At 68.5% G+C, this 56,233-nt stretch carries 51 protein-coding genes (1 of these 51 cut by a window edge); 30 read left to right on the forward strand and 21 right to left on the reverse strand.

The window, feature by feature from the left end; translation table 11 throughout:
- Positions 1–849, forward strand: an 849-nt coding sequence (gene mmsB / locus D6860_RS09710) for a 3-hydroxyisobutyrate dehydrogenase (RefSeq protein WP_128549237.1), incomplete at its 5' end; no start/stop codon positions are given.
- Between the two features lie 10 nt (positions 850–859).
- Here the strand turns inward: mmsB and ftsH are convergent.
- Complete coding sequence (gene ftsH / locus D6860_RS09715) at positions 860–2,728, reverse strand: ATP-dependent zinc metalloprotease FtsH (RefSeq protein ID WP_076624384.1); 1,869 nt, start codon at positions 2,726–2,728, stop codon at positions 860–862.
- 190 nt (positions 2,729–2,918) lie between these two features.
- Positions 2,919–3,752, reverse strand: a complete 834-nt coding sequence (locus tag D6860_RS09720) for a formate/nitrite transporter family protein (RefSeq protein ID WP_076624383.1) — start codon at positions 3,750–3,752, stop codon at positions 2,919–2,921.
- A gap of 341 nt (positions 3,753–4,093) precedes the next feature.
- Here D6860_RS09720 and nadA point away from each other — a divergent pair, with 341 nt between their 5' ends.
- The 3 genes from nadA to nadC are packed head-to-tail and all read left to right on the forward strand — an operon-like array spanning position 4,094 to position 7,557.
- Entirely contained in the window at positions 4,094–5,143 is a 1,050-nt protein-coding gene (nadA, locus tag D6860_RS09725) for a quinolinate synthase NadA (RefSeq protein WP_076624382.1), read from the forward strand.
- A gap of 3 nt (positions 5,144–5,146) precedes the next feature.
- Positions 5,147–6,709 carry an L-aspartate oxidase gene (locus D6860_RS09730; protein ID WP_076624381.1) on the forward strand — a complete coding sequence of 521 codons (1,563 nt, stop codon included), beginning with the start codon at positions 5,147–5,149 and terminating at the stop codon, positions 6,707–6,709.
- Positions 6,709–7,557, forward strand: coding sequence for a carboxylating nicotinate-nucleotide diphosphorylase (gene nadC / locus D6860_RS09735; protein WP_076624380.1), 849 nt, complete (start codon positions 6,709–6,711; stop codon positions 7,555–7,557). Before D6860_RS09730 ends, nadC begins: the two co-directional genes overlap by 1 nt.
- 19 nt (positions 7,558–7,576) lie before the next feature.
- On the opposite strand, the gene D6860_RS09740 is transcribed toward nadC, so the two are convergent.
- From D6860_RS09740 to D6860_RS09750, 3 genes are read right to left on the reverse strand one after another with little or no spacing between them, the layout of a single operon-like run.
- On the reverse strand, positions 7,577–8,299 hold the full coding sequence (locus D6860_RS09740; RefSeq protein WP_076624379.1) for a FadR/GntR family transcriptional regulator: 723 nt from the start codon (positions 8,297–8,299) through the stop codon (positions 7,577–7,579).
- Positions 8,300–8,328: 29 nt separating this feature from the next.
- Positions 8,329–9,351, reverse strand: a complete 1,023-nt coding sequence (locus tag D6860_RS09745) for a four-carbon acid sugar kinase family protein (RefSeq protein WP_076624378.1) — start codon at positions 9,349–9,351, stop codon at positions 8,329–8,331.
- A 57-nt stretch (positions 9,352–9,408) separates the two neighbouring features.
- Complete coding sequence (locus tag D6860_RS09750) at positions 9,409–10,527, reverse strand: iron-containing alcohol dehydrogenase (RefSeq protein WP_076624377.1); 1,119 nt, start codon at positions 10,525–10,527, stop codon at positions 9,409–9,411.
- A 381-nt stretch (positions 10,528–10,908) separates the two neighbouring features.
- Between D6860_RS09750 and D6860_RS09755 the strand changes: the two genes are divergently transcribed.
- The 19 genes from D6860_RS09755 (at position 10,909) to otnC (ending at position 30,589) form a co-directional block, all read left to right on the forward strand.
- Positions 10,909–11,364, forward strand: coding sequence for a tripartite tricarboxylate transporter TctB family protein (locus D6860_RS09755; protein WP_017467339.1), 456 nt, complete (start codon positions 10,909–10,911; stop codon positions 11,362–11,364).
- Between the two features lie 37 nt (positions 11,365–11,401).
- On the forward strand, positions 11,402–12,358 hold the full coding sequence (locus D6860_RS09760; RefSeq protein WP_017467338.1) for a Bug family tripartite tricarboxylate transporter substrate binding protein: 957 nt from the start codon (positions 11,402–11,404) through the stop codon (positions 12,356–12,358).
- A 112-nt stretch (positions 12,359–12,470) separates the two neighbouring features.
- Positions 12,471–13,955 carry a tripartite tricarboxylate transporter permease gene (locus D6860_RS09765; protein ID WP_076624376.1) on the forward strand — a complete coding sequence of 495 codons (1,485 nt, stop codon included), beginning with the start codon at positions 12,471–12,473 and terminating at the stop codon, positions 13,953–13,955.
- A 13-nt stretch (positions 13,956–13,968) separates the two neighbouring features.
- On the forward strand, positions 13,969–14,856 hold the full coding sequence (locus D6860_RS09770) for a dihydrodipicolinate synthase family protein (protein ID WP_076624375.1): 888 nt from the start codon (positions 13,969–13,971) through the stop codon (positions 14,854–14,856).
- A complete protein-coding gene (locus D6860_RS09775; RefSeq protein ID WP_076624374.1) occupies positions 14,856–15,836 on the forward strand; it encodes a phosphoglycerate dehydrogenase in 981 nt (326 codons plus the stop codon). The genes D6860_RS09770 and D6860_RS09775 overlap by 1 nt, the downstream gene beginning before the upstream one ends.
- 32 nt (positions 15,837–15,868) lie before the next feature.
- On the forward strand, positions 15,869–16,861 hold the full coding sequence (gene pdxA / locus D6860_RS09780; RefSeq protein ID WP_076624373.1) for a 4-hydroxythreonine-4-phosphate dehydrogenase PdxA: 993 nt from the start codon (positions 15,869–15,871) through the stop codon (positions 16,859–16,861).
- Between the two features lie 346 nt (positions 16,862–17,207).
- Entirely contained in the window at positions 17,208–18,779 is a 1,572-nt protein-coding gene (locus D6860_RS09785; RefSeq protein ID WP_093412095.1) for a sugar ABC transporter ATP-binding protein, read from the forward strand.
- Positions 18,776–19,768, forward strand: a complete 993-nt coding sequence (locus D6860_RS09790; RefSeq protein ID WP_076624371.1) for an ABC transporter permease — start codon at positions 18,776–18,778, stop codon at positions 19,766–19,768. Before D6860_RS09785 ends, D6860_RS09790 begins: the two co-directional genes overlap by 4 nt.
- Positions 19,765–20,790: an ABC transporter permease gene (locus tag D6860_RS09795; RefSeq protein WP_020480189.1), complete on the forward strand. Its 1,026-nt coding sequence runs from the start codon at positions 19,765–19,767 to the stop codon at positions 20,788–20,790. The genes D6860_RS09790 and D6860_RS09795 overlap by 4 nt, the downstream gene beginning before the upstream one ends.
- A 45-nt stretch (positions 20,791–20,835) precedes the next feature.
- Positions 20,836–22,047 (forward strand): sugar ABC transporter substrate-binding protein, encoded by a 1,212-nt coding sequence (locus tag D6860_RS09800; RefSeq protein ID WP_076624370.1) that lies wholly within the window; start codon positions 20,836–20,838, stop codon positions 22,045–22,047.
- A gap of 134 nt (positions 22,048–22,181) precedes the next feature.
- A complete protein-coding gene (locus tag D6860_RS09805) occupies positions 22,182–23,216 on the forward strand; it encodes a LacI family DNA-binding transcriptional regulator (protein ID WP_162277748.1) in 1,035 nt (344 codons plus the stop codon).
- Positions 23,209–23,772 carry a hypothetical protein gene (locus tag D6860_RS09810; protein WP_017469069.1) on the forward strand — a complete coding sequence of 188 codons (564 nt, stop codon included), beginning with the start codon at positions 23,209–23,211 and terminating at the stop codon, positions 23,770–23,772. Before D6860_RS09805 ends, D6860_RS09810 begins: the two co-directional genes overlap by 8 nt.
- Positions 23,773–23,800: 28 nt before the next feature.
- A complete protein-coding gene (locus tag D6860_RS09815; RefSeq protein ID WP_076624368.1) occupies positions 23,801–24,688 on the forward strand; it encodes an N-acyl homoserine lactonase family protein in 888 nt (295 codons plus the stop codon).
- Positions 24,688–25,629 (forward strand): 3-hydroxyacyl-CoA dehydrogenase, encoded by a 942-nt coding sequence (locus D6860_RS09820; protein ID WP_076624367.1) that lies wholly within the window; start codon positions 24,688–24,690, stop codon positions 25,627–25,629. Before D6860_RS09815 ends, D6860_RS09820 begins: the two co-directional genes overlap by 1 nt.
- 46 nt (positions 25,630–25,675) lie before the next feature.
- Positions 25,676–27,004 (forward strand): histidinol dehydrogenase, encoded by a 1,329-nt coding sequence (hisD, locus tag D6860_RS09825; protein ID WP_076624366.1) that lies wholly within the window; start codon positions 25,676–25,678, stop codon positions 27,002–27,004.
- Entirely contained in the window at positions 27,001–27,762 is a 762-nt protein-coding gene (locus tag D6860_RS09830; protein WP_076624365.1) for an SDR family NAD(P)-dependent oxidoreductase, read from the forward strand. Before hisD ends, D6860_RS09830 begins: the two co-directional genes overlap by 4 nt.
- A gap of 61 nt (positions 27,763–27,823) precedes the next feature.
- Positions 27,824–28,609 carry a hydroxypyruvate isomerase family protein gene (locus D6860_RS09835; protein WP_076624364.1) on the forward strand — a complete coding sequence of 262 codons (786 nt, stop codon included), beginning with the start codon at positions 27,824–27,826 and terminating at the stop codon, positions 28,607–28,609.
- 76 nt (positions 28,610–28,685) lie between these two features.
- The gene (otnK, locus tag D6860_RS09840; protein ID WP_076624363.1) at positions 28,686–29,945 is read left to right on the forward strand and encodes a 3-oxo-tetronate kinase; all 1,260 of its coding nucleotides are present in this window, start codon (positions 28,686–28,688) and stop codon (positions 29,943–29,945) included.
- Complete coding sequence (gene otnC, locus D6860_RS09845; RefSeq protein ID WP_076624362.1) at positions 29,942–30,589, forward strand: 3-oxo-tetronate 4-phosphate decarboxylase; 648 nt, start codon at positions 29,942–29,944, stop codon at positions 30,587–30,589. Before otnK ends, otnC begins: the two co-directional genes overlap by 4 nt.
- A gap of 284 nt (positions 30,590–30,873) precedes the next feature.
- On the opposite strand, the gene D6860_RS09850 is transcribed toward otnC, so the two are convergent.
- The 6 genes from D6860_RS09850 to D6860_RS09875 form a co-directional block, all read right to left on the reverse strand.
- Positions 30,874–31,515, reverse strand: coding sequence for a nucleoside triphosphate hydrolase (locus D6860_RS09850; RefSeq protein ID WP_076624361.1), 642 nt, complete (start codon positions 31,513–31,515; stop codon positions 30,874–30,876).
- On the reverse strand, positions 31,515–32,363 hold the full coding sequence (locus D6860_RS09855; RefSeq protein ID WP_076624360.1) for a sugar phosphate isomerase/epimerase family protein: 849 nt from the start codon (positions 32,361–32,363) through the stop codon (positions 31,515–31,517). The genes D6860_RS09850 and D6860_RS09855 overlap by 1 nt, the downstream gene beginning before the upstream one ends.
- Entirely contained in the window at positions 32,363–33,406 is a 1,044-nt protein-coding gene (locus tag D6860_RS09860) for an ABC transporter permease (RefSeq protein ID WP_083697853.1), read from the reverse strand. The genes D6860_RS09855 and D6860_RS09860 overlap by 1 nt, the downstream gene beginning before the upstream one ends.
- Complete coding sequence (locus tag D6860_RS09865; protein ID WP_076624359.1) at positions 33,403–34,398, reverse strand: ABC transporter permease; 996 nt, start codon at positions 34,396–34,398, stop codon at positions 33,403–33,405. Before D6860_RS09865 ends, D6860_RS09860 begins: the two co-directional genes overlap by 4 nt.
- Positions 34,391–35,896: a sugar ABC transporter ATP-binding protein gene (locus D6860_RS09870; RefSeq protein WP_076624358.1), complete on the reverse strand. Its 1,506-nt coding sequence runs from the start codon at positions 35,894–35,896 to the stop codon at positions 34,391–34,393. Before D6860_RS09870 ends, D6860_RS09865 begins: the two co-directional genes overlap by 8 nt.
- 75 nt (positions 35,897–35,971) lie before the next feature.
- On the reverse strand, positions 35,972–36,955 hold the full coding sequence (locus tag D6860_RS09875) for a substrate-binding domain-containing protein (protein WP_076624357.1): 984 nt from the start codon (positions 36,953–36,955) through the stop codon (positions 35,972–35,974).
- Positions 36,956–37,184: 229 nt separating this feature from the next.
- Between D6860_RS09875 and D6860_RS09880 the strand changes: the two genes are divergently transcribed.
- The 3 genes from D6860_RS09880 to D6860_RS09890 all read left to right on the forward strand — a co-directional run bounded on the left by D6860_RS09880 (position 37,185) and on the right by D6860_RS09890 (position 39,568).
- Entirely contained in the window at positions 37,185–38,198 is a 1,014-nt protein-coding gene (locus D6860_RS09880; RefSeq protein ID WP_017467976.1) for a LacI family DNA-binding transcriptional regulator, read from the forward strand.
- 398 nt (positions 38,199–38,596) lie between these two features.
- Complete coding sequence (locus tag D6860_RS09885) at positions 38,597–38,914, forward strand: hypothetical protein (protein ID WP_076624356.1); 318 nt, start codon at positions 38,597–38,599, stop codon at positions 38,912–38,914.
- 66 nt (positions 38,915–38,980) lie between these two features.
- Positions 38,981–39,568 (forward strand): hypothetical protein, encoded by a 588-nt coding sequence (locus D6860_RS09890; RefSeq protein WP_083697852.1) that lies wholly within the window; start codon positions 38,981–38,983, stop codon positions 39,566–39,568.
- A 24-nt stretch (positions 39,569–39,592) separates the two neighbouring features.
- On the opposite strand, the gene D6860_RS09895 is transcribed toward D6860_RS09890, so the two are convergent.
- Positions 39,593–40,777, reverse strand: coding sequence for a M24 family metallopeptidase (locus D6860_RS09895; protein WP_076624354.1), 1,185 nt, complete (start codon positions 40,775–40,777; stop codon positions 39,593–39,595).
- A gap of 450 nt (positions 40,778–41,227) precedes the next feature.
- Here D6860_RS09895 and D6860_RS09900 point away from each other — a divergent pair, with 450 nt between their 5' ends.
- Positions 41,228–41,509: a DUF4186 family protein gene (locus tag D6860_RS09900; RefSeq protein ID WP_229743317.1), complete on the forward strand. Its 282-nt coding sequence runs from the start codon at positions 41,228–41,230 to the stop codon at positions 41,507–41,509.
- 77 nt (positions 41,510–41,586) lie between these two features.
- Here the strand turns inward: D6860_RS09900 and D6860_RS09905 are convergent, their stop codons facing one another.
- Positions 41,587–42,399, reverse strand: a complete 813-nt coding sequence (locus tag D6860_RS09905) for a restriction endonuclease (protein WP_083697851.1) — start codon at positions 42,397–42,399, stop codon at positions 41,587–41,589.
- Positions 42,400–42,599: 200 nt separating this feature from the next.
- Here D6860_RS09905 and D6860_RS09915 point away from each other — a divergent pair, with 200 nt between their 5' ends.
- Complete coding sequence (locus D6860_RS09915; RefSeq protein WP_157895883.1) at positions 42,600–43,283, forward strand: glycosyltransferase family 2 protein; 684 nt, start codon at positions 42,600–42,602, stop codon at positions 43,281–43,283.
- A gap of 66 nt (positions 43,284–43,349) precedes the next feature.
- Here D6860_RS09915 and yghX read toward each other — a convergent pair whose 3' ends face one another.
- From yghX to D6860_RS09930, 3 genes are read right to left on the reverse strand one after another with little or no spacing between them, the layout of a single operon-like run.
- On the reverse strand, positions 43,350–44,243 hold the full coding sequence (yghX, locus tag D6860_RS09920) for a YghX family hydrolase (RefSeq protein ID WP_076624351.1): 894 nt from the start codon (positions 44,241–44,243) through the stop codon (positions 43,350–43,352).
- A gap of 33 nt (positions 44,244–44,276) precedes the next feature.
- Complete coding sequence (locus tag D6860_RS09925) at positions 44,277–47,360, reverse strand: efflux RND transporter permease subunit (protein WP_076624350.1); 3,084 nt, start codon at positions 47,358–47,360, stop codon at positions 44,277–44,279.
- Positions 47,357–48,448 (reverse strand): efflux RND transporter periplasmic adaptor subunit, encoded by a 1,092-nt coding sequence (locus D6860_RS09930; RefSeq protein ID WP_076624349.1) that lies wholly within the window; start codon positions 48,446–48,448, stop codon positions 47,357–47,359. Before D6860_RS09930 ends, D6860_RS09925 begins: the two co-directional genes overlap by 4 nt.
- Before the next feature lie 710 nt (positions 48,449–49,158).
- Between D6860_RS09930 and D6860_RS09935 the strand changes: the two genes are divergently transcribed.
- A complete protein-coding gene (locus D6860_RS09935) occupies positions 49,159–50,061 on the forward strand; it encodes an alpha/beta hydrolase (RefSeq protein ID WP_076624348.1) in 903 nt (300 codons plus the stop codon).
- A gap of 247 nt (positions 50,062–50,308) precedes the next feature.
- Here D6860_RS09935 and D6860_RS09940 read toward each other — a convergent pair whose 3' ends face one another.
- Positions 50,309–51,283, reverse strand: a complete 975-nt coding sequence (locus D6860_RS09940) for a D-cysteine desulfhydrase family protein (protein WP_076624347.1) — start codon at positions 51,281–51,283, stop codon at positions 50,309–50,311.
- Positions 51,280–52,959 carry an FAD-dependent oxidoreductase gene (locus D6860_RS09945; protein WP_076624346.1) on the reverse strand — a complete coding sequence of 560 codons (1,680 nt, stop codon included), beginning with the start codon at positions 52,957–52,959 and terminating at the stop codon, positions 51,280–51,282. Before D6860_RS09945 ends, D6860_RS09940 begins: the two co-directional genes overlap by 4 nt.
- A 129-nt stretch (positions 52,960–53,088) precedes the next feature.
- On the opposite strand from D6860_RS09945, the gene D6860_RS09950 reads away from it, so the two are divergent.
- On the forward strand, positions 53,089–54,057 hold the full coding sequence (locus D6860_RS09950; RefSeq protein ID WP_076624345.1) for a LysR family transcriptional regulator: 969 nt from the start codon (positions 53,089–53,091) through the stop codon (positions 54,055–54,057).
- A gap of 18 nt (positions 54,058–54,075) precedes the next feature.
- Here the strand turns inward: D6860_RS09950 and D6860_RS09955 are convergent, their stop codons facing one another.
- The 3 genes in view from D6860_RS09955 to D6860_RS09965 are tightly spaced (at most 11 nt apart) and all read right to left on the reverse strand, a layout consistent with a single transcriptional unit that may run on beyond the window.
- The gene (locus D6860_RS09955; protein ID WP_076624344.1) at positions 54,076–54,813 is read right to left on the reverse strand and encodes an aspartate/glutamate racemase family protein; all 738 of its coding nucleotides are present in this window, start codon (positions 54,811–54,813) and stop codon (positions 54,076–54,078) included.
- A gap of 3 nt (positions 54,814–54,816) precedes the next feature.
- Entirely contained in the window at positions 54,817–55,629 is an 813-nt protein-coding gene (locus D6860_RS09960) for an SDR family NAD(P)-dependent oxidoreductase (protein WP_076624343.1), read from the reverse strand.
- 11 nt (positions 55,630–55,640) lie between these two features.
- On the reverse strand, positions 55,641–56,233 hold the end of the coding sequence (locus D6860_RS09965; RefSeq protein ID WP_076624342.1) for an NAD(P)/FAD-dependent oxidoreductase. Its footprint extends 730 nt past the window's final position; 593 of the gene's 1,323 nt are visible here — the last part of the coding sequence; its start codon lies beyond the right edge, outside the window; its stop codon occupies positions 55,641–55,643.

Raw genomic sequence — 56,233 nt, forward strand, 5'->3', positions numbered from 1 at the left:
GGCAACATGGGCGCGCCCATGGCGGCCAATCTCGCCAAGGCCGGCCACGCGGTGACCGGCTTCGACGTCGCCGGCGCCACCGCCGAGGGCGTCGCGCAGGCGGGTTCGGGCCCCGGGGCCGTGGCAGGCGCAGAGGTCGTCATCACCATGCTGCCCAACGGGGCCATCCTGCGCAGCGTCGCCGACGAGATCATCCCCGCCATGGCGCCCGGCGCGGTGCTGCTCGACTGCTCCACGGTCGATGTCGACAGCGCCCGCGCCGTCGCCGACCAGGCCGCGATGGCAGGTCTCGGCGCACTCGACGCGCCGGTCTCGGGCGGCATCGGCGGAGCGGCCGGCGGCACGCTCACCTTCATGGTCGGTGGCTCGGAAGAGGCCTTTGCCAAGGCGAAACCGCTCTTCGACATCATGGGCCAGAAGGCCGTGCACTGCGGCCCCTCCGGCAACGGCCAGGCGGCGAAGATCTGCAACAACATGATCCTCGGCGTCACGATGATCGCCACCTGCGAGGCCTTCGCGCTGGCCGACAAGCTGGGCCTGTCGCGTGAGGCGATGTTCGACGTGGTCTCGACCTCGTCGGGTTCGTCGTGGTCGATGAACACCTACTGCCCGGCGCCCGGCGTGGGGCCGACCTCGCCCGCCGACAACGGCTACAAACCCGGGTTCGCGGCCGAACTGATGCTCAAGGATCTCGGCCTCTCGCAGCAGGCCGCCGAAACCGCCGACGCGGACACGCCCATGGGCCAGCGCGCGCTCGAGCTCTACCGCAGCTTCGTCGAGGACGAGGGCGGCAAGGGGCGCGATTTCTCGGCCATGCTGCCACGGTTCTCCGACAGGTCGCGCGGCTGACGCGCAGGGATCAGCGGACGAGGCGTGTCCGGGCCTTCGGGCGCAGGCAGGCCTCGATCTCGTCGATTCCGAGGATCTCCTTGTCCTCGAGCGCCGCAACCAGGGCGCGCATCCCGTCTTCGTGCTGACCGATGAGATCCGAGGCGGTGGCCTCGGATTGGAGCAGCAGGTCCGAGACCGCCTGATCGACCTTGGCGGCGGTGGCATCCGCGTGTTCGCGGGGCTGGGCCATGGACTGTCCGAGGAAGGGGTGATCCTCGCTCTGGCGCAGGTTCACCGGGCCGATCGTGTCGCTCATGCCCCAGCGGGCGACCATGGCGCGCGCGAGCCCGGTGGCCCGCTTGATGTCGTCGTCGGCCCCCGAGCTTACCGAGCCGAGCAACCGCCGCTCGGCCGCGCGTCCGGCCAGCATGATGACAAGCTGCGTGCGCAGGTAGCGCTCGGGCAGCGTGTGATGCTCCTCGCGCTCGAGCATATGCGTGCCGCCAAGGCTGCGCCCGCGCGGGATGATCGTCACCTTGTAGAGCGGATCGGCCCCGGGCGAGAAGAAGGCGGCCACGGTGTGCCCGGCCTCGTGCACTGCAAGGCGGTGTTTCTCGTCGGGCTGGATCGCCAAGGTGCGCACGGTGCCCATCATCACCTTGTCGCGCGCCTCCTGCAGGTCGGCGCCGGTGATCGAGGTGGCACGGCGGCGGGCGGCATTGATGGCGGCCTCGTTCAAGAGGTTCCTGAGGTCGGCGCCCGAGAAGCCCGGTGTGCCGTCGGCGATCTCGTCCAGCGCCTCCGGTGCGTCGATCGGCAGGCCGCCGGCATGGATGTCGAGAATGGCGCGCCGCGCCGTCCGGTCCGGCAGGTTGAGCGTCACGTGCCGGTCGAACCGCCCCGGCCTGAGCAGCGCCGGGTCGAGCACGTCGGGCCGGTTGGTCGCCGCCAGCACGACGACGGCTTCCTTGCCGCCGAAGCCGTCGAGCTCGGCAAGGATCTGGTTCAGCGTCTGCTCGCGCTCGTCGTGACCGCCGCCGAGGCCGGTGCCGCGTGTCCGCCCGATGCTGTCGAGCTCGTCGATGAAGATCACCGCCGGCGCGGCCTTGCGCGCGGCCTCGAACATCTTGCGGACCCGGCCGGCGCCGACGCCGACGAAGACCTCGATGAACTCGGAACCGGAGGTCGAGAAGAAGGGCACGTCGGCCTCGCCGGCCAGTGCCTTGGCGAGCAGCGTCTTGCCGGTGCCCGGAGGCCCCATCAGCAGCACCCCGTGCGGCACCTCGGCGCCGACGCGCTGGAAGCGCTCCGGCTCGCGCAGGAACTCCACCAGCTCGGCGACCTCCCTCTTGGCCTGGTCCTGCCCGGCGACATCGTCGAAGGTGGTGCGCGTGGCGGACTTCGCCGGGGTCGAGAAACGGCCGCTGAAGAGCCCGCCCGTCCGCGCCCCGCCGAGCCCGCCGTAGGGCCCGGAGTGCCGTCTTTGCAGCCAGAAGTAGAGGGCGATGATGAGCATCCACGGGAAGACGATACTCAGCAGCATGAGCTGCGGCGGCGCCTCGGCCGAAACCTCGACACCCTGCTGTTCAAGCAGCGGCAGCAGCTCGGGATCGCCCTGCGCCGGCGCGACCGCCCGGAAGCGCTGCGGTGCGCCGGTGTCCGGGGCGGTGCTGTCGACGATGATCTCGTATTCCTTGAGAAGCGCCTGACGGACCTCGCCGTCGCGGATCATCTCCTTGATTTCGCTATAGGGAACGGTCGTCGACCGCGGCGCGGGCGCATCCTGGAAGATCGCGAGCAGCGTCATGCCGAGGAGCAGCCACGCGAAGATCGGCACCCACGGCCCCCAGTCCGGCGCCTTTTGCTTGTCGTTCCGACGCGGCTCGCGATCGTCCATGATACCCCCTCCCGGATCCGTTGCGAGTATCGCGGAACGAGGTCCAAGCCGCGTTGATACACGTCAAGGGCCGGAATGGGGGACGCAGCGCCCGCCGGTGGCAGGTCATCGGGTGACCGACGCGGTGCCGCGCCGGTAAGGCACGAAGTCCGGGGCGCTACCGGTTTCGACAGCGCTCAGGGCATTCAGGTCAGTCCGGTATCTCGCGCGCCACCTGTCCGTAGGCGAGCAGGGCGAACAGCCCGGTCCCCCCGAGGATGTTGCCGACCAGGGTGGCGCCGAGCAGAGAAGCGACCTGCATCGGCGCGATCCCGCCCGATAGCATCAGCAGGAACAACTCGGCAGAGCCGGCGATCACGTGGGTGAACTCGCCCATGGCGATCAGGTAGGTGAACATCACGATCACCAGAACCGCCGCGCCGCCACGGGCCGAGGGCATCATCCAGACGATTGCCGCCACGTAGAACCCGGCTGGCACCCCGTGGGCGAAGGCGGCCCAGGGTTCGCGCTCGGCGAAGTGGCGCGAGATGGCGAGCATCCCCTCGATATGCTGGTCGGGGATCACCCCGCCCCAGATCGCGAAGGCGATGGCGAGGAACGCGCCCACGAAGTTCGCCACGAGGATGATCGCCCAGAGCCGCGCGGTGCACCACAGCATCTGCGGGGTGCGCTGGATCAGCAGCGGCAGGATCGCCGTCAGCGTGTTCTCGGTGAACAGTTGCAGCCGTCCGAGGATCACCAGCACGAAGCCCACCGAGTAGCCGAGGTTCTCTATCGCCTCGCGGTAGGGGTGCCCCTCGAACACGCCGTGCAGGATGCCCTCGGCGGTGACCGAGGCGGTGATGCCAAGGCCCGCCGCCACCCCCGACCACCAGAGCGACGAAAGCGGGCGGTTCAGCTCGTCCACGCCCTCCTGGTGGACGATCCCGTAGACCGAAACGGCGCTGAGACCCTGGTTCCGGGCAATGTTGTCCTGTTGCTCCTTCGAGTCGGTGATGTCGTCCTTCGAGTTGTTCTTTGCCATCTGAGTCGGCTCTTTCCGATATGTCCTGTGACGAACCATCCGGCGCCGAAGTCGCGGCACCGCGCGGACGATCCTGTGGTCCACGCGCCGCGCGCGCATGGGGTATAGCCGTGGCCTGTCGCGCCTGACGGCGCCGCCTGCGCGACCTTTCCCGATACCAGATAGCGCACTGCCACTGCTTGGAAACGCCGCGTGCCGGGATTTCAAACCGTGGCGGAGCAGGGGCGGCGGAGCGGGTTGCCCCCGGGGAAATCCCGGTCTATGACCTCCGTTCCGGTTGCACGGAGAATAATCGTTTATGTGCAAACGATTAGGCAGAAGACCGGGAGGAGGAGCCCGCCATGCTCGACCAGACCACCATCGCCGCGACCCTTGCGCAGCACTACGATCTTGCCCCCTCGACCGAGGCTGCGGAGCGGCTCGCGGACCGGTATGCGCAGATGCGCCGGGTGGTCTCGCCCGCGGACTGGGCAGTGCACGCGCCCTACGTCGAGGCGATCGAGCGGCTCAAGGCCGAGCGCAACGCGGTGATCCTCGCGCACAACTACATGACGCCGCAGATCTACCACGGCATCGCCGACGTGGTGGGCGACAGCCTGCAACTCGCCATCGAGGCGACGCGGGTCGAGGCCGAGGTGATCGTGCAGTGCGGCGTGCACTTCATGGCCGAGACCTCGAAGATCCTGAACCCCGCCAAGACGGTGCTGATCCCCGACATGGAGGCCGGCTGCTCGCTGGCCGAGAGCATCACCCCCGAGGACATCGCCGAAATGCGCCGCCGCCATCCGGGCGCGCCGGTGGTGACCTACGTGAACACCTCGGCCGAGGTGAAGGCAGCGTCGGACATCTGCTGCACCTCGTCCAATGCCGCCAAGATCGTCGCCGCGCTCGAGGCCGAGACGGTCATCATGACGCCCGACAAGTATCTTGCGCAGAACGTGGCAAAGCAGGTGCCCGATAAAGAGATCGTCTGGTACGACGGCCGCTGCATCGTGCACGAACGTTTCACCGCCGAAGAGCTGCGCGACTTCCGCGAGTGGCAGCCCGACACCCGCATCATCGCCCACCCCGAGTGCCCGCCCGACGTGGTGGCCGAGGCCGATTTCTCGGGCTCGACCAGCGGCATCATCGACTACGTGACCCGCGAGCAGCCGCAGAAGGCAATGCTCGTGACCGAGTGCTCGATGGCCTCGAACATCTCGGATGCGCTGCCCGGGATCGAGTTCGTGGGCCCGTGCAACATGTGCCCCTACATGAAGATGATCACGCTGGAAAAGGTGCTCTGGTCGCTGCACACGATGGACGGCGCGGTCGAGGTCGACCCCTCTGTCGCCGAGGGCGCGCGACAGGCGGTGCAACGCATGATCGACCTGTCGCAACGCGCGGGCTGACCCTTGCAGAGCGTCACCACCGGCCGGGTGGTCATCGTCGGAGCGGGGCTTGCCGCGCTCTACGCGGCGCTGGCGCTGGCACCGCGACCGGTTCTGCTGGTGTCTCCCGAACCGCTGGGCGAGGGCGCAAGCTCGGCATGGGCACAAGGCGGCGTCGCCGCGGCGATGCAGGCCCCCGACAGCCCCGAGGCCCACGCCGCCGATACCCTGCGCGCAGGCGCCGGGCTCGTCGATGAAGCCGTCGCCCGTGCCGTCACCCGCGAGGCCCGCGACCACATCCTTGCCCTGGCCGGACTGGGGGCGCCCTTCGACCGGGACGCCTCGGGCGGATGGCTGCTCTCGCGCGAGGCGGCGCACCGTTTTGCCCGCGTCGTCCGGGTGCGTGGCGACCGGGCCGGGGCCGAGATCATGCGGGCGCTCGTGGCGCGGGTGCAGGCCACACCGTCGGTGCAGGTGCTCGAGGGGATGGTCGCCTCGGGCCTGCGCACGGAGGTGGGGCGCGTGACCGGGGTCGAGGTCGCGCCTTCGGCGGGCGGCGACCCGGTGGCGCTTCTGGGGCCCGCCTGCCTGCTGGCGGGTGGTGGTTCGGGCGGGCTGTTCGCGCTGACCACCAACCCTGCACGCATCTGCGGCCAGGTCGCCGGGCTGGCGGCCCGCGCCGGGGTCGTGATGGCCGACATGGAGTTCGTGCAGTTTCACCCCACCGCCATGGACATCGGGCTCGACCCGGCGCCGCTCGCGACCGAGGCGCTGCGCGGCGAGGGGGCGGTGCTGGTCAACGCCCGGGGCGAACGGTTCATGCAGGGGCTGCATCCGGATCTCGAGCTTGCACCCCGCGACATCGTCGCCCGTGCCGTCTACGCGCAGAGCACCGCCGGACTGCGCCCGATGCTCGACACCCGCGCGGCGCTCGGCGCGCGTATCCACGAGGCCTTTCCCGCGGTGGCCGCCGCCTGCGCGCGCGCCGGGCTCGACCCGGCGAAAGAGCCGATCCCGGTCGCCGCCGCCGCGCATTACCACATGGGCGGCATCGCCACCGATGCGGCGGGCCGCAGTTCGCTCGCCGGGCTCTGGGCCTGTGGCGAGGTCGCCTCGACCGGGCTGCACGGGGCGAACCGGCTGGCCTCGAACGGGCTGCTCGAGGCGCTGGTCTACGCCCGCCGCTGTGCCTCGGACATCGCCGCGACGCTGGGCCCGATGCCCGACGCGGAGCCGGTCGCGCTGCCTGAGATGCGCGCGGGCAACGCCCCCGACCCCGCGCTGGTGATGCGGCTGCGTCGTGCCATGACAGCGGGCGCCGGGGTGATCCGCGACGCCGAGGGGCTGTCGCGTGCGCTGCACGAGATCGCGGGGGTCGAAGCCGCCCAGCCGGACAACCTGCCGCTGCAGAACATGACCGCCACGGCGACCATGATCTGCGCCGCGGCCCTCATGCGCCGCGAAAGCTGCGGCGCCCATTTCCGGTCGGACGCGCCGCCCGATCCCGTCGCGCCCGGGGCGCGCAACCACCTGACCCTCGACGACGCAAGGCAGTTGCGCCGCAGCCTTCGGAAGGAACCCGCCTGATGACCACGCCTCCGCTTCCCGACATGATCCTCGAGCCGCTGGTCCGCGCCGCGCTGATGGAGGATCTCGGCACCTGCGGCGACCTGACCACCCGGACCGTCATTCCCGCCGGCACGCGACAGACCGCGCAGATACGGGCGCGCGAGCCCGGGATCGTCTCGGGCATGCAGATCGCGCGGCTTGCCTTCCACGCCGTGGATCCGGAACTGGAGCTCGATGTCCGCAAGGCCGACGGCAGCCGGATCGCGCCGGGCGATGTGCTCATGGAGATCCGGGGCGAGGCCGCCTCGATCCTTTCGGCCGAGCGCGTGGCGCTGAACTTCGCCGGGCGGCTCGCGGGCATCGCCACGATGACCGCCGCCTTCGTGGCGGAGACCTCGGGCACCAGGACCCGCATCACCTGCACCCGCAAGACCACGCCTGGCCTGCGCATCGTCGAGAAACAGGCGGTGCTGCATGGCGGCGGCTTCAACCATCGCTTCTCGCTTTCGGACGCGATCCTGGTGAAGGACAATCACATCGCGGCGGCGGGCGGCGTGCGCCCGGTGCTGCGCGCGATCAAGGCACAGGCTTCTCACATGGTGCGGGTCGAGATCGAGGTCGACACGCTCGACCAGCTTGCCGAGGTGCTCGACGAGGGCGGCGCCGATGTCGTCCTGCTCGACAACATGGACACGCCGACCCTGCGCGAGGCGGTGGCGATGACCGAGGGGCGGCTCTGTCTCGAGGCGTCGGGCAACATGCGGCTCGAGCGCATCGCCGAGGTCGCCGCGACCGGTGTCGATTACATCTCGGCGGGGGCGCTGACGCATTCGGTGCGCACGCTGGATCTCGGGCTGGATATCTGAACGGCGAGGGGCCGGCGGCTCAGCGCATCGAGAGGTCGAGCAGGCCGCCACCGAACAACCGGTCGCGCGAGTGTTCGAGATGCAGCCGCATCTCGTCGCGGGCCACCTGCGGATCGCGCGCACGGATGCCGTCGTAGATGCGGGCGTGCTCGGCCAGCACGTCCTCGAGACCCTTGGCGCCGTCGTTCATCAGCGACTCGCCGTGCAGCTTCATGCCAACGTTCACATGGTCACGCAGGGCGCGGAAGGTCGCCTCGAAATACTGGTTGTTCGAGGCCTTGGCGATGGCGCCGTGAAACATGAAGTCGGCGTCTTCGCGGTGCTGCAGCGACCCGGTGGCGGCCCGTAGCAGTTCGAGCGCGCGGCCGATCTCGGTCAGGGCCTCGTCGTTGTGGCGCAGCGCCGCGAGCGCGGCCGCCTCGGTCTCGAGGTTGATGCGGAATTCGTAGCACCGCTGGATGTCGGCGAGCGTCTCGACCTTGGCGAAGCCCAGCGGCACGTTTTGCCGCAATGGCCGCACGAAGCTGCCGGCGCCCTGACGCGAATGGACGATCCCCTCTTCGCGCAGCCGTTCGAGCGCGTTGCGCAGGACCGGGCGGGAGACGCCGAATTCTTCGGCAAGCTGGATCTCGGGCGGAAGCTTCTCGTTGGCGGGATAGTCGCCGTTGACGATCCGGGCGTGCAGCGAGTGATACACCTTGTCCGCAAGGGGCATCCGGGATTTCGTCTTGCCTGTCGTCATGTGAGCCCCGCGTTGCACCGCGCACCTGATTAGTCGTTTGCCAGAAAATTTACAAGTTTCACAAGCGTGTCGGGAGGCCCGAACCCGCCGGACTTGGTGATGAGGGTGAGCTTTTCGGCACCCGTCGTGCGCGCAATGGGCACGCCGGGAAGGATTTCGCCCAGAAGGTCGAGCTGCCCGATGCCGAGCCGCGCCAGCAACGCCGCCGCGCTTTCGCCGCCGCAGGCAAAGAGCGTGCGGGGCTTCAGCTGCGCGTGGGCCCGGGCGAGCGTGTCGGCGAACTGCGCGCCGGCCTCTGCGCCGGGGATCTCCTCGGCGCCCGGAGACATGCGGATAAGCTGCAGGGGGTGGTTCGTCAAATCGGGCGCGATGCCGTTGGGCGCATCCGTTACCGGCACGCCCTGCAGGGTCGCAATCTGTGCGGCCGTGACCGGATCGCGGGACCCGATGGCGAGCAGGGCAGGCCGTTCGGGGCGCGGCAGCTGGTGGGGCAGCGCCTCGGGCCAGAGCCGGTCGGCCAGCGCCTCGGCGAGGCCCGCCGCGCCGACGGAGACCACGCCGTCGAGCCGCTCGGGAAGCTGGCGGGCAAGGTCTTCGGCCGTGTGCGTGTCGGGAAGCGTGACCGGCTGTCCGACGCGAGGGGCCACGGGGATCGGGGTTTCGACCCCGGCGCCGGTTACTGCCCCGCCGACGCAGATGCGGCCAAGCCGCGGGATCGCCGGATTGACCAGAAGGGTGGTGCCGGCGCTCGTAAGCGCCTCGAGTTCGGTCGCGATATGCCCCTTGAGACGGCTGTCTATCTTCTTGAAAAGAATGCCGGAATGGTCTGCGAGCATCGCCGCGACCCGCGTCGCGACCGAGCGCGCGTGGGCCTCGGAGCCGTCGCGGGTTCCGGTCGCGACCGCCACCACCCCGGCATCGGAGCCAAGCGCCGCTGGCAGGTCGTCGGGGCGGCAGGCCACGCGGACGCTGGCTCCGCGCATGGCAAAGGTGGCGGCGCTGTCGAGAGCCCCGGTCAGGTCGTCGGCAACGATGAAAACCCTGTCGCGCATCTCGTCCGTCCGTTGCGGCGGCGCCCCGCTCCGATCGTGGACGGGGCGCGCGCGGTGTCAGTAGGCGTTGCGGTAGATCGTTTCGATCTCGTCCACCGTAAGGTCACGCGGGTTCCAGTCCAGCAGGCGCCGGATGCCGTGCGCCTCTTCGGCCATCGCACGCAGGCTGTCCTCGGTCACGCCATGGGCGCGCAGGCGCATGTCGAGCCCGAGCGCCGCGCAGAAGGCGGTCGCGCCTTCGCGCACCGTGGCCTCGTCGCCGGCCTCGAAGCCGAGTGCTTCGGCCACCGCGGCCGTCTTCTCGGGGCGGACGGCGGCGTTGGCCGCCAGTACGTGCGGAAAGATCAGTGCGTTGGCAATGCCGTGCGGCAGCTTGTAGCGGGTGCCGAGCGGGTAGCTCAGCGCGTGGCCCGCGGTGGTGTTCACCGGTCCGAGGCAAACGCCGCCATAGAAAGCGGCGAGCGACAGGCCGGCGCGGGCCTCGGCATCGTCACCGTTGTCGACGGCGCGCTTCAGGTAGCGGCCGACCAGCTCGATGCCCTGCAGCGCGTAGCCGTCGATCAGCGGGTGTGCGCGCTTCGAGGTGTAGGCCTCGACGCAGTGCGCCATCGCATCGACACCGGTGGCGGCGGTCACATGGGCGGGCACGGTCATCGTCAGGTCGGGGTCGATGATCGCGATGTCGGCCAGCATGTGCGGGCTTTCCGTCGCGATCTTGCTGTTGGTCGCGGGGTCGGTGACCAGCGCGCGGGTGCCGACCTCGGAGCCGGTGCCGGCGGTCGTCGGGATCTGCACGAGGCCGACCTTGCGGGCAGGTGCGCGATTCGGGCCGCTGATGTCGCCAAGGTCGACGTCCTGTCCGACCATCACCGCCACGAGCTTCGCGAGATCCATCGCCGAGCCGCCACCGAAGCCGATGACCAGGTCCGCGCCCGTTGCGGCGGCGACGGCCTTGTCGAGGTTGTCGCTGCCGGGTTCCGGCACCACGTCCCCGAAGCAGGCGACGGTGCCCAGGCCGAGCGCGTCGAGCCGTGCGGCGTTGATCGGGTCGGCCACCACGAAGGGCGCCTTGTAGCCGCCTTCGGCGACCCAGTCGGCCAGTTTCGAGAGCGTGCCGCTGCCGTAGTGAACGAGCGCGGGCCGGCGCAGCTCGATGGGGGTCGTCAGGTTGTGCATCAAGGATCCTCCTCTGAGCGGAATCGGCGCGGCCCTGCGTCGAAAGAGCGGGCCAAACGTCGGTTCCCGGGCTGAATTACAGGCTGAGAGGTGCGGCATATTTTACAACTTGTCAATTGGTTCCGGAGTTGTTGCGAGAGCTTTGCCGTATAAGTCCAGTGGTTGAGGTCGCCCGAGATGGCGGGAATACGCCATATATATAAGGGTTTTATCCTTATGCTCTGCGCCTCTCACGCAAGTTCGAACCGTTACATCTGTCCGGATTTGTGCCAAGGAGCAGGAAATTTCGCCGTGATAATTGACAGGTTGTCATCTTCGGTGCATGGTCCGGCCCTAGATTTGGCGCGAACGGACCCCGCGCCCCGACGGGAGGAGCTGCACATGATCTTACGCGAGGCGAAAGCGGATCTCTGGGTTGGCTGTGGCCTTCTGGCGCTCTGCGGCTTTGCCGGGTGGCGTGCCACCTACATCAAGCAGGGCTTCAGCTCTAGCGCGGCCGGCCCGAGCTTCGTGCCCTGGCTCGTCATCCTGCTGATCGCGGTGCTGTCGGTGCTGCTGATCGTCCGGGCGCTGCGCGCCGACCACGACCCCGAAACCGACATCACCATGCCCGGCAAGCGGGTGCTTGCCGCGATGGCGGGGTTCACCGTGCTGATGATCGCCTACGCGGTCGCCTTCATGCCGGTCGGCTACCTGCCGTCGACCCTCGCGGTCTTCGTCATCGGGCTCATCCTTCTGGGAGAGCGCAACTGGCTTTTGGTGGTCCTGTTCCCGGTCGCGATGACCTTCGGCATCTATTTCGGCTTCACGGAGCTGCTCTCCGTCTGGCTTCCGTAACACCCCAAGAGCAATCCAATTGAAGGGAGGACACTTCATGCTCAAGACGACTTTCATCGGTGCCGCAGTGGCGGCCATCACGGCCGGCGCGGCGCTTGCGCAGGACTACCCGCAGCGCCCCGTGCAGGTGGTGGTGCCCTATTCCGCAGGCGGCTCGACCGACCTGTCGATGCGCGTGGTCGCCGACACGTTCGAGCGCCTGTTCGACGGCACCATGGTGGTGCGAAACCAGCCCGGTGGCGGCGGCGCGATCGGCTCCTCGGCGACGATCAACGCCCGCCCCGACGGCTACACGCTGGGCGCCGGTGCGCAGGGCCCGCTGGTCATCAAGCCGCTGATCGGCGGCGCCGGTTACACGCTCGACGACGTCGAGTTTATCGGCCTCTACGCCCGTTCACTTCAGGTCATGGTGGGCTGCGCCGACGCGCCGTTCGAGGACTATGACAGCTTCATCGACTATGCCGGAGAGAACGCGCCGCAGGTCGGCAACTCGGGTGCCGGCGGCGCGAACCAGATCTCGGCCGAGGCCTTTGCCGACGCGGCGGGCATCTCGATCGAGTCGGTGCCGTTCAACGGTTCCTCCGAGGCACGCACCGCCTGCATCGGCGGTCACATCGACGCGATGGTCGCTTCGCCGGCCGAGGCAAAATCGGCATCGGACGCGGGCCAGATGACGCCGCTCTTCGTCATGGAGGACGAGCGCATCGACCTGTTCCCCGACACGCCGACGGCGGTCGAGAAGGGCGTCGATTTCACCTGGTCGTCCTGGAAGGGCCTGATCGGTCCCAAGGGCATGGACGAGGAGACGCTCGCGTGGCTGCGCGACGCGGTCGAACAGGTGGCCAACGACGAGCAGTTCCGCGAGACCCTGACCGACATGGGCGAGTTCGTCACCTACGAGAGCGGTGAAGAGTTCGAGGCCCGCGCACGCCGCGACATGGAAACCACCGAGGCGGTGCTCGAGAAGCTCGGCATGCTCGGCATGAACGACTGATCGGGCGGGCGCCTGCCGGCGCCTGACCGACACCGGCCGGGGCACGAAGGTGCCCCGGTCATACCCGCTTACGGCCGCGCCGCGCGGCCATCGTCAGAGCCTCAGGGGTATCATGGACTCCATCGCCTTTCTCACACCACTCTTCGAGCCGAAGATCCTGATGACCATCGCCGCGGGCACCTTCGGCGGACTGGTCATCGGCGCGCTGCCGGGGCTGACGGCCACGATGGGCGTCGCGCTGCTGATCCCGCTGACCTTCGGCATGGCCCCGGTGATGGGGCTCAACATGCTGATCGGCATCTATATCGGCGGCATCTACGGCGGCTGTGTCTCGTCGATCCTGCTGCGCACACCCGGCACCCCCGCGTCCGCCGCGACCGTGCTCGACGGCTACCCGATGGCGCAGAAGGGCGAGGCCGGCAAAGCGCTGGGGATGGCGACGATCGCCTCGACCGTCGGCGGCCTGATCGCCGCCATCGTGCTTGCCACGCTTGCACCGCAGCTCGCGGGCATCGCGCTCGAGTTCGGCGCCGCCGAATATTTCGCGCTGGCGCTCTTCGGGCTGACCATCATCGCCTCGCTCTCGGGCGACCTGCTCAAGGGGGCGATCTCGGGGCTGCTGGGTATTCTCATCTCGACGGTAGGGGCCGACCCGATCTCGGGCGTGCTGCGCTATACCTTCGGCGTGCAGGGCTTTGCCTCGGGCTTCGCCTTCACCCCCGCGCTGATCGGCCTCTTCGCGCTCTCCGAGGTCTTTACCCAGATGGAGCGCATCGCCGCCAACGAGGAGCCGATCAAGAGCACCTCGGGCCGCTGGCCGTCGCGCAACGAGATGAAGGAGAGCCGTGGCGCGCTGATCCGCGGCTCTATCATCGGCACGCTGATCGGCATCGTTCCGGGCACCGGCTCGGGCACCGCGTCCTGGATCTCCTACAACGAGACGCGCCGGTCCTCGAAGACGCCGGAGAAGTTCGGCACCGGCTACGCGCCCGGCATCGCGGCCACCGAGTCGGCCAACAACGCCGTCTGCGCCTCGGCCCTGATCCCGCTGCTGGCCCTCGGCATCCCCGGCGACGTGGTCACGGCGGTGCTCATGGGTGGCCTGCTGATCCAGGGGCTCGCGCCGGGGCCGATGCTGTTCCAGACCAACCCCGACGTCGTCGTCGGCATGTTCGGCGGCACCTTCATCGCCACGATCTTCATGTTCATCTTCGGCATGGCGCTGATCCCGCTGTTCAGCCGCATCCTGCAGATCCCGCGCCGGCTGCTGGCCATGTCGATCGTCGTCTTCTGCTTCATCGGCTCGTTCTCGATCAACCTGAACCCGGTCGAGCTCTACACCATGGTGGGCTTCGGCGTGCTGGGCTGGGGGATGCAGAAATTCGGCTTCAGCCAGGCGGCGCTCTGCATCGCGCTGATCCTCGGGCCGCTGCTGGAATCGAACCTGCGCCGCGGCCTCTTGCAGAACGACGACAACGTGCTCGCCTTCGTCTCGACGCCGATCACGCTTCTCTTCCTCGCGCTGACCGTGCTCTCTGCCGGCTGGCCGTTCCTCTCCCGCGCGATCGTCCGCAGACGTGCCGCGCAGAACACTTGACCCAGGAGTCCTCATGAGCTCGCAGAAAGAGGCCTTTGTCGCCCTCGTCACCTGTTTCAACGACGACGAGACCATCAACTTCGACGCCACCCGCGCGCAGGTGCGCCGGCAGGTGGCCGCCGGAAACAACATCATGTGCGCCGGCACCAACGGCGATTTCTCGGCGCTGACCTTCGACGAGAAGGTCCGGCTCACCGAGGAGGTGGTTGCCGAGGTGGACGGCCGCGCCAAGGTCATCGTCAACGCCGGGATGCCCGCGACCTTCGAGACCGTGGCGCTGGCGCGTGAGTTCGACCGCATCGGCGTCGACGGCATCGCCGTCATCACGCCGTTCTTCATCGCCTGCACGCAGGACGGGCTGGTGCGCCACTTCACTACCGTCGCGGACGCGGTGAAGACGCCGGTCTACCTCTACGACATCCCGGCCCGCACCCAGAACCACATCGAGCCCGAGACCGCGCGCAAGCTGGCGCAGCATCCCAACATCGCCGGCATCAAGGATTCCGGCGGCGCACAGGAGACGCTCGAGCAGTACATGGCCGTGGGCCGCGACGAGGACGGCTTCGACGTCTATTCCGGCCCCGATCATCTCGTACACTGGGCCTTCCAAAACGGCGCCAAGGGCGCGATCTCGGGGCTTGGCAACGTGATGCCCGAGGTGCTGGCGAAGATCGTGTCCTGCTTCAACGCGGGCGACGAAGAGGGCGCGGCCAAGGCGCAGGAGACCTACGGCGCGTTCCGCACCGACCTGTATAAACTCGGCTACCCGCCGGCGCTGGTGAAGCGCGCGCTGTGGGTGATGGACAACTCGGTCGGCGCCTCGCGCCAGCCCGCCCTGCTGCCCGATCCCGAGCAGGACAAGCAGATCGAGGCGATCCTCAAGAAATACGAGCTTCTCTGATGGCGGACGGCAAACCCGTGATCGTCAGCACCTCGCCGGGCTTCGGAAAGCACGGCCGGGTGCCCGAGCTCATCGCCGAGCGGGGGTGGGAGTTCATCACCTGCACCGATACCTCGAAGCCCGACGGTGGTGTCTCCGAGCACATCGGCCGCGCCGACGCGCTGGTCGTGGGCCTTGTGCCGGTGACCCCCGAGACGCTTGAGCAGGGTGGCAAGCTGAAAGCGGTCATCAAGCACGGTGTGGGCGTCGACAACATCGACATTCCCGCCTGCACGGCGGCCGGCCTGCCGGTCTGCAACACGCCCGCGGCCAACGCCGACGCGGTGGCCGAACTCGCCGTGGGGCTGATGTTCTCGATGGCGCGCTGGATCCCGCAGGGGCATGTCTCGGTCACCGGCGGTGGCTGGGACCGGCGCATCGGCACGCAGCTCGGCGGCAAGACGCTGGGCATCGTGGGTCTCGGCAACATCGGCAAGCGGCTGGCAAAGCTCGCCCGGGGGCTGGGCATGCAGGTCGTCGCGACCGACATGTATCCCGACGAGGCCTTCGCGGCCGAGCACGGCGTGACCTTCCTGTCGCTCGAAGAGCTTCTCGGGCAGTCGGACTACGTCTCGCTCCATGTCTTCGGCGGGGCCGACAATGCCGCACTCATCAACGAGGACACGCTCGCGCTGATGAAGCCCGACGCAAAGCTCATCAACCTTGCCCGTGGCGAGGTGGTGGATCTCGATGCGGTCGTCGCGGCGCTCGACGCGGACCGGCTTGGCGGCGTTGCCATCGACGCCTACGTGAGCGAGCCGCCGGACACGACGCACCCGATCTTCTCGCATCCCCGCGCGGTCTTCACGCCGCATTCCGGGGCGGATACCAAGGAGGCGCTCGAGAACGTCGGCCTGATGGTGATCGAAAGCCTCGATGCCGTGCTCGCGGGCGAGACGCCGCCCCGCATGCTGAACGCAAAAGAGCTGGCGTCCCGCTGAGGGATGCCGCCAGACCTTCCGGAGAGACCAAGATGTCAGAGCAACCGATTGTCATCACCATGGGCGACCCGTCCGGCGTCGGCGCCGAGGTGACCGCCAAGGCCATGGCCGGCCTCAGCCCCGAAGAGCGCGCCCGCTACGCCGTGATCGGCGACAGCGACACGATGGAGCGCGCCGTGCGGGCCGCGGGTCTCGAACTCGGGCTCAGGCCGCAGGGCCCGGGCGGCGATGCCTCGGCGCTGCAGATGATCCACGTGCCGGTGGACGGCCTGCCGGGCAAGTTCGGCGTGCTGTCAGAAGCCTGTGGCGAGGCCTGCTTCCGCTACATCAAGAAAGCCGTCGATCTGACGAGCGCGGGGGATGCCTCGTGCATCGTGACGGCGCCGATCAACAAGGCGGCTCTGAACTCAGCCGGCCACCACTACGACGGTCACACCGGGATGCTCGCGCATCTCACCGGCTGCAAGTCGTCGTGGATGCTGCTGGCCTCGCCGACGCTCAACGTGTTGCACGTCTCGACACACGTGTCGCTCAAGGACGCCATCGACCGGGCAACGCCCGAGCGCGTGCTCGAGACGATCCGCACCGGCCACAATCACCTGCGCCGCATGGGCATCGCCGCGCCGCGCATCGCCGTCGCCGGGATCAACCCGCACTGCGGCGAGGACGGGCTGTTCGGCCGCGAGGACGACACGCAGATCGCACCGGGCGTCGCGATGGCGCAGAAAGAGGGCATCGACGTGCAGGGCCCGATCTCGGCGGACACGGTCTATCACCGCGCCAACACCGGCGCCTTCGACCTCGTCATCGCGCAGTATCATGACCAGGGCCACATCCCGATCAAGCTCATCGCCTTCGACACGGCGGTGAACGTCTCGCTGGGCCTGCCGATCGACCGTTGCTCGGTCGATCACGGCACCGCCTTCGACATCGCGGGCACCGGCAAGGCGAACCACGTCAACATGCTGGCCGCGCTGGACTACGCGGGGAAGCTCTCGGCCGCAAAGCGCGCGCAGATGGCCTGAGGGTCCCACCCACCGGAGGGCCGTCGTTCGGCGACTCCCCCCTGGAAATGACCACGCCCCGGCATGCAACGTGCCGGGGCGTTTTTCGTTTCGCGACCGGCGGCTGCGGGCATTGCGCCGCGACGGCGCCGGTGCTGTGCAAGGAAATGCGTTCGAGCAGATCTGCCCGCAAGATTATGAAATCTAATACCTAATCTGAATGGCGCGCGATGCGTCGCGCGGCCTGTGGCGGCAAATCCTCATGAAGGTCTTGACGCGAATCCCTTTAGATGCTGCTAATGGGAACGTTCTCAGAGAACGTTCCCATTGCGCGGAACGACCTCGGGGACGCAGGGAGGAGACCACCATGTTCGACGATCGGCCCGAGCCTTCGGGAGCCGAGCCCGGTGCGGAGCGCGCCGCGCTGAGCGCTGCAGGATTGCACAAGGCATACGGCGCCACCGTGGCGCTGGAGCATGCCGACATCTCGCTCGCGGCGGGGAAGGTTCACGCACTGCTGGGCGAGAACGGCGCGGGCAAATCCACGCTCGTGCGCATCCTGACCGGTGCCGTCGCGCCCGACGCGGGGACCATGCTTCTGAACGGCGCGCCCTACGCGCTGCAGTCGCTGCTCGATGCCCGCACCCGCAAGGTCGCCACCGCCTTCCAGGAGCTGAGCCTCGTTCCCAACCTGAGCGTCGCGCAGAACCTGCTGCTGCCCGATCTCCCGCGCGCCTTCGCCGGCATGGTCTCGACGCGGCGCACGCTCGAGGCCGGGGCCGAGATCCTCGCCCGCCACGGGCTCGAGCGGATCGACCCCGCCGCCGAGGTTGCCAAGCTGGCGCTCGCCGACCGGCAGCGCATCGAGATCACCCGCGCCATCGACAACGCGGGGCAGGTGCTGATCCTCGACGAGCCCACCGCCTCGCTCGCGGAAACCGACTGGCTGTTCGACCAGATCCGGCAGGCCACCCGGCGCGGGGTCGCGGTGCTCTACATCTCGCACCGGCTTGCCGAGGTCCGCGAGATCTGCACCGAGGCCACCGTTCTGCGCAACGGCACGACCATCGCCTCGGTCGACCTCGGCGATGCGTCCGACGGCGACATCTTCGAGATGATGGTGGGCCGGAAATCCGCCCACGAGCGCAAGCCGCGCGCCAAGCGGCCCGCCTCGGACGCGCCGGCGCGACTGGCGGTCAGCGGGCTGTCGGGGCACGACCTGCACGACATGAGTTTCGACCTGCGGCCCGGCGAGATCCTCGGGGTCGCGGCGCTGGAAGGGCAGGGGCAGCAGGAGTTGTTCCGGATGCTCGCGGGCCTTGAAAGCCCGCATTCCGGCCGGATCGAGGTGGACGGCACGCCGGTGAAACTGTCCGGCCCGCGCGACGCGCTGAAGACCGGGAGCGGCATCGCCTACCTGCCCGAAGAGCGCAAGACCGAGGGCATCCTCTCCGGTCTCAGCGCCGCCACCAACGTGGTGCTGCCGGTGATGGGGCAGGCGGCGCGCGGCACGCTGATCTCGCAGGGGCGCGAGATGTCGGTGGCGCAGGCCGCCGCCGACCGCGTCGAGATGAACCCGCGCTACCTGAGCTTTCCCATCGGCGACCTGTCGGGCGGCAACCAGCAGAAGGCACTGATCGCCCGGACCCTTGCTACCGGCGCCAAGACGCTGCTGCTGTTCGACCCGTCGCGCGGCGTCGACGTGGGCACCAAGCAGTCGATCTACGCCGCCATCCGCGCCTTTGCCGACGAGGGCGGGGCGGTGCTGTTCTACTCGTCCGAGCTTCCCGAGATCGTCCAGCTCGCCGACCGTTGCCTCGCCTTCTACGTCGGGCGCATCACCCGCCATTTCGAGGCCGCCGAGATCACCGAGCAATCCCTCGTCGCGGCCATGCTGGGCCACGTCGCCCCGGAGACTACCGAAGGAGTGCCCGCATGACCGACGCGCAGCTGCAACACCCGACGTTCCACGACAGCCGCCCCGGACTTGCCACCCGCTTCCTGACCGGTGCCGGGCTGATCGTGATGGTCTACGTGCTGCTCTACGTGCTCTACGCCGTGCAGCAGCCCAAGGCGCTGACCTCCTATTCGATCGCGGCGCTGATCAACAACACCGCGCCGCTGGCACTGGCCGCCGCCGGGCAGGCGATCATCGTCATCAGCCGGGGCTTCGACCTGTCGGTCGCGGGGGTGATCTCGATCTGCAACGTGGTGCTCGCCGTCTATCCGCTGGAAGGGCCGGGCGGCGCCGCCGTCTCGGTCTTGATCTGCCTTGCCATCGGCGCGGCGGTGGGCGTGGTGAACGGCTACCTCGTGGCGGTGCTGAAGCTCCAGTCCATCGCCGCGACGCTGGCCACCATGATCATCTGCCAGGGCATCGCGCTGGTGATCCTCAAGGCGCCCGGCGGCTGGGTCGCCGAGTGGATTTCCTACGAGATGACCGACCGGCTGTGGGGCGTGATCCCGGTGTCGGGGCTGGTGCTCGGGCTGGTGCTGGTGATCTGGATGGTGCTGCGGCGCTCGCCCTTCGGCATCTCGCTCTACGCCATCGGCGCCGACGAGAGCTCGGCCGCGCTCTCGGGCATCAACACCACCCGCGTGCGGCTGCTGGCGCATGTGGTGGCGGGCTGCGCCTACGGGCTCGCGGGCTTCATGCTCAGCGCCCAGACCGCCACCGGCAACCCGTCGTCGGGCACGCCGCTGCTGATGCTGACCTTTGCCGCGGTGGCGCTCGGCGGCACCTCGCTGTCGGGCGGCCGTGGCGGCGTCTTCGCCACGATGATGGGCGCGGCCACGCTCACGCTTCTGCAAAAGGTGCTGTTCTCGGCCGGGATCGCGTCGTTCTACACCGGCATGTTCCAGGGCGCGGTGCTGATCCTCGCCGTCGTCTTCAGCGCCTTCCTCGTTCGCCTCGGAGACCGCAAATGACCGCCACAAGCAAGACCGCCACCCCCGAGACCGGCTTCACCCAGACCGGAGACACACGCGGCAGTGCCAGGCTCACCCGCGAGACCGTCAGCACCGTCAGCGTCGCGATCCTGTGCGTGCTGCTGCTGCTGAGCGCGCGGCTCATCAACCCCGCCCTCGGCTCGTGGTCGCAGGTGGAAACCGTTCTGGTGCTGGGCTTCTTCCTCGTGGTGCTGTCCTTCGGGCAGGGCGTGGTGATCCTGACCGGCGGTCTCGACCTGTCGCTGCCCGCGACGATCACCATGGGCGGCATCCTCGCGACGAGCTGGGTGGGCGCCGGCAACCCTGGAGAATGGTACCTGCTGCCCGGCGTGCTGGCGGCCTGCGGGCTCGTGGGGCTGGCCACCGGCGCGGGCGTCCTCTGGCTGCGCGTGCCGCCGTTCATCATGAGCATGGCGATGTCGATCATCGTGGCCTCGGGCCTGCTGGGCTATACCCGCGGCACGCCGCGCGGCGCCGCGCCCGACGCCGCCGTCGCGCTGATGAAGAGCCAGGTCCTCGGCCTGCCGACGCCGGTCGTGGCGCTGGTGATCTTCGCCATCGCGGGCTGGCTGTTCCAGAGCCGCACCGTCTACGGCCGCTATCTCTACGCCGTCGGCACCAACGTCGACGCGGCGCGCAACGCCGGTGTTCCGGTCGCGCTGGTGCGGATCCTGCCCTACGTGATCAGCGCCGTCTGCGCCGGCTTCGTCGGCATCGCGCTGGTCGGCTACTCGAACGGCGCCACGCTGCGCATGGGCGACGACTACCTGCTGCCCTCGATTGCCGCCGTGGTGATCGGCGGCTCGTCGATCCTCGGCGGGCGGGGCACCTTCCTCGGGACCGTGGGCGGCGCGCTGCTGCTCACCATCCTCGGCACCATCATCTCGGCGCTGGGGCTCGAATTCGGCCTGCGCACGATCATCGAGGGATCCATCATTCTCGCGGCGCTGCTGCTGCTGCGCGAGGAGCTTTTCCAGAAACTGCGCGGTCTCGGTCGCTGAGGACCGGGCGCGTGGAACGTCAGACTTGTCAGGAGGAGAGACAACATGAAGACGACTGCACTGAAGACGACGGCGGCGGGGCTCGCGCTCGCGGCGGCCACGCTGGGGCTCGCGAACGCGGCGCAGGCCCAGGAGAAGTTCAAGGTCTACCTGAGCCTGTCCTACTCCGGGAACGCCTGGCAGTCCGAGGCGGCGAACATCGTCAAGGCGCTGGCGCAGACGCCGCCCTACGACGAGATGGTCGAGCTCGAAGAGGTGATCTCGGGCACCGACCCGCAGGCACAGATCTCGGCCTACGAGAGCATGATCGACGAGGGCGCGGACGCCATCATCAGCTTCCCGATTTCCTCGACGGCGCTCAACCGCACGATCAATCGCGGCTGCGAGGAGGGCGTGCTGTTCTTCATGTATGACGCCACGGTGACCGAGAGCTGCGCCTACAACGTCAGCTACCTTTCGGCGGGCTTCGGCGAGAACACTGCGCAGGCGCTGGTCAACGAGCTGGGCGGCGAGGGCAAGATCTTCCTGTCGCGCGGCGTGCCGGGCAACTCGGTCGACCAGCGCCACACCGACGGCGCGATGCACATCTTCGGCCAGTATCCCGGGATCGAGGTGGTCGCGGAATACTATTCCTACTGGGACGACCGCACCACGCAGCAGGAAACCGCCAAGGCGCTGACCGCGCATCCCGACGTCGACGGCATCTGGGCGCAGGCGGGCGAATACGGCGCGATCCAGGCGATGCTCGACGCGGGCGACCGGCTGGTGCCGATGACCGGCGAGAACTCGGCGGGCTTCCGTCTCGCGCTGGCCGACCCCGAGATGCAGGAGAAGGGCCTCGCAGGCGTTTCGGCGGGCTCGCCGCCGGCGCAATCGGGCTATGCCTTCAAGCTCGCGATGGAGATCCTCACCGGCAAGCGCGAGCTCGAGCCGATGAACATCGAGTATCCGCTGCCCTGGGTGCCGGCGGACGCGGTGAAGGTCTGCGAGGGCGACAGCTACGAGAGCGGCTGCAACGTCTTCCCGCCGAGCAAGGTGCCGACCTCCTTCGTCTCCGAGGTGCTGAACCCCGAGCTGTTGCCCGAGGTCAACGTGGAGTCGGCGCTGAACGGCACGCCGGTCGAGGGCGCCGAGATCCAGCCGCTGCCCGCCGAGGTGACCGAGGCGGCCAACGAGCCGGGCATCAACTGCACCCGCTGCGACGCGCCCGAGGATCTCTACAAGCTGACCAAGGTCGCGGCGACGGTCCAGCCGTAAGCCATGCCATCGGCGCCCGCCCTCCGGCGGCGGGCGCCATTCCACGCCATCGCGGCGACCGCAAGCCGTTGGACTCTGCGCCGACATCAGGGACACTCGCTTTTCAGGCAGAAAACGGAAAAATGGAAAAGACGATGCCTAGGACAAAGCGCAGCCGGATCACGGTGAAGGATCTCGCAAAGGATCTCGGCATGTCGGTGTCGACCGTCTCGCGGGCCTTCTACCCCGATGCGGTCATCGCCGAGGCGACCCGGAAGATCGTGCTGGAGCGCGCGCATGAGATCGGCTACCGGCCCAACCCTTTCGCCCAGAGTCTCATCACCAAGAAGACCCAGATCGTCGGCATGGTGGTCTCGGACCTGACCAACCCGTTCTACCCCGAGGTGATGACCCGGCTCACGAGCCTGCTGCAGAAGCAGGGGATGAACGTCATGCTGGCCTCGGCCGAGCAGGCCGACGGCACCGACGAGGCGGTCGATCTGCTGCTGAGCTACCAGCCCGACCTGATGATCGTGCTGGCGACCAACCTGAAATCCCATGCCCGCGAGCGCTGCGAGGCCGCCGGCGCGCCGGTCATCTTCTTCAACCGCCTGTCCGAGGACGGGCTCGGCTACGGCATCTCCTGCGACAACGTCGCGGGCGGTCGCCTCGCCGCAGATTATCTCGCCGACCTCGGCCACCGCGAGCTGCTCTACGTCTCGGCCTTCCCCGATGCCTCGACCAACGTCGAGCGGCATCAGGGCTTCTGCGAGGAAGCCACCCGGCGCGGACTTGTCGCGCCGCAGGTGATCGAGGCCGGGCGCTTCACCTACGAGGCCGGCTACGAGGCCGGGCTGGCCGTCAAGGACCTGCCGCGCCGCCCCGACGGGGTGCTCTGTGCCAACGACATCGTGGCCATCGGCTTCATCGAGGGCGTGCAGGAGGGCATCGGGCTGAAGGTGCCCGAGGACATCTCGGTGGTGGGATATGACGACATCGCCATGGCCGGCTGGCCGTCGCACCGGCTGACCACCGTCGCGCAGCCGCTCGAGAAGATGATGGATGCGACCGTGAAGCTCGCCTCCGATCTGGCGACTTCGACAGACGTTGCGCAGCGCATCCTGCACATCCCGCCCGGCAGGCTTGTCGAGCGCAACACCGTCATGGACCGGAGGAGGGCCGATGACTGACCAGACCCATCTTTTCACGCGGCTCGCGCAGTCGCACAAACCCGACTGCGTGCTGTCGCTCGGCGGGCCGCTGCCCGAGACCGTGGCGTCGCCGGACGAACTCGCGGTCACGCTCGGATCGGACGCGGTGGCGCGCTACGCCGCCGCCTGCCGCCCGGTCTACGAGGACCTGCGCCGCATCATCGGCCAGATCTCGGGGTTGGTGATCCTCGCGCAGCTCACCGCGCAGCGTCAGGTCACAGACCTGCCGGAATACACCGCCTGCGAGGCGCGGGCGGCACAGGCGCGCGACCGGCTGGGGGCGCTGAAGGTGCCCACCGGGACCGAGGCGCACAAGGCGCAGCTCGATGCCGCGCTGCAATTCTCACGCCTTGCGATGGGAACGTTCTCACAGGCGCGGGGCGGCGAGGCGCTCGCCGCCGATCTCGACCGCGCCGGGCTGCTCGTCAAACGCGCCTACGCCCATCTGCGCGCCGCCAGCGCCGCGAAGGCCGGGCTCGAGATGGTCGACCTGTCACAGGCCTGCTGCTGCTGCGGCCAGCAGCCAAGCCGCTGAAACAACATCTGTTCCATGGAGGAGAAGAATGGCTGACTATTCCATCTGGGTGCTCGAGTACAGCTACGTGCCGAACTACCACAAGAGCGGCGTGCTCTACGGCGCGCACAACGAAGGCTACGTGAAGCTTCCCTACTGCTACGTCGTCATCAAGGGCCGCGATCATGTCGCCATGGTCGACGTGGGCTACAACGACAAGGACTACGGCAAGACCCTCGGCGACCGGTTCGGCGTCGAGAACTGGCGCGACCCCAAGACCGTGCTGGCCGAGGTCGGCGTGACCCCGGAAGAGGTCGACACCTGCTTCATCACCCATGCCCACTTTGATCACTTCGGCAACGTCGAGGACTTCCCGAACACGAAATTCTACATCCAGGAGCGCGAGATCTCGAAGTGGGTCTGGGCGATGTCGCTGCCCGACCGGATGCGCTGGATGATGGTCGCGGTCGACCCCGGCGACATCGTCCGCGGCGTCGATCTTGCCCGCGACAAGCGGCTGGTGACCGTCGACGGCGCGGTCGAGGACGTGCTGCCCGGCATCGACCTGCACGCCGCGCCCGACAGCCACACCTGGGGCTCGATGTGGGTCACCGTGCGCAACGACGGCAAGAAACAGTCCGAGGACACCTGGGTTCTGGCCGGCGACCTCGTCTACCAGTTCGACAACATCACCAACGACGGCTCGGTCGTCGATGTCGAGGAGATGTATACCCCGGTCGGCCTCGCCGTCGGCAGCCAGACGAACCTGATCCTCGCCACCGAGGAGATGATGTCGCAGGCGGGCTACGAGGCGCGCCGCGTGATCCCGATCCACGAGGAGCGACTGAACGACACCTTCCCGTCGCGGATCTCGAAAGAGGGCCTGCGGATCACCGAGATCTGCCTTGCCGACGGTGAAAGCTCGAAGGTGTCCTGATGACCGACAACACAACCATCGCCATCGTCGGTGCGGGCCTCGTGGGCTCGGGCTGGGCGCTCGTCTTCGCCCGCGCGGGCTATACCGTCCGCGCCTACGACCCCTCGGAAGAGGTGCGCGGGCGCATCCTGTCGTGGGCGAAGGACAGTCTTGCCGACCTTCAGGAGGTCGGACTGGTGGACGACCCCGAGACCGTGCTGGCGCGGCTCAGCGTGCATGACACGCTGGCCGGGGCGGTCGAGGGCGCCTTCTACGTGCAGGAGTCGGTGTTCGAGACGGTCGAGGCCAAGACCGCCGTCAGCCTCGAGCTCGACGCCGCCATCGGCCCGGCGACGCTTGTCGGCTCGTCCTCGTCGGGCATCCCCGCCTCGCGTTTCACCGAAGACTGCAGCAACCGCGACCGCTACATGATCGCGCACCCGGTGAACCCGCCGCATCTCGTGCCGGTGGTCGAGATCGTGCCCGCGCCCTGGACCGCGGCGGAGGGCGTCGAGCAGGTCGCCGACCTCATGCGCGAGGTCGGACAGGTGCCCGTGCGCCTCACGCGCGAGATCGACGGCTTCGTTCTGAACCGTCTTCAGGGCGTGCTGTTGAACGAGGCCTGGGCGCTCTACGAGGACGGCATCGCGAGCCTTGCCGACATCGACGCGACCATCGCGCACGGTCTCGGCCTGCGCTGGTCGTTCATGGGGCCGTTCGAGACCATCGACCTCAACGCGCCCGGCGGCATCGAGGATTACGCCGCCCGGCTGCGCGGTCTCTATGCCGGGATGGTGCGCACGCCGCCGCGCGGGCCCTGGCCCGACGCGGTCATCGCCAGGGCCACCGAGGAACGCCGCGCCGCGCTTCCCGCCGAGGATCTCGCCGAGCGCCGCGCCTGGCGCGACGCCAAGCTCTCGCGGCTCGTGGCCTTCAAGACATCGCAGGGGCTGACCGACTGACCGTGTCGGCCCGCTTCCCCATTCTCCGACTTCGAAAGGAAACACCATGTCAGTGACCTATCTCAAACGCGGCATGCCCGAGGCCGACCGGGCCGAGGACGACGCCAAGACCCGCGGCATCGTGGAATCCACCCTCAAGGACATCGAGGCCCGCGGTGATGTCGCGGTGCGCGAGCTGTCGGAGAAATTCGACAGCTATACCCCTGAGAGCTTCCGCCTCAGCCAGCAGGAGATCGACGATCTGATCGGCCAGCTCTCCGAGCGCGAGGTCGCCGACATCAGGTTCGCGCAGGAGCAGGTGCGCAACTTCGCGCAGGCGCAGCGCGACACCATGCTCGACCTCGAGGTCGAGACGATGCCGGGCGTGATCCTCGGGCACAAGAACATCCCCGTGCAGTCGGTGGGCTGCTACGTGCCCGGTGGCAAGTTCCCGATGGTCGCCTCGGCGCACATGTCGGTGGCCACCGCCTCGGTTGCGGGGGTGCCGCGCATCATCGCCTGCACGCCGCCGTTCCAGGGCAAGCCCAACCCGGCGGTGATCGCCGCCATGCACTTCGGCGGTGCCCACGAGATCTACGTGCTGGGCGGTATTCAGGCCATCGGCGCCATGGCCATCGGCACCGAGACCATCGAGCCGGTGCACATGCTGGTCGGCCCCGGCAACGCCTTCGTGGCCGAGGCCAAGCGCCAGCTTTTCGGCCGCGTCGGCATCGACCTCTTCGCCGGCCCGACCGAGACCATGGTGATCGCCGACGAGACCGTCGACGCCGAGCTCTGCGCCACCGACCTGCTGGGGCAGGCCGAGCACGGCTACAACTCGCCCGCCGTGCTGGTGACCAATTCGCGCAAGCTTGCCGAGGACACCCTGAGCGAGATCGACCGGCTGCTCGAGATCCTGCCCACCGCCGGCACCGCCAGCGTGAGCTGGCAGGACTACGGCGAGGTCATCGTCTGCGACAGCTACGACGAGATGCTCGACGTGGCCAACGACATCGCCTCGGAGCACGTGCAGGTGATGACCGACCGCGACGACTGGTTCCTCGAGAAGATGCACTCCTACGGGGCGCTGTTCCTCGGGGCGCGGACCAATGTCGCCAACGGCGACAAGGTGATCGGCACCAACCACACGCTGCCCACCAAGAAGGCGGGCCGCTACACCGGCGGGCTCTGGGTCGGCAAGTTCCTGAAGACCCACAGCTACCAGAAGGTGACCACCGACGAGGCCGCGACGCTGATCGGCGAATACGGCTCGCGCCTGTGCATGCTCGAGGGCTTCGTGGGCCACGCCGAGCAGTGCAACATCCGGGTGCGCCGCTACGGCGGGCAGAACGTGCCCTACGGCGCGGCCGCACCCTATCGCGAGGCGGCGGAATGACGGCCATGCTGCCCGATTTCCGGCTCGACGGCAGGCGTGCGCTGGTGACCGGCGCGGGGCGGGGCATCGGCCTCGCCATCGCGCAGGCCTACGCGGAAGCGGGGGCGGAGGTGACCCTCTGCGCCCGCACCGCGCCCGAGATCGAGGCCGCGGCGGCAGAGCTGCGCGCCGCCGGTCTTGCTGCCGAGGCGCTGGCGCTCGACGTGACCGACATCGCCGCCTTCGAGGCGGCAGTCGTGGCGCGCGCGCCCTTCGACGTCTTCGTCAACAACGCCGGCACCAACCGCCCGAAACCGCTCTCGGAGGTCACCGAGGCGGATTACGACGCGGTCATGGGGCTGAACCTCAAGGCCGCGATGTTCTGCGCCCGTGCGGTCACCCGGCGCATGGTGGCGGCGGGGCAGGGCGGCTCGGTCATCAACATGTCCTCGCAGATGGGGCACGTTGGGGCCCGTGACCGGACGCTCTACTGCGCCTCGAAATGGGCCATCGAGGGCTTTACCAAAGCGCTCGCGGTCGAACTCGGCGAGCATGGCATCAGGGTCAACACGATCTGCCCGACCTTCATCGAGACCCCGATGACGAAGCCGTTCTTCGAGGACAGCGCGTTTCGCGCCTCGGTGCTGTCGAAGATCAAGCTCGGGCGCCTCGGGCAGGTGGACGACGTGACCGGCGCGGCGGTGTTCCTTGCCTCAGACGCCTCGGCGCTGATGACCGGCAGCGCGCTGATGCTCGACGGCGGCTGGACGGCGGACTAGCCTGCCACCTGCGCGCCGCGGTCCCGCGTGTCGCGCCACGAACACCAACGAAAGGCCAAGGATGAAGCGTTTCTCGGCAAATCTCGGCTTCCTCTGGTCCGGAGAGGAGCTGCTCACCCGCATCGCACACGCTGGCGCGGCGGGCTTTCCGGCGGTCGAGCTGCACTGGCCCTACGACGTGCCCGCAGCCGACGTGCGCCGGGCTTGCGCCGACGCGGGCGTGCGGCTGCTCGCGCTCAACTCGCCGCTCGGCGACACGTCGGCCGGAGAGTCGGGACTCGCGGCGCTGCCCGGGCGGCAGGCCGACTTCCGCGAGAGCTTTCACCGCGCCGCCGACTACGCGCGCGAGGCGGGCGCGGGCAGGGTGCACGTCATGGCCGGGATCACCGCCTTCGACGCGGCGGGCCGCGCGGCGATGGCCGAGAACCTCCGCTGGGCCGAAGAGGCCGCGCCCGAACTGACGCTGCTGCTCGAGCCGCTCAACCGCCACGACAAGCCGGGCTATTTCTATCACCTGCCCGAACAGGCTCTGGAGATCATCGAAGGCGCAGGGCTCGCCCGCACCCGGCTGATGTTCGACGCCTACCACGTCGGCCGCGAGGGCCTGTCGCCCGAAGCGGAATACGACGGCGCCGCGCCGCATGTCGGCCACGTCCAGTTCGCCTCGGTCCCGGACCGGCGCGAACCGTTTGGCGGCACGGTCGACATGGCGCGGTTCCTCGCGCATCTTGCGGCGCGCGGCTACGACGGCTGGGTGGGCTGCGAATACCTGCCCGCGAGCACGGTCGAGGACGGCCTGCCGGAATTGCGCGCGATGGCCGAGGCCTTTGACCGCGCCGCCGCGTGAGGCCGGTGCCCGGCCTCGCCGAAGACCAACAATGCCCCGCCTGCGCGCGGGAGACCAAACCCCGAGGGAGCGACACATGCTTTTGGGCGTGATCGGAGACGATTTCACCGGATCGAGCGACATCGCCAACACGCTGGCCAAGGCCGGCATGGCGGTGACGCAATACAGCGGCGTGCCGCAGGGTGCAGCGGCGCCCTCGGTCGAGGCCGGGATCGTGGCGCTGAAATCGCGCACCGTCCCGGTCAAGGACGCGGTCCGCGCCTCGCTTGCCGCGCTCGACTGGCTGCTGGCGCAGGGCTGCGAGCAGATCGTGTTCAAGTATTGCTCGACCTTCGATTCCACGCCCCAGGGCAACATCGGCCCCGTTGCGGCGGCACTCGCCGACCGGCTGGGCGCCTCGATCGTGCCGGTCGTCCCCTCGTTTCCCGGGGCGGGCCGCACGGTCTACCAGGGCCATCTCTTCGTTAAGGATACGCTGCTTTCGGAAAGCGGCATGGAGGCGCATCCGCTGACCCCGATGACCGACCCCGACATCCGGCGCTGGCTGGCCCTTCAACTCTCCGAGCCGGTGGGGCATGTGCCCTTCGACGCCGTGCATGGCGGGGCAGAGTCCATCCGCGCCCGGATGCAGGCCGAGGCCAAAGCGGGGCGTCGGATGCAGGTCGTCGATACCGTCTGTGACGCCGACCTCATGGCCATCGGCGCCGCTTGCGCGGGGCTGAAGCTGGTCACCGGGGGATCGGGCATCGCCATGGGGCTGCCCGCCAATTTCCGCGAGCGGGGCAAGCTCTCAGGGGACGGCGCGGCGTGGCGCGGCAACGCCGGGCCCTGCGCCATCCTCGCCGGATCGAGTTCGCGCCAGACCCGCGCGCAGGTCGCCCGGCATGCCGCGTCGCACCCGGCGCTGCGGATCGTCGCCGGCGACGTGATCGAAGGCCGCACGACGCCCGAAGACGTGACCGACTGGATCATGCGGCACGCGGACGAACTGCCGCTCGCCTATGCCACCGCCGACCCGGAAACCGTGCGCGCGGTTCAGGAGGAATACGGCCGGGACCGTGCTGCCAGCGCGCTCGAGGCCCTCTTCGCCGAAGTTGCCCGGCAGATCGTGGCGCGCGGCGTGACCCGGCTGATCGCGGCCGGGGGCGAGACCTCCGGCGCGGTGGTCGAAGGCCTCGGCATCGACGCGCTGGAGATCGGCCCCGAGATCGCGCCCGGCGCCCCGGCGCTGCGCGCGGGGGACCTCACGCTGGCGCTGAAGTCGGGCAACTTCGGCGAGGATGACTTCTTCGAGACCGCCGCCGGCATCCTCGGCACCGGGGAGGGCGAAGCATGAGCGCCGAGACCGCGCTGCGCGAGCAGATCTGCACCATCGCCAGGTCGATCTTCGATCGCGGGCTGACCGGCGGCGCCTCGGGCAACATCTCGGCCCGGCTGCCGGACGGCGGGCTGCTGGTGACGCCGACCGGCGCGTCGATGGGCACGCTCGATCCCGCCCGGCTGTCGCGTTTCGATGCCGAGGGCCGGCACATCGACGGCGACAGGCCGACCAAGGAAATGCCGCTGCACACGGCGTTCTACGACACCCGCGCGTCCACCGGCGCGGTGGTTCACCTGCACTCGACCCATTCGACGGCGCTGTCGATGCTGCGCGACGTCGATCCCGAGAACATGCTGCCGCCGCTCACCGCCTACTCGATCATGCGGCTCGGCAAGGTCGTGCGACTGCCCTACTTCCGGCCCGGCGATCCGGCCATGGGCGAAGCGGTGCGGGGGCTCGCCGGACGGCGCTCGGCGATGGTCCTCGCGCATCATGGCCCCGTCGTCGCGGGCAAGGACCTCGAGGCGGCGCTCTACGCCATGGAAGAGCTCGAGGAGACCTCGAAGCTGGCGCTTCTTCTGCGCGACCGCGACCCGGTGCTGCTGAGCGATGCCGAGGTGATGGAACTGGTCCGCATCCACAAGCCCGACTGGGACTGAGGGCCCAGGGCACTGCGGCGACCCTATCCTTCGGGATAGGACACCCATCCGCGTGTCCAGCACGTGATCCCTATGCTCACTCGCGCCGGCCCCGGCCTCTGGGATAGGTGTCGTGGTGTAACGAGTCCCGGATGGGGGCGGGTCGTACCGGTTGGTCGACCGGCCCCCATGTTCCCCCGCCTTTGATGCTTCGCGCGGATGGCGGACAGGGCGCGCGCCTCATCGGCAGAGCGCAGCGATTTCCAGGCCGGCCCGCACACAGACCAGACAGACGCAGGACTCGCCTAGCTCTCCATGGCGAACACGAGATCTGCCGGAATGCTCTGCCCGCGCACGGTGGCCCCGTTCGGCAGATCGTTCCCGTCGAGCTTGTGACGGATCGCCTCGGCGTCGAGACCGTAGCCCACCCAGCGTGCGCGCAGCCGTTCGGCCAGCACGCTTTCGGGCACGTCGATCATGCAGGTCAGGTCAAACAGTGGATGCAACGCCGACCACGGCGCGCGGTCCAGAAGCAGGTAGTTTCCCTCGGCCAGGATCAGACGGACCGTCGAGGGCACGAGCCGCGCGGAGCCGCGCGAGATCTCGAGATCGCGGTCGAAGACCGGCACCGCCACCGTGTCCTCGTCGTCGGCGCGCAGCCGGGTCAGCGCCGAGCGCAGCCCGCCCACGTCGAAGGTGTCGGGCGCGCCCTTCCAGGGAAGGCGCCCCATCTGTCGCAGCACCGCGTCGTCGTAATGGAACCCATCCATCGGAAGGACCGCGCTCTCGCCCGGACGCACGGCCTCGAGCCGCGTGTGCAGCGCTTCGACGGTCGTGCTCTTGCCCGAGCCCGGCGCGCCGGCGATGGCCAGAACCTGTCGCCCGGGCTGGTCGAGCAGGCGGAGGGACTCTGCGACGAGCCCCTCCAGATCGGTGGCCCGGCTCATCAGATCAGCCGATACTGCGCGGCCTTGTTGCGCAGGAACGGCAGGCCCTTCGACATCACCTCGTCGTGGCTTTCCGCCACCGGGCGCCACACGGCCAGCCCGAAGCCCACCTCGGGCGGCATGTTGATGAAGCTCTCCATGGCGAGCCCTCCCTTGAAGTCGATGGCCTTCAGGGTGGCAAAGATCTCGTCCCAATCGCAAGTGCCTTCGCCGGGGGTGCCCCGGTCGCTCTCGCTCAGGTGGATGTACTTCAGGTAGTCGCGGGCATCGAGAATGCCGTTGCCGGCGCCCTTTTCCTCGATGTTCATGTGGTAGGTGTCGAGGTGGATGAAGATGTTGTCCGAGCCGACGCGCTCGATCATGTCGCGCGCCTGCCAGCCGGTGTTGATGAGGTGGTTCTCGTAGCGGTTGACCGGCTCGATCCCGAAGAGAAGGTCGACGGATTTCGCGTAGCGCGAGGACGCGTCCAGCACCTTGGCGATATTGTCGTATTCGCCCTGCGTCGGGGTCGTCCCGGTGCGCTGGCCGATGCCGCCGAAGGTGACGCCCGAAAGCGCCTCGGCGCCGCAGGCCTTGGTCTTGTCGATCGCCAGTTGCAGGTACTCGATCGCGCCCTCAGGATTGACCGAGGCCCAGTACTGCTCGGGCAGGCCGAGCGAGCAGATCGCGCGCAGGCCGCTCTTCTCGAGCAGCGCGGCAGTGTGGGCGGTGTCGATCTCGGACGGACGCAGCATCGGGATCTCGATGAAGTCGACGCCGTATTCAAGGGCGCCTGCAACGGCGCGCTCGGCGCCCTCGCGGTCCCAGTTCATCGTCCACATGCTCGTATGAACGCCAAAACCTTCCATCATGTGTCCTTTCTGAGGATAAATCGGTAGAGTTGTGCGGCCTGGCGCGAGCGCATCATCATGACCGCGATCAGGAAGAGGCCCCAGACGGCCGTCGAGAGGTGCTGGTTCGCCCCCACGAGGTTCAGCCCCGAGGACAGCACCTGCAGGATGACCAGCGAGATGATGACCGGCATCACCCGGCCGTGCCCGCCGAAGGGGTCGATCCCGCCGAGGAAGCAGGCCAGCACGGTGATCAGCAGCATCGCCTCGCCGTGGCCCACGCGGACCGAGTTGAAGCGCGCCGCCATCAGGATGCCGGCAACGGCGCAGAGCACTCCCGACAGGGCATAGATCAGCACCAGCGTGCGCTTGGTATGCAGGCCCGCGTATTCCGCCGCCTTGATGTTCGATCCGGTCATGTAGACCGAGAACCCGTGCGGCGTGCGGCGCAGCAGGATGTGCCAACCGAGCGCCACCAGCGCGAAGATGATCAGCGGGACGGGCAGGCCCATCAGGCTGCCGTGGCCGAGCGTGCGCATGTAGTCGGGAAAGCCCGAGATGTCGCCGCCGCGGGTCAGGAACTCGCCCAGACCGCGCAGGAAGATCATCATCGCCAGCGACACGAGGATCGGGTGCGCGCCGACATAGGCGACGACGGCGCCCATCACCGCGCCCGAGGCGGCCCCCACCGCCAGCGCCGCGACGGTCCCGAGGATCAGCGCCATGATCCCCGCGTCGGCACCGCCGAGCTGCATGAAGGTCCAGGCAAGCGTCAGGCCGCTGATGTTGGCGGTGTAGACGATAGCGAGGTTCAGCCCGCCCGAGACGATGGGTGCCAGCATCGCCAGCGTGAGCAGGCCCAGCAGCGGCATCTGGAACCCCATGGAGCCGAGGTTCGCGCCGGTCAGGAACCGCGGCGAGGCGATCGAGAAGGCCGCAACGAGCAGAGCGAGCAGGATGAGCAGACCGGCGTTCTCGCCGCCGACCAGGCGCTTCAGTCCGCCCGGCTGCCGGGCCTCGGCCCGCGCCTTGGGCTTGGCGGTCGTGTTGGACGGGGTCATGCGCGGCCTCCTTTCCGGCGGTGGAAGAGTTCCGAGAGATCGACGTTGGAGGTGGAGATCGCGATCAGGATCGCGGCGCCGATGATCATCTGGAAGGCGAAGGGCGAGATGCCGAGCAGGTTCAGGCCGTTCTGCGTGACCGCGACGAACATCACCCCCAGCACCGCACCGAGGATCGAACCGCGCCCGCCACCGAGACGGGCTCCGCCCAGCACCACCGCGGCCAGCACGTCGAGCTCGCGTCCGTAAAGCGCGTTGGGGACGACTTCCTTCACGATGTTGACCTGCATGAGGCCCGCGATGCCGGCCATCAGGCCGCTCCAGCCGAAGGCGATGCCCTGCATCGCGGCGATGTTGACACCAGCGCGGCGGGCGCCCTCGGGGTTGTCGCCGAAGGCATAGAGCTGCCGGCCGATGTTGGTATGGCGCAGCAGCAGCCATGTCGCGGCGACACAGCCGATCATCACGGCGACCGCAAGCGTCAGCTCGGACCAGATGCCTTGCGCGTTCTCGTACTCGAAGATGAAGATCCGCGCGGTCCACCAGTCGGGCAGGTTGTAGATGTTGCGCCCGCCGGTGAAGAACATCAGCAGCCCGAAGAAGGCGTTGAAGGTGGCAATGGTCACCACGATCGAGATGATGCGGAAGCCGTGGATCAGCCAGGCGTTCAGCAGTCCCAGCAGGATGCCGAGCGAGCCGCAGAACAGGAAGCCCAGCAGCCAGTTGCCGCCGCCGATGCCGATCAGCAGCTTCGCGGCGACGTATTGCACCACCGAGGCCGCGACGGCGAAGGAGATGTCGATGCCGCCGGCGATCAGCACCACCAGCAGGCCGACCGCCCAGATCAGGTTCACGGCGCTGTTGTTGAACAGCGAGGTGATGTTGCTCAGCGTGGCGAATTGCGGCGCGCTCACCGAAAGGAACAGGCACAGAAGCGCCAGCACCACCGCGAGCCGCATCTCGATCTTGTGGGTTCGGAACAGGTTACGCATAGATTCGCTCCTCGAGCTCGGGCACGGTGATCTCGCGCGGGTCGATTTCCGAGACGATGCGCCCGTCGGCCATGTGCAGGATGCGGTCCGAGTGGAACATCACCTCGGTCACCTCGTCCGAGATCAGCAGGATCGCGAGCCCGGCGTCGGCCAGCTGCCGCACGATGCGGAAGATCCCCGCCCGAGCGCCGACGTCGACGCCAACGGTCGGGCTGTCGAGGATCAGCAGCCTCGGATCGGTGGCGAGCCATTTCGCCAGCACGACCTTCTGCTGGTTGCCCCCCGACAGGGTCGAGATGGCATCCTCGGGCTGGCCGATCTTCACGCCCAGCTCCTTGATCCAGTGACGGACGAGCGCGTCCTTCTTCCGCTCTGAGAGCAGGCCAGTGGGCTCCAGCAGCTTGTGCAGCGCGGAAATCACGGTGTTGTCGGCGATGGACTGCTTCTGCAGCAGACCCAGCGACAGGCGGTCCTCGGAGACGTAGGCCATGCCGCGCGCGATGGCCTCGCGGATGTTGGTCGGACGGTAGGCCGCGCCCTCGAGCCGCATGGTGCCGGCGTTCGCGCGGCGCATGCCCATCAGCACATGGGCAAGCTCGGTGCGGCCGGCACCGATGAGGCCCGTGAGCCCCAGCACCTCGCCCTCGCGGATGGTCAGCGAGACGTCCTCGAACTCGCCATGGCGCGACAGGCCCGTGACCTCGAACACCGGGCGGGCCTCGGGCCGGTCGCGAACGTCGACCTCGTGCTCGATGTGGTGGCCGGTCATCAGCTCGCCCAAGCGGGCCTGGCTCATGCCCTCGGTGGGGTAGACGCCGACGAGGTTGCCGTCGCGGACGACCGTGACACGCTCGGCGATGTCGAGCACCTCGGCCAGACGGTGACTGACGAAGACGATGGCCACGCCGTCCGCCGAGAGCTTGCGCACGATGTCGAGTAGCCGGTCGGTCTCGGACTGTGTCAGCGAAGCGGTCGGCTCGTCCATGAAGATCAGCCGCGCATCGTTCATAAGCGCCCGCGCGATGGCGACCACCTGCCGCTGCGCGATGGGAAGATCGTTGAGCGGCGCGCCGAGGTCGAGCGTCACGCCCAGCCGGTCGAGCACGGCCCGCGCCCGCTCGGTCATCGCGCCGGTGCGCGAAAGCCCGGGGCGCAGCCCGACGAGACTGTCGAAGGCGATGTTCTCGGCCACGCTCATGTGGGGAAACAGCGCAAGGTCCTGCCAGATCACGGAAACGCCCATCTGGCGGGCCTGAACGGGGGTGATGCTGTCGACGGGTTCGCCGAACAGCTCGATCAGCTCGGCCTGTTCGGGCTGGTGAACGCCGGTCACCACCTTGATCAGCGTGGACTTGCCGCATCCGTTCTCGCCGGCGAGGCAATGCACCTCTCCGGCGCGGACCTCGAAGTCCACCGCGTTGAGCGCCTGCACGCCGCCGAAGGCCTTGGAGACCTTCCGCAAGCGCAAGGCGTAGCGGTCTGCCTTGGCAGTTGTCATGTCATCCATCCTGTCGGGGAAAGTCTGGGTGGCGGGACGGCACGAGGGCCGCCCCGCCGGGGAGGATAAGAGGGCTCAGAGACCCATGTCGGCCAGTTCGTCCACGGTCGACTCGTTGATCTCGAGCAGGTTGTCCGTGATGATGTCGTGACCCTCGACGTCGGGCTCGACCGTGCCGAGACCGGGGATCTCGGTGCCGGCGGTGATCTCTTCGCCGTCAGCCAGCATCTTGCCGAGCGAGACGAAGACCTCGCCGGCCTGTGCCGGGTTCCACATGAACCCGCCCGAGAGCACGTCGTTGTGGATCATCTTGCGTCCCTGACCGGGCGAGAACGGTCCGAGCACGAAGATCTCGCCGGTCTTGCGGCGCTCTTCGACCGCGCGGCCCGCGCCGATGGGGCCCTGGCTGCCGAAGGCGAGGAAGCCCTTGAGGTCCGGGTTCGCGGCGATCAGGTCAAGCGCCGTCGAGCGGCTGTCGTCGACGTTCTCGGCCACGCCGTAGCGGTCGCCGACCATCTCGAGGTCGGGGCGGTTCTCCTGCATCCACGCGATGGCGGCATCGGCCCAGGCGTTGTGCAGCGGCACGGTGAGCGAGCCGACGTAGACCGCGTACTTGCCGCCCTCGTCGCCGATCTTCTCCGACAGCAGCTGCGCATGCGCCTCTCCGAAGCCCTCGGCCGAGGCCAGCTCGAAGTTCCAGTCGACGTTCTCGAGGCCGGGGCCCTCGTGCGAGATCACCTTGATGCCGGCGTCACGGGCCTTCTTCAGGACCGGCTCGAGCGCGGCTTCGTCGTTGGGCACCACGCCGATGACGTCAACGCCCTTGGCGATCAGGTCTTCGATGGCCTGCACCTGCAGCGCGGGGTCGGCGGAGACGGGGCCGATCATCTCGGCCTCGACGCCAAGCTCCTCGGCGCGGCGCTCGATGCCGTCTTCCATCGCGTTGAACCACGGAATGCCGCCGATCTTCACCACGACACCGATGCTGGTCTCGGCGTGGGCCGCCGAGGCAAGCCCCGCGGCAAGCGCAATCGCGCTGATCAAACCCTTGAACTTCATGTCTGTCCTCCCTCGGCGCAGGAAATCATGCGCCCTCTGGTCTCCGATGTTGCACAATCGGTTGTGCACTCTTCCCTAAGAAAACCACGTAACCCCTCCAGTTGCGTGGCGATCAATTGGGGAATTGGTCCGCACAATCGATGTTGCAATCTAACACCCGGATCGCGCAGACTGTCAACATGGCGAATTCATTCGGGCCGGGAAATTTTCGAAAGCTGCGACCAACCACATGACGGACAAGCAGAAAAGAACGATCTACGACATCGCCGAAAGGGTCGGTGCGTCGCCCTCGACGGTCAGTGCCGCGCTCAACGGGTCGTGGAAGAAGCGGCGGATCAAGAAGGAAACCGCCGAGCGGATCATCCAGGCCGCGCGCGATTTCGGCTACTCGGCGAATCTTCAGGCGCGGGGGCTGCGGACCTCGAACTCCGGACTCGTGGCGCTGCTCATTCCCGACTACAACCGCTTCTTCTCGAACATCGCCCAGACGTTCTCGCGCGAGGTCCGCGCGCGGGGGCAATGCCCGGTCATCGTCTCGACCGACCGCGACCCCGAGGAAGAGGGCACTACGGTCGCCGACCTGACCGCCTATTCCATCGACGCGCTGTTCGTCGCCGGTGCCGCTGCGCCCGACGAGATCAGCCGCCAGTGCCAGGCGGCCCGGATCCCGCATGTCTTCGTCGACCAGCCGTGCAGCCTCGCGGCGTCGGTGGTGACCGACAACCGCAACGGCGCGCGCATCCTCACCGACGAGATCATGGCCTCGATGGTTCCCGAAAGCCTTGCCGCGGGGGAGGGGCCCTACTTCATCGGCGGCGACAGGGGCTTGCCTGCGACGGCCAACCGGATCGAGGGCTACAAGGCGGCGCTCTACGCGCGGCTCGGCGCTGCGCCGGAAGACCACATCCTTGCCACGAGCTACGACGTCGGCGCCGCGACCCTCACCATCGCCGATCTCTACGCGCATCTCGGGCGGCTCCCGGCCGGATTGTTCATCAACTCGGACAGCGTTTTCGAGGGGGTGCTGCGCTTTCTCGCGACCTTGCCCGAGGCAGAGTTGCAGCGCTGCGCGGTCGGGTGTTTCGACTACGAGCCTTTCGGACAGCTTCTGCGGTTCCCGGTCCACATGATCCGCCAGCGCCACCAGATGCTCATTCAGCGTGCCTTTGCATTGCTGGAAGCCGGCGGTCCGCCCAGTGTCGAGATCGTCCAGCCCGAGCTCTACCGCGCGGGCAGCCGATGACCCGCGGCCAGCGGATGCCGGGCGACAACGCGAGATGTCCGTTGCAAGCTCGCGGTGCCGCGGGAAGGGCGGTCTGCGCAATGTCAGCCCGAGCGGGAATGGCAGGTACGGTGGGGTCAGAATCCGATTTCGGGTGGGGCGGATGTTCACCCTGCGCCGGGTCAATGGCTTGCGTGGAACGGAGGTCAGTGCGGTCTCTGGTCAACCGTAATACCCTCGACAACCGAAGTTGCCGAGGGGTAAGGTACTCAAAAGTTACAGCGCCGGGTTCACTCACGGACTCAACGCAGTCGCATAACTAGCACGTCGAATTGACGAATCCAAGAAATTATCATTACGATAATTTCTGATCTGACCGTTTAGCTCAGGTTGCAACAGTCCGGAAGGACGGTAGGGAAATGGACAAGCTCACCTCGATCTTTCAGCTTCGCGAGATGCTCAGCCAGCTCGAGCACGATGTCGGGCTCGACACCCTGAGCCGCATCGAGAGGGACGTGCTGCTGGCAGCGCACAGCCTGAGCGAAGGCACCGGCGCGGTGGTCAGCTCCGAGCAGATCCGCGCGCATCCGCTGCTGACCTCGGTGACGCAGGCGACCTTCTATCGCGCGATGCGTCGCCTTCTGAACTGCGGCTTTCTCGAACGGGCAGACGGCTCTCGCGCCAAGACCTACACGGTGCGCAGTGACCGCATCGACCCCGAGCTGACCTCGCGCTAGCGGCGCCCCCGGGGCACCGCGTCACGCGAAAACGCCAGCAATGCCAGACTTTCAGTGAGCCGAGACGTGACTTCCCTTCAATCCTACCCGGTGGTGATCCTCGCCTACGTCCTGTGCCACGGTCTGACGGCGCTTCTGATCACGCCGCTGCAGAACCAGCTCTTCCCTGACGTAACCTTGTTTGCCAGCCTCCTCTACCTGCCGCACGGGGTGCGGGTGCTGTCCGCCTGGCTGCTGGGCTGGCGGGCCTTCCCTCCGCTCTGCCTCGGGGCGGCGGCCTCGGAGGTGCTTTTCACGCCTGCCGAATTCGGCTCGATCACCGACCCCGTGCTGATCGCCTCGATCGCCATCGGCGCAAGCTCGGCACTGGTGGCCTTCGAAGTGTTCAGGCTCGTCGGCAGGCCGCTCTACGCCGGACGCGAGCGCCGGGTGGACTGGCGCGCGCTGCTGCTGGTCGGCGTGCTGGCCTCGGTGTTGAACTCGGTCGGCCAGGCGTTCGTGTTCTCTGACAGGATCCTGCCCGACCACATGGCATCCATCGTGGCGACATACGCTGCAGGCGATCTGCTCGGCCTCGTCGTCACCACGCTGGGGCTGATGATGGTCTTTCGCTGGATGCGGATCGCGCGTCAGCTCAACGGCGCGTCGCGCTGACACGGCATCCGGCGCGGTTCCTTCCTACGGTTTGACCACGACCTCGCGCGGGCGCTTGGCCAGCGGCTCGGCGGCGCCGTCCTCCTTGATGAGGATGGTCTCGGTAATCTCGATTCCCCAGTCGTCCATCCACAGACCCGGCATAAAGTGGAAGGTCATCCCCGGTTCGAGTTCCGTGGTGTCCTCGGGCCGCAGACTGATGGTGTGCTCGCCCCAGTCCGGCGGGTAGCTGAGCCCGACCGAGTAGCCGCAGCGCGCGCCGCGCTCGATCCCGGCGCGCTCGAGCGGCACCGCCAGCGCGTTGGCGATGTCACAGGCCCGGTTGCCGGCCTGCGCCCAGTGGATGCCGGCCTCGAGCCCTTCGAGCAGCGCCTCTTCGGCCCGCTTCATGTGGTCGGGCATCTCGCCAAGGAACACCGTCCGGCAGAACGGCACGTGGTAGCGGCGGTAGCAGCCGGCGGTCTCGAGAAAGGTCGCCTCGCCGCTCTGGAAGGGGCGCCCGTCCCATGTCAGGTGCGGCGCACTCGCATCCGAGCCCGACGGCAGCATCGGCACGATGGCGGGATAGTCGCCCCAGTGACCGTCGGCCCCCGAGATGGCGTCGCGGTAGATCTCGGAGACGAGGTCGTTCTTGGCCATGCCCGGCTCGATGCGCTCGATGAAGCCGTCGACGATCTTTTCCGAAATCCGCGCCGCGCGGCGCATGAAATCGATCTCGAGCTCGGATTTCACCCGGCGCTGCCAGTTCACGAGGTTGGTCGCATCGCGGAACTCGGCATCGGGGAGCATGTTCGTCAGCTCTTCATGTGCCTTGGCCGAATAGTAGAAGTTCTCCTTTTCCACGCCCACCACGCCATTTTCCAGCCCGAGCGCATGGATATGCTGCGACAGGTCCTGCATCGGGTGGATCCGCGAGCTCTGGATGAAGCGGTCGGGGTAGCCGAAGACGTGGTCGTCGGGCATCCAGACGGTCAGCAGCGCGCCGTTCGCGTCCATCCGGCGGCCCCACCAGAGCGGATCGGAATCGAAGGTGATGAGAACGCCCTGGTGAACGTAGAACGACCAGCCATCGTAGCCGGTCAGCCAGTTCATGTTCGACGGGTTCGTCACGTAGAGAAGGTCGATGCCCTGTTGGTGCATCTCGTATCTCACAAGCTCGAGTCTCCGGCGATATTCCTGCTCCGGGAACGCGGTGAGCTTGTTGCGCATGGGGGACCTCCTGACAATTCGTCCCGGATCACACGACCGGGTGTCCTTCCGCGATACCTTGGTTTCAGGGCGATTTCGAGCCACGGAATGCGGTCCCGGGGCGTGCGGCCCGCAAGGGTGCCCGAAGTGCCGCATCGCTGGGCGGATCGTGGCCGGGCAGGGAAGGGGAAACGCGCCATGCGCGTGGTGCAATTCAGGTCTGCGATACTGACCATTGTTCTGCGTCGCAGCAATGGGTAATTCTATCAGCAAGACGCCAGCAGGCGTTGCAGGATTTCTTGGGGTTCTCTCCTCCTCCCTGGACCCCGGGAATTTGCGGCGACCCTCTCTCCTCCTCCCTGGGGGTCGCCGCTCCCCCTCCTCCTCCTTTAAAGATACTCATGTCGGGTTTACCCTGATCCGCAGAGCCGTATGTCGCCCTCGCGGCACGATCCGTCACCGGAGACCCTCATGGAGATGCTGTTCGAACGCCTTGCCCGCTCGCGCTTCCGGTCGCGGTTCCGCCTGGGCATGAAAGAACGGGATTATCTCGACACGAAGGGCCGGGCGGTCATCGAATCGCATGCCACGGATTTCGTCCGCCAGCGGCTCGCGCCCGCGCAGCCGAAAAACGACGGGCGCCAGACGCCCATGCGAGGGCACCCGGCCTTTGTCGCGCAGCATGCCACGGCCACCTGTTGCCGGTCCTGCCTTGCCAAGTGGGGCACGGGCTGCCCGCCGGGCGCGCCCTGACCGAGGCCGAGCAGGCCCGGGTCGTGGGCGTGATGATGGAATGGATCGACCGGCAGACCGGAGACAGGCGCTAGCGCTCAGCCGGCCCAGGCCTCGGGCACGGTCTCGAGCCCGAAGGCGCGGTCCATGTGCGGCAGGTCGTAGGGGCTGAGCAGCACCGTCTGCGTGCTCGCGGCCAGCCGGCGCGCGCTTGGGGTAAATCCCGCCGTGGCCAGCACCCCCGCCGCTGCAAGACCGTAGTGGCTGCGACCGGCGACGGCTTCCTGGATGGCCTTGTTTCCGACGGGCGAATTGTAGCGCTTGACCTGCAGCCCCACGACCAGCGCGCCGCGCCGGGCGACGATGTCGATGCCCTGGTCGTAGCCGCGTTTGGTGACATCGGCCTCCCAGCCGAAGCGGCGCAGCTGCTCGGCACACCAATGCTCGAATTCCGCCGGGTCCGACGGGTAGCCATCGGCGTCGAACCCGCCCGCGCGGGCATCGGCCTCGACCCGCTCGATCTCGGCGAGCACGAAGTCGATGGCCGCCGCCTCGACACGCCACGGATTGAACGACAGCTCGATGCTGTCGAGGAACTCGCGCACGCACTCCTCGCGCTCGTCCGCCTCGATCCGGCCATAGTCGTTCTTGCGCACCGCAAGCCGGAGATTCTTCGACAGCGCGCCCGAGTGGGTGCGCACGTATCGCGCAAGCTCGCGCTTCTTGCCGGCCGACAGCGTGAGCCCGAAGAGCCGTGCCGCCGCGAACAGGACGACAAGGTAGGTCACGACGATCGCCGGAAGGGCAATGGCCGCGGCGGTGAACGTATCGAGAGTGTAGAAGGCGTAGCCCGCCGCCCCCAGCGCGGCGACCGTGATGAGGCCCAACGCGGGCTCGTGGTCTTTTTTCATTGCTCGTGCGCCTTGGTCATTGGTTTTTCGCCCATCTTACGACGGGCGGAACATTTCGGCAACACGCAACCTGAACATCGGCGCCTAAGAGCCTATGCGTGCAAGATAACTCCGGATCTATCGGCGCACGGGGATGGCTGGATGTGACCGGGCCGGCGCGGGGCTTGCGCGGCAGCGTGCCAAGCGGTTCGATGGCAGGCATGGTCGTTGTTTCACTCACCTCGATTCCGCCGCGCTTCGCGACGCTCGGCCCGACGCTCGAGTCGCTGCTGGCGCAGCGCCCGGCGCCGGACGAGGTGCTGCTTTGCCTGCCGCGGCACTATCGCCGCTTTCCGGAGCCGGTCGTTCCGCCGCCGCTGCCCGCCGGGGTGCGCCTTGTCCGATCGGAGGACGACCCCGGGCCGGTGCTGAAGCTCCTTCCGGCGCTGCGCGAGGTCGGAGGCGCCGGCCACGACCTTGTCGTCTGTGACGACGACTGGCTTTACGGGCCGGGCTGGCTGGCGGCGCTGCTCGGGGCGCGCCGGCCGGGTGTCGCCGTGGCGGGATCGTCCTTCCCCGTGCGCCGGCTGAAACGGCAGGGGCCGCCGATCGCGCAAGGCTTCGCGGGGCTTCTGCTGAACGCCGGGATGTTCGACGAGGCGCTCTTCCATCCGCCGCCCGAAGCGTGGTCGGTCGATGACGTCTGGATCTCGGGCCAGCTTGCGCGCCGGGGCGTCCCGCTTGTCGAGGCGCCCGCTGCCCGCCGGGCGATCACGCCACGCTCGGCACTGGATGCGCTGCAGGATGCCGCCCTCGACGGTCTCAATAGAGCCGCGGCCAACCGGGCCTGCGCCGACTGGCTGCACGACCGGCACGGGATCTGGCCGCCGCTGGAACGGCGCTAGGGAGCCACGCCAGCCGTGGCCGGTGACGGGGCCGCAGGCAACGCGGCTCCGCCGACCACAAAGGCCTCAGCCGAGATGCGTCCGGAACCACTCGAGGGTGCGGCTCCACGCGAGTTCGGCGGCCTCTTCGTCGTAGCGCGGGGTCGAGTCGTTGTGGAACCCGTGGTTCGCGCCCTCGTAGATGTAGGCCTCGTAGGTCTTGCCGTTGGCGTCGAGCGCCTCCTTGTAGGCGGGCCATCCGGCGTTCACCCGCTCGTCGAGCTCACCATAATGCAGCAGGATGGGGGCCTCGATCTTCGGCACATCCTCGGCCGCCGGCTGACGCCCGTAGAAGGGCACCGCGGCGCCAAGCTCGGGGTAGGCCACCGCCGCCGCATTCGCGACACCGCCACCGTAGCAGAAGCCGGTGATGCCGACCTTGCCGGTGACCTCTTCCTGCGCCATCAGATACTCGATGGCCGCAAAGAAATCGTTCATCAGCTTCTCGCCGTCGACCTGCCGCTGCAGCTCGCGCCCCTCCTCGTCGTTGCCGGGATAGCCGCCCATCGGCGTCAGCCCGTCCGGGGCCATGGCGATGAACCCGGCCTTGGCAAGCCGCCGCGCCACGTCGCGGATGTAGGGGTTGAGGCCACGGTTCTCGTGCACCACGACCACGCCCGGTGCGCTTTCGACCCCGGCGGGGCGCACGTAGTAGGCGCGCATCTCGCCGTGACCGTTGGGCGAGGGATAGGTGATCCACTCGGCCTTGATGTCGGGATCGTTGAAGCTCACCTGCTCGGCCAGCGCGTAGTCGGGCGACATCATCCCCAGCACGGCGGTCGCGGTGATCCCTGCGGCGGTATACTTGCCGGCGCGTTCGAGAAACTCGCGGCGCGAGATGATCCCGTGCGCGTAGAAGTCGTAGAGCTCGAGCAGCTCGGGCGCGAAATCCCGGGCGGTCATGCGGGGTTGCTGGGTCATGGTGAATCCTCCCTCGTGGTCATGCCCGGCGGGTCATTCCGCCGGGACCGGCCCGCCCTCCTGGCCGGGCTTGCCCTTGTGCTTCGACGGCCAGAGGCCCTCGATCAGCAGGTAGATGACCGGGGTGACGAAGAGCGTCAGCACGAACGCGAGCGCCAGCCCCCCGGTGATGACCATGCCGATGGCGATGCGGCTTTCGGCGCCCGCGCCGGTCGCGGTGGCGAGCGGCACCGCGCCGAGGATGGTCGCCACCGTCGTCATCGTCACCGGCCGCAGCCGCGTCACCGCGCCCTCGATGGCAGCCTCGCGCAGGGCCATCCCTTCCTCGCGCAGCTGGTTCGAGAACTCGACCATCAGGATGCCGTTCTTGGCCATCAGCCCGACCAGCAGCACGAGCCCGATCTGGCTGAAGATGTTGACGCTCTGCCCGGTCAGCCAGAGCGTCAGCACCGCGCCGGCCAGCCCCAGCGGCACCGTCAGCAGGATGGTGAGCGGCGTGCGGAAACTTTCGAACTGCGCCGCAAGCACGAGGAAGACGATGGCCAGCGCCATGCCGAAGACCATCGCCATGTCGCCCGAACTGCGCTCGAAATCCGCCGCCTGGCCGTCCCAGACCATCGTCGCGCCCGGCGGCAGCCCGGCGACGATCGTCTCGACCCGCGCCATGACCTCGGCCAGGTTGGCGCCGGCGGTCATGTCGGCTTCGACCTCGACCGAATGCACCCGGTCCTGCCGCTCGATGGCCGGGACCGAGGCGGCGGTCTGCACCTCGGCAAAGGCGGAAAGCGGGATCAGGTCGCCGCGATCGTTGCGCAGCAGGATCGACAGCAGGTCCTCGGGCGCGTCGCGGTCCTCGGGCGCGGCCTGCAGGACGACCGGGTATTGCCGCCCGTCGCGGCTGAACTCGCCCACGGTGCGCGAGGCGACCAGCACCTGAAGCGTGGACGAGACGGTTTCAGCGTCGAGCCCGAGATCCTGCGCCCGCAGCCGGTCGACGGTGATCGTCGCGCCGGGCTGGTTCGCGGCATAGCCGACCTCGACACCCTCAAGCGCCGGGTCGTCTTCGAGTTGCGGGGCGATCTCATGCGCCCATTCCGCCGCGCGCTCGATGTCCGGCCCGCCCAGCATGAACTGCAGGCCGCCGCGTCCGCCTCCGATGCCGAGCCCGCCCGAGGGCCGCATCCATGTCTGCACGTCGGTGATCTCCGCCAGCGGTCCGCGCATCCGCGCCATCGCCTCGGAAACGCTCACGTCGCGGGCATCCCAGGGGGCGAGGTTGACGAAGAGCATGGCGCGGCGCAGCTCGCCCCACATGCCCACGATGGTGGTGATGTTGGTCACCACGCCCTCGTCGCGCAGCGGCTCGAGCGCCGCCTCGACCTCGCGCGCGGCCTGGTCCGTGACCGCGAGCGAACTGCCCTGCGGCGCGGTGACGTAGATCCGGAACTGGCCGCGATCCTCGCGCGGCGTCACCTCCTGCGGCAGCACGAGGTAGATCGCCACGCAGGCCGCCACCGCGAAGGCCGCCGCCCCGAGCAGCAGCTCGGGCAGCTTCATCACGGCGGTCAGGCCGCGCCGGTAGCCGCCCTCGACCCAGCCGATCACCCGGTCGACACCACGGGTAAGGAGGTTGGGACGGTTGTCCGAGGGCATCAGCTTCGAGGCCAGCACCGGCGACAGCGTCAGCGCGGTGAGCCCCGACACGGTGACCGCCACGGCCAGCACGATGCCGAACTCGCCGAAGATCTGGCCGATCTCGCCATCCATGAAGCTCACCGGAAGGAACACGGCGATCAGCACGGCGGTGGTGGCGATCACCGCGAAATTCACCTGGTTCGCGCCGGCCTTCGCCGCCTCGGCACGCGACGCGCCCCGCGCGCGGTGGCGCTGGATGTTCTCGAGCACCACGATGGCGTCGTCGACGACAAGGCCGATGGCAAGGATCATGGCGAAGAGCGTGATGATGTTGATCGAGAAGCCGAGCAGCAGCATCGCCATCGCCGCCCCGAGGATCGACACCGGGATCGTCACGATCGGCACGAGGCTCAGGCGCGCCGAGCCGAGGAACAGGAAGATCACCGCCGTCACCAGCAGCACCGCCTCGACGAAGACGTCGCGCACCTCGTCGAGCGTGGTCTGGATGAAGGTCGCCTCGTCGGTGGTCACTTCGAGGCGCATGCCCTCGGGCAGGGTGGGCCGGATGGCCTCGATCTCGGCGCGCACGGCGCGGCTGATCTCGACGGTGTTGGCCTGTGCCTGCGGTTGGATGCCCATGCCGAGACCCGTCGCGCCATCCGAGCGGAAGAGGCTCTCGGAGCCCTCGGGCGCCTCCTCGATCCGGGCCACGTCGCCAAGCCGCAGCGGCCGCGCGCCGTCGTCGCGGATCGCCAGCTGCGCAAATTCCTCGGCCCCCGTGAACCGCGTGCGCGCGAGCAGCTGCAACTGCCGCGCGCCGGTCTCGATCTCGCCGGCGGGCAGCTCGACGTTGTTGGCCTGCAACGCCGAGGTGATGTCGCCGGTGGTGACGCCGTGCGCCGCCATCAGTCCGGCGTCGAGCCAGATGCGCATGGCCGGCGCGCGTTCTCCGTAGATCGCGGCGTTCGCCACGCCGGGCAGCCGGGCGAGCCGGTCGGCGACGTAACGGCTGGCGTAGTCCGACAGCTCCAGCGCGCTCATCCGGTCGGAGGAGAGCGACAGGCGGACCACCGGGTCGCCCTCGCTGTCGTTCTTGCGCACCCGGGGCGCGTCGGCTCCCTCGGGCAGGTCGCGGGCGGCGCGGTCGATGGCGGTCCGCACGTCGTTGGTGGCGCTGTCGATGTCCACCGAAGGATCGAAGACGAGCACGGTGCGCGAACCGCCGCGCTCGCTTTCGGTCGACATGCTCTGAAGTCCCGAAATGCCGGCAAGCCCGCCCTCGATCACCGCCGCGACCTGGTTGTCGACGACGTCCGGCGCGGCCCCGGTATAGCTGACGCTGACGGTCACCTCGGCGGTCTCCACCTGCGGCAGCTCGCGCACGGGCAGGCGCGTGAGCGCCACCGCACCGATGAGCACGATCAGCAGGTTCAGCACGGTGGCCAGCACCGGACGCCTGACAGAGAGGTCGGGCAGGGTCATTGCGAGGGCGCCTCGAGCCGAGCCTGCTCCGCGGCGAGCACCTCGACATCCGCCCCGTCCGAGACATTCGCGAGGTTGGTCACGATCACCGCGTCGCCCGGCTGCACCGGGCCCGAGACCTCGATCATGCCGGCCGCCATGCGCCCGGTGGTCACGCTGACGCGACGGGCGGTGCCGGCCTCGGCGATGTGGATATAGCTGTCATCCCCCGCGACGCTCAGCGCCCGCTCGGGCACGGCCGTCGCCTGCCGCTCGTCGAGCACAAGGGCCGCCCGCAGGAACATCCCCGCCGTCAGCGCCCGGTCGTCGTTGGGCACCCGCGCGCGCATGGCGATGGCGCGGGTGGTCTCGTCGACACGGGTGTCGATGGCGCTGATCTCGCCAATGAACCGCCGGTCCGGCCAGGCGGCCGAGGTCAGCTCGACGAGCTGGCCACGCGCGAGCCGGGAAAGGTAGCGTTCGGGCACCGAGAAGGCGACGTCGATCACCGACAGGTCGTCCAGCGTCGTGACCTCGGTCGCGGTGTCGACGAGCTCGCCGCGCGCAACATCGGTGAAGCCCACCACCCCGGCGAAGGGCGCGGTGAGCGTGCGGTCGCGCAGGGCGGTCTCGGCCAGCGCGTGCTCGGCCTCGGCCCGCATCATGTCGGCGCGCGCGGCCTCGAGGTTGGCCTCGGTGACGCTGCCGCTGCGCGACAGCGCCTGCAGCCGGTCATGGGCCGCGCGGGTCTGGGTCAGGGTCGCCTCGGTCGCGGTCAGGCGGGCGCGGGCCTCGGCATCGTCGAGCCGCAGGAGCACGTCTCCCTCGGAGACACGCGCGCCGGGGTCGATGGCGACCTCGGTGACGCGGCCTGCCGCCGGTGGATGCAGCATCACCGATTCACGTGCCCGCGCCGTGCCGACCGCCTCGACGGTTTCGGCAAAGCGCATGGTCTGCGCCGCCTCGGTGCGCACCTGCAACGGGCCGCGCTCGGGCCGTCCGCCGCCACTGTCCTGCGTGGCGGCGAGCATGTCGCTGGTATAGACGAAGCCGCCGAACCCGGCTCCGGCCAACAGCAGCAGACCGATCAGGACGCGCAACGCTCGCATCACATCAGGACTCCTTGCAAACAGAATTGGCCGCCGGAGGGCTCCCCGGCGCACCATCCGAAGGATGGAGCGGTTCCGGGCTCAAGGAAACCTAACTTATCGTGTGCCGGAAACAGGGCGCTTTCGCGTGGCGCCGGCCTTGTCTGCCTAACTTTCATGCGTTCCCTACAAGGCCACGGGTCTGGGCGGGCGATCCGTGAAGCAGGGCAGCGGCCCCTATTTCCGACGATACCACCAGGAATCTGCAGTGAAGGTCTTGCAAACCCTGCGCAATGGTCACATCCCGCTCATCAGCCGGTCGCCGCGCCGCCCCGCCGCGGGGAGGCCGCAGGCGCCATGCCGCATTCGCCATCGCCCGGAGGCCCGCGCCGCAGCAGGCGCGACACGGGGACAGCAGCGCGAGCTACCGCCAGCGCATCACGGAGGACAGACATGAGATCCGAACGCGCGCGGCTGGCATCGGCGCCCGCCACATCTCCCTGCAGACTCACGGGCAGAGGTCACGCCCGGACCGCGCCCGGCGAAGGCCACGACCTCGGCACTCCCTCGGTGACCGCGGAAGCGCGGGTCGGGCTGGCGCGCGGCATGTCGCCCTCTGGGCTGCGGAACACGACGGGCCACGACCAAGACCGGGCGGCTTACCGCGCCCGCCTCGCCGCAGGGTGCATCAATCCCCGGCCAAATTACCATTCAGCGACTGGGGCCGTGCGATGAGGTGGCTGGCGCTCTGGCTCATGCTGCCGCTTACCGCCACCGCGCAGCCCTCGAACGAGCCGCTCGGTCCGTCGGTGCTCGACACCGGCTCGACCATGGTGCGGACCGAACGCTTCACGCTGCCGGCGGAGGCGGGTGCGGAGCACGAAATCGGGGTTCTGATCCCGCGCCGCGAGGCCCCCGCCGAGGGGTTCCCGGTGGTCTTTGCCCTCGACGGGCAGGCGGTACTGGAACTGTTGACCGACGAAGCTCTCACCGCTTTGCCGGCCCTGCCGGTGATCGTGACGCTGGGCTACGAGACCGACCGGCGCTTCGCGAGCGAGGAGCGGGCGCGCGACTATACGCCGCCGTCCGCCGATGGCCGCCCGGTGGAGGACCCGCGCGGCCGGCCCGGCGGCGGGGCGGCCGCCTATCTCGGGCTGCTCGAGACGGAGGTCATTCCCCGGGTCCGGACGCTGGCGCCGGTCGACATGGACCGCAGCACGCTCTGGGGCCACAGCTACGGGGGTCTCTTCGTGCTGTATGCCGCGAGCCGACCCGAGACGCCCTTCACGCAATATGTCGCTGCTAGCCCATCGCTCTGGTGGGACAACGGCAGCTTCCTCGCCCGGCTCGAAACGCAGGTTGATCGCTGGCCCGGCAGACCGCTGACCATCCACAAGGGGGAGCTGGAGCGCGCACGCGCCTCGCACCCCGACACGCCAGATGCGCAGAGACTGGCGCAGATGCGGACGGCCCTGCCCGAAGATGCGCTGGAAGGGTTTGTCTCGACTCTCGCGGCGGCCGGGGTTGCGGTGGACTACGAGGTCTTTCCCGGCCTCAGCCACGGCGAAACCTTCCGCCGGTCCATCCGCTTCCTTCTCGAAGGCATGGACGGTGCAAAGCGCTCGCGTCACTGAGGCTGGCCGTCTTCGCGGCGCCACTGCGCAAGCCTCGCCCCGCGCCACCTGCACGCCGGCGCCGCCCGTTCGGAGACCACCGTCATTCCGGCAACGACCGAGAGCATGGCGGATGGGGGCGCCACCACGAGCTGGAGGTGAAATCCGTCGCCGGGTGGTGATCGGCGCTGCCCACGGGACCGAGGGCCGCCATGTCGCGGCCCTCTCCAACCGAAGCAAGCTGCCGGGACGGCGCAGCAGCGGCAACCTAGAACGCGTCGTCGTAGGCGAAGAGCGCCGGCGAGCCGCCGGTGTGCAGGAAGACGACCGGCCCCCGCAAGGCGCCGTCGCGGGCAAGGCTGACGAGCCCGGCCATGGCCTTGCCGCTGTAGACCGGGTCGAGGAAGATGCCCTCGAGCCGGGCCACCATCGTCACCGCCTCGTGCATCGCCTCGGTCGGCTGGCCGTAGCCGGCCCCGACGAAACCGTCGTCGACCGTGATCTTGCGGTCGAGCGCCTCGGTAAACCCGTGGGTGTCCACCGCCTCGGCGACGATCCCGCGCACCTTGTCCGACAGCTCCTGTTCCGACGACGATACGGACACGCCGAGCACCGGGGTCGCGGTGCCGAGCACCAGCCCGGCCTGTGTCCCGCCGGAGCCCGACGCCATCACGATCTGCGTGGCCTCCACGCCCGCCGAGACGAGCTGCGCGTCGAGCTCCTGCGCCGCCTGCCGGTAGCCGAGGGCGCCGGTCACGTTGGAGCCGCCGACCGGAATGACGAAGACCTTGCGCCCCTTCGCCTCCAGCTCGCGCACCGTGGTCTCGATCACCGCGGCGGGGTCTTCGCCATGCGGCACCCGGCGGATGTCCGAGCCAACGAGCCGATCGAGCACGAGATTGCCGCCGCTGGCATAGGTGGCGGTGCGCCCCTGCACCGCTTCCGCCAGCACGAGGACCGAAGACAGGCCCAGCCGCGCGGCGGCGGCGGCGGTCTGCCGGGCATGGTTCGACTGCAGCGCTCCGGAGGTCAGCACGGTGTCGGCGCGCGCGCGGATCGCCTCGAGCATCAGGTACTCGAGCTTGCGCACCTTGTTGCCGCCCATCGCGAAACCGGTCAGGTCGTCGCGCTTCATCCAGATCTCGAGCCCGAGCGCGTCGGACAGCCGCTCGAGCCGCTCGAGCGGGGTCGGCAACTGGGCGAGGCTGAGCCTCGTCTGCGATTGGTCGATCTGGTCTTTCATTGGAATTCTACCTTCTTGGTTTGATCTCGGGGCAGCTCGGCAACCGGGGTCTCGGGGTCGCGTTTCAGCAGATCGAGCGCGCAGATGTAGCCCATTGTCATATGCGGGCCGACGGTGGTGCCCGCGCCGATCGACCGGGTTCCGATCGGGTTCGCCATGGCGTTCCCGGCAGCGTAGAGGCCGGGGATGGGCACGTCCTGCTCGGTCAGCACGCGGCCGAACTCGTCGGTGCGCGGGCCGCCCTTCGTGCCGAGGATCGACCGGTTGGCCGGCATCGCGAAATAGGGGCCCTTGCCGATCCCGCCGAGTGCGGCGTTCTTCTCCCCGTCCTTCCAGTTGCCCGAGCGGAAGCGCTCCCACATCGGCTCGCCGCGATGGAAATCCTCGTCGCGGTTTCGGGCGCAGAAACCGTTGAAGCGCGCGACCTCGGCTTCGAGTGCCTTCGGATCGAGACCGATCCTGGCAGCCAGCGCTGCGATGGTCGGGGCGCTGCGCATCCACCCGCGCGACCGCAGCGCGTAGTAGGTGAACGGCAGCGACCGGAAGAGAAAGCGGCGGTCGCAGATCAGCCAGGCCGGAAGGTTCTCGGGGCGGCCGTCGGGAGTCTTGCGGTTCAGCGCGGCGCCGAGATTGTAGTCGTATTCGCTGACGAAGCGTTTCGCGTGGGCGTTGACGATGATCCCGTGCGGGCCGACATGCCAGGCGACGGGCATGCCGTGCGCGCGACCCTCGTAGCGCGTGGGAAGGGCTGGGTGCACATTGGCTTCCCCCATGGCGTCGAGCGCAGCCCCCGCCGAGAGCGCCAGCGAGACCGCGTCGCCCGAATTCGTATCGGGCGAGCAGAGCCAGTCGGTCTCGCCGGGGAAATGCTCGGCGTAAAGCTCGCGGTTCCATTCGAAACCGCCGGTGGCAAGCACCACGCCGCGGTCGGCCAGCAATTCGGTGCCGTCGGCCAGACTCACGCCCGTAACCCGGCCCTCATCGCGCAGCAGCCCGGTCACCGAGGTGCCGAGGCGGATGTCCACGCCGTGTTTCTCGGCGCCCCCGATCAGCCCGGCCATCAGCGCGCTGCCCTGTCCGCCGATGTTGCCGAGCCAGCGCTTGAGAAGCGTCGGGCCCATGCTGAACAGCGTGCGGACCGGCCGGCCCCACGGGTTGGGCGAGAACATGTCGTGGTAGGTGAAGAGATGCGGCAGGGTCGAGCCGCGCATCTTGTCGGCGAACCGCCCCGCGACGGCACGCGGCAGCGCCAGCGGCGAGAGCATCCGGCCGCGGGGCAGGGCCCCGTCGACATCCACCGGGTCGGGCTCGGGTGTGAGTGCGAACCGCAGCTCGGTTTCCTGCTCCACCATGCGAAGCATCGGCCCGGATTGGGTGCAGAGCTCGCGCCAATGGGCGGTGAACCGGTTGGCCTGCTCGTTGCCGAGCGCGTTGCGCATGTAATCAAGCGCGATCTCTGGGCTGTCCTCGATGCCCTCGGCGGCCGCGAGATGGTTCGCCGGGGCCCAGATGCCGGCCCCGGACATGGCGCTGGTGCCGCCGATCAACGCGCTCTTTTCGAGCAGCACGACCCTTGCGCCGCCGCGTGCCGCGGCCAGTGCGCAGGTCATGCCGGCGACACCGGAGCCGAGGACGACGACGTCACAACGCCCGGCGAATGATGAGTTTCTGCTCATTCCTGCATTTTCCTGTCATGTTTCGCGGTGCCCGCCGCGGAGTGCATTGCGTAGCGTCAACCTTGGCTGCACGGTCGGGCCGCGCTGTCCGCGCCGGTGCGCGCGACACGTCATGCCGAAGTCACGACGATGAACTCCCCCACACTGAAAACCGCCTTTACCTACGCCGACCTCGACGAAGAGAAGCTCGGCCTGATTTCCGCCTTCATGGCCGTGTGCGACAACGGCAGCTTCGCCGCCGCCGCCGAGATGCTGCGGCTCACGCCGTCGACGGTCAGTCGCAAGATCATGCGGCTCGAGAACCGCCTCGGGGTCCGGCTGCTGAACCGCACCACGCGCCGGGTGAACCTGACCGAGGCCGGGGCGATCTATCTCCGGTCCTGTCGCGCGGTGACCGAGCTTCTGGTCGCCGCCGAGGCCGAGGTGTCCTCGCTGTCGGTCTCGCCGCACGGCCTTGTCAGGGTCACCGTCCCCGTCGCCTTCGGCCAGCGCCACATCGCGCCGCTGTTGTCGGAGTTCCTGCAGGTCTACACGCGGATCGAGATAGAGGCCGCGTTCAACGACCGGTTCGTCGACATGATCGCCGAGAACTTCGACGTCTCCATTCGCATCGGAAACCTCCCCGACAGCTCGCTGGTCGCGAAGAAACTCGCATCTAACCAGCGACTTCTGGTCGCCTCGCCGAAATACCTCGAGCAATACGGGGCGCCGCGGCGACCCGCCGATCTCGCAGATCACGACTGCATCCGCTACCTGCTCTACCGCTCCTCCGGCAACATCTGGCGCTTCGGCCACCGCAAGGGCGAGCGGCCCGAGGAAGCGGTGAGCGTGCAGGGCTCGTTCCGCTGCGACAACTCCGAAAGCGTGCAGACCTTTGCCCTGCAGGGGCTGGGGATCGGCATCGTGGCGGACTACATCTGCCACGATGCCCTCAAGCGCGGCGACCTGGTCCGGCTGCTGCCCGACTGGACCGTGCTGCCCGAAAGCGGGATCTATGCCTGCTGGCCCGGAAACCGGATGCTGGTGCCGAAGGTACGGCACCTGATCGACTTCCTGCACAGCCGGCTGCAGCAGGTTCCGTGGGAGGATCTGGCCTGATCGCTGCATGTCCCGCCCTCAGTAGCGCCCGGTGAAGACCGGGCGCGCGACCGAGGCGCGCACCATGTCGATCATGGTGATGAAATCGAACACCGGAAGCCCGGTCGCGGCCTGCACCGCCGCCGAGTAGGGCGGCAGGTTCGAGCATTCGATCAGGATCGCCCGGATCTTCGGGTTGGCCTCGATCATGGCGCGGGTGACCGCGACCGTCTCGGCCTCGACCGCCTCGGTATCAAGCACCCCCTCCTCGTCGAGGATGCCCCGGCGAAAGGCCGGCTGTTCCTCCATTCCGGCGACATGGACCGTGCGATTGCGCTCGGGCCACGCCATGTCGAGCACCCGCGCGGTCATGCTGCCCGCGTGGGCGCAGACGACGCCGATCTCGGCCCCGGGCGCCAGCAGGCTGGCGATGAAGGGCAGTTGCAGCATCGACGACATCATCACCGGCACGTCCACCGCCCGTGCGACGGTGTCCTGGTAGGCGAGCATGAAGCCGCAGTCCGAGGTGATCGCCTTGACGCCCTCCCGTTCGAGCTTCTGCGCCGCGGCGATCATCGCCTCGATGGCCGAGGTCTCGCCCCGCTCCACCAGCGCCTCGATGGTGACGCCGGTCACGGTCTCGTAAAGCACCGGGTAGCCGTAGGTCGAGGCGTTGCCCACGTCCCCCGGAGGGAACGGATTCCAGCATTCCATCAGCAGGATGCCGATGTCATGTCCGTAGCTCTGGCCCCCCCGGCGGGCGTGGTAGATCGGCACGGATCAGGCTCCTTCGGCGTGGGCGCTGAGATAGCGGAAGGGATCGGAGTTGAAGATCGCCCCGCCCGACACCAGCAGCGTGGCGCCCGACACGTAGGAGGCGGCATCCGACGCGAGGTAGACGGCGGCGCCGGCCACGTCGTCGGGCTGGCCGATCCGGCCCAGCGGGTAGAACTTCGCCTTGTCCGCGATGATCTCGTCCGAGGTCAGCACGTGGTCCAGAAGCGGCGTCTGGACGATACCGGGCGCGATCGAGTTGACGCGGATGCCGAAGCGGCCGAGCTCGACGGCGAGCGTGCGGGCGATGTGGGTGATCGCCATCTTCGCGGCGCCGTAGCAGCCTTCGCCGCCGGGGCAGGCGTTGAACGCGTCGAGCGAGGACATGAAGATCAGGCTGCCACCATCATCGCCCGTCTTCATTGCGCGGGCCGCGGCCTGCGCGCCGTAGACATAGGAGGTCACGTTGAGCGACCACATCTGGTCGAGCGCCTCGGCGTCGACATCGGCCCAGTCGGTCATCGCCGCGTCGATGAAGCCGCCGGCGTTGTTCACCCAGATGTCGACCTTGCCGAAGGTTTCGAGCGCGGCATCGGCCAGCGCCTCGACGGCGGCCTTCGAGGTCACGTCGGTCGAAACCGCGAGCGCCTCTCCGCCGGCATCGGTGATTTCCTTTGCGAGGCTGTCGAGATCCGCCTGGCCGCGCGACGCGAGCACCACCTTGGCGCCCTGTTCGGCATACGCGAGCGAGATGGCCCGCCCGAGGCCCTTGCCGGCGCCGGTGACCACTGCGACCTTGCCGGTAAGAGTGAAGTCCATCTTCTTTCCTTTCAGTTTAGCAGAAACGTGTTGCGATAGAGGCGCATGGCCGCGTCCATGGCATCGCGCCGCAGGGCGCGGGCCGGGTAGGGGGCGCCGGTCTCGACCGGCAGCGGCATGGGGCAGTCGCGACCCAGCGCGATGTCGGCCAGCATCCGCCCGAAGTAGCAGTTGGGCGCGATCCCCCGGCCATTGCATCCGACGGTGCCGATCAGGCCTTCCTCGGGCGAGATCAGCCGCGGCATCCCATGCGACGTGAGCCCCAGCGTGCCCTGCCAGACATGGCTCCAGTCGAGCGGCGGCAGCCCCGGCCAGAGCCGGTCGATCACGCGCTGCGCCCAGGCCTGCGGCGCGCGCGCCCCGTCCGAGAGGAACCCCAGCGAGCCGACCATCAGCCGCCGGTCCGGGTCGAAGCGGAAGAACAGCGGGATGCGGTGGGTGTCGTAGAGCGAATGCCCCTGCGGGAGGATCCGTTCGCGCGCGGCGTCGGGCAGCGGTCGGCTGGCGACGCCGAAAGCGCCGCTGGTCACCAGCGGGTCGGAGAACGCCGGATGCAGCGCCCCGGTGTAGGCGTTCGTCGACAGGATGACCTTGCCCGCGCGGA

This window comes from Salipiger sp. D13 (genome assembly GCF_003703915.1).
Lineage (GTDB): Bacteria > Pseudomonadota > Alphaproteobacteria > Rhodobacterales > Rhodobacteraceae > Salipiger > Salipiger profundus.

Bases quoted from the DNA above. Each gene is read 5' to 3' on its own strand.
- otnC (WP_076624362.1), top strand. From the start codon at position 29,942: ATGAGCGCCGAGACCGCGCTGCGCGAGCAGATCTGCACCATCGCCAGG.
- D6860_RS09885 (WP_076624356.1), top strand. From the start codon at position 38,597: ATGGACAAGCTCACCTCGATCTTTCAGCTTCGCGAGATGCTCAGCCAG.
- D6860_RS09925 (WP_076624350.1), bottom strand. From the start codon at position 47,360: ATGACCCTGCCCGACCTCTCTGTCAGGCGTCCGGTGCTGGCCACCGTG.
- D6860_RS09870 (WP_076624358.1), bottom strand. From the start codon at position 35,896: ATGACAACTGCCAAGGCAGACCGCTACGCCTTGCGCTTGCGGAAGGTC.
- D6860_RS09805 (WP_162277748.1), top strand. From the start codon at position 22,182: ATGCCTAGGACAAAGCGCAGCCGGATCACGGTGAAGGATCTCGCAAAG.
- D6860_RS09755 (WP_017467339.1), top strand. From the start codon at position 10,909: ATGATCTTACGCGAGGCGAAAGCGGATCTCTGGGTTGGCTGTGGCCTT.
- D6860_RS09795 (WP_020480189.1), top strand. From the start codon at position 19,765: ATGACCGCCACAAGCAAGACCGCCACCCCCGAGACCGGCTTCACCCAG.
- D6860_RS09930 (WP_076624349.1), bottom strand. From the start codon at position 48,448: ATGCGAGCGTTGCGCGTCCTGATCGGTCTGCTGCTGTTGGCCGGAGCC.
- D6860_RS09950 (WP_076624345.1), top strand. From the start codon at position 53,089: ATGAACTCCCCCACACTGAAAACCGCCTTTACCTACGCCGACCTCGAC.
- D6860_RS09880 (WP_017467976.1), top strand. From the start codon at position 37,185: ATGACGGACAAGCAGAAAAGAACGATCTACGACATCGCCGAAAGGGTC.
- hisD (WP_076624366.1), top strand. From the start codon at position 25,676: ATGTCAGTGACCTATCTCAAACGCGGCATGCCCGAGGCCGACCGGGCC.
- D6860_RS09820 (WP_076624367.1), top strand. From the start codon at position 24,688: ATGACCGACAACACAACCATCGCCATCGTCGGTGCGGGCCTCGTGGGC.
- nadC (WP_076624380.1), top strand. From the start codon at position 6,709: ATGACCACGCCTCCGCTTCCCGACATGATCCTCGAGCCGCTGGTCCGC.
- D6860_RS09830 (WP_076624365.1), top strand. From the start codon at position 27,001: ATGACGGCCATGCTGCCCGATTTCCGGCTCGACGGCAGGCGTGCGCTG.
- D6860_RS09935 (WP_076624348.1), top strand. From the start codon at position 49,159: ATGAGGTGGCTGGCGCTCTGGCTCATGCTGCCGCTTACCGCCACCGCG.
- D6860_RS09875 (WP_076624357.1), bottom strand. From the start codon at position 36,955: ATGAAGTTCAAGGGTTTGATCAGCGCGATTGCGCTTGCCGCGGGGCTT.
- D6860_RS09945 (WP_076624346.1), bottom strand. From the start codon at position 52,959: ATGAGCAGAAACTCATCATTCGCCGGGCGTTGTGACGTCGTCGTCCTC.
- D6860_RS09915 (WP_157895883.1), top strand. From the start codon at position 42,600: ATGGTCGTTGTTTCACTCACCTCGATTCCGCCGCGCTTCGCGACGCTC.
- D6860_RS09895 (WP_076624354.1), bottom strand. From the start codon at position 40,777: ATGCGCAACAAGCTCACCGCGTTCCCGGAGCAGGAATATCGCCGGAGA.
- D6860_RS09785 (WP_093412095.1), top strand. From the start codon at position 17,208: ATGTTCGACGATCGGCCCGAGCCTTCGGGAGCCGAGCCCGGTGCGGAG.
- D6860_RS09800 (WP_076624370.1), top strand. From the start codon at position 20,836: ATGAAGACGACTGCACTGAAGACGACGGCGGCGGGGCTCGCGCTCGCG.
- D6860_RS09775 (WP_076624374.1), top strand. From the start codon at position 14,856: ATGGCGGACGGCAAACCCGTGATCGTCAGCACCTCGCCGGGCTTCGGA.
- D6860_RS09750 (WP_076624377.1), bottom strand. From the start codon at position 10,527: ATGCACAACCTGACGACCCCCATCGAGCTGCGCCGGCCCGCGCTCGTT.
- D6860_RS09865 (WP_076624359.1), bottom strand. From the start codon at position 34,398: ATGCGTAACCTGTTCCGAACCCACAAGATCGAGATGCGGCTCGCGGTG.
- otnK (WP_076624363.1), top strand. From the start codon at position 28,686: ATGCTTTTGGGCGTGATCGGAGACGATTTCACCGGATCGAGCGACATC.
- D6860_RS09745 (WP_076624378.1), bottom strand. From the start codon at position 9,351: ATGCGCGACAGGGTTTTCATCGTTGCCGACGACCTGACCGGGGCTCTC.
- D6860_RS09940 (WP_076624347.1), bottom strand. From the start codon at position 51,283: ATGAAAGACCAGATCGACCAATCGCAGACGAGGCTCAGCCTCGCCCAG.
- D6860_RS09855 (WP_076624360.1), bottom strand. From the start codon at position 32,363: ATGGAAGGTTTTGGCGTTCATACGAGCATGTGGACGATGAACTGGGAC.
- D6860_RS09860 (WP_083697853.1), bottom strand. From the start codon at position 33,406: ATGACCCCGTCCAACACGACCGCCAAGCCCAAGGCGCGGGCCGAGGCC.
- pdxA (WP_076624373.1), top strand. From the start codon at position 15,869: ATGTCAGAGCAACCGATTGTCATCACCATGGGCGACCCGTCCGGCGTC.
- D6860_RS09760 (WP_017467338.1), top strand. From the start codon at position 11,402: ATGCTCAAGACGACTTTCATCGGTGCCGCAGTGGCGGCCATCACGGCC.
- nadA (WP_076624382.1), top strand. From the start codon at position 4,094: ATGCTCGACCAGACCACCATCGCCGCGACCCTTGCGCAGCACTACGAT.
- D6860_RS09765 (WP_076624376.1), top strand. From the start codon at position 12,471: ATGGACTCCATCGCCTTTCTCACACCACTCTTCGAGCCGAAGATCCTG.
- D6860_RS09740 (WP_076624379.1), bottom strand. From the start codon at position 8,299: ATGACGACAGGCAAGACGAAATCCCGGATGCCCCTTGCGGACAAGGTG.
- D6860_RS09960 (WP_076624343.1), bottom strand. From the start codon at position 55,629: ATGGACTTCACTCTTACCGGCAAGGTCGCAGTGGTCACCGGCGCCGGC.
- D6860_RS09770 (WP_076624375.1), top strand. From the start codon at position 13,969: ATGAGCTCGCAGAAAGAGGCCTTTGTCGCCCTCGTCACCTGTTTCAAC.
- D6860_RS09850 (WP_076624361.1), bottom strand. From the start codon at position 31,515: ATGAGCCGGGCCACCGATCTGGAGGGGCTCGTCGCAGAGTCCCTCCGC.
- D6860_RS09905 (WP_083697851.1), bottom strand. From the start codon at position 42,399: ATGAAAAAAGACCACGAGCCCGCGTTGGGCCTCATCACGGTCGCCGCG.
- ftsH (WP_076624384.1), bottom strand. From the start codon at position 2,728: ATGGACGATCGCGAGCCGCGTCGGAACGACAAGCAAAAGGCGCCGGAC.
- D6860_RS09810 (WP_017469069.1), top strand. From the start codon at position 23,209: ATGACTGACCAGACCCATCTTTTCACGCGGCTCGCGCAGTCGCACAAA.
- D6860_RS09815 (WP_076624368.1), top strand. From the start codon at position 23,801: ATGGCTGACTATTCCATCTGGGTGCTCGAGTACAGCTACGTGCCGAAC.
- yghX (WP_076624351.1), bottom strand. From the start codon at position 44,243: ATGACCCAGCAACCCCGCATGACCGCCCGGGATTTCGCGCCCGAGCTG.
- D6860_RS09790 (WP_076624371.1), top strand. From the start codon at position 18,776: ATGACCGACGCGCAGCTGCAACACCCGACGTTCCACGACAGCCGCCCC.
- D6860_RS09720 (WP_076624383.1), bottom strand. From the start codon at position 3,752: ATGGCAAAGAACAACTCGAAGGACGACATCACCGACTCGAAGGAGCAA.
- D6860_RS09835 (WP_076624364.1), top strand. From the start codon at position 27,824: ATGAAGCGTTTCTCGGCAAATCTCGGCTTCCTCTGGTCCGGAGAGGAG.
- D6860_RS09900 (WP_229743317.1), top strand. From the start codon at position 41,228: ATGGAGATGCTGTTCGAACGCCTTGCCCGCTCGCGCTTCCGGTCGCGG.